We start from the raw sequence: 57671 nt of genomic DNA, 5'->3' as shown, positions 1-57671 counted from the left end.
AGTCGAGCGGAAACGAGTTATCTGAACCTTCGGGGAACGATAACGGCGTCGAGCGGCGGACGGGTGAGTAATGCCTGGGAAATTGCCCTGATGTGGGGGATAACCATTGGAAACGATGGCTAATACCGCATAATAGCTTCGGCTCAAAGAGGGGGACCTTCGGGCCTCTCGCGTCAGGATATGCCCAGGTGGGATTAGCTAGTTGGTGAGGTAATGGCTCACCAAGGCGACGATCCCTAGCTGGTCTGAGAGGATGATCAGCCACACTGGAACTGAGACACGGTCCAGACTCCTACGGGAGGCAGCAGTGGGGAATATTGCACAATGGGCGCAAGCCTGATGCAGCCATGCCGCGTGTATGAAGAAGGCCTTCGGGTTGTAAAGTACTTTCAGCAGTGAGGAAGGTGGATGTGTTAATAGCGCATTCATTTGACGTTAGCTGCAGAAGAAGCACCGGCTAACTCCGTGCCAGCAGCCGCGGTAATACGGAGGGTGCGAGCGTTAATCGGAATTACTGGGCGTAAAGCGCATGCAGGTGGTTTGTTAAGTCAGATGTGAAAGCCCGGGGCTCAACCTCGGAATTGCATTTGAAACTGGCAGACTAGAGTACTGTAGAGGGGGGTAGAATTTCAGGTGTAGCGGTGAAATGCGTAGAGATCTGAAGGAATACCGGTGGCGAAGGCGGCCCCCTGGACAGATACTGACACTCAGATGCGAAAGCGTGGGGAGCAAACAGGATTAGATACCCTGGTAGTCCACGCCGTAAACGATGTCTACTTGGAGGTTGTGGCCTTGAGCCGTGGCTTTCGGAGCTAACGCGTTAAGTAGACCGCCTGGGGAGTACGGTCGCAAGATTAAAACTCAAATGAATTGACGGGGGCCCGCACAAGCGGTGGAGCATGTGGTTTAATTCGATGCAACGCGAAGAACCTTACCTACTCTTGACATCCTCAGAAGAGACTGGAGACAGTCTTGTGCCTTCGGGAACTGAGAGACAGGTGCTGCATGGCTGTCGTCAGCTCGTGTTGTGAAATGTTGGGTTAAGTCCCGCAACGAGCGCAACCCTTATCCTTGTTTGCCAGCGAGTAATGTCGGGAACTCCAGGGAGACTGCCGGTGATAAACCGGAGGAAGGTGGGGACGACGTCAAGTCATCATGGCCCTTACGAGTAGGGCTACACACGTGCTACAATGGCGCATACAGAGGGCGGCCAACTTGCGAAAGTGAGCGAATCCCAAAAAGTGCGTCGTAGTCCGGATTGGAGTCTGCAACTCGACTCCATGAAGTCGGAATCGCTAGTAATCGTAGATCAGAATGCTACGGTGAATACGTTCCCGGGCCTTGTACACACCGCCCGTCACACCATGGGAGTGGGCTGCAAAAGAAGTGGGTAGTTTAACCTTCGGGGGGACGCTCACCACTTTGTGGTTCATGACTGGGGTGAAGTCGTAACAAGGTAGCGCTAGGGGAACCTGGCGCTGGATCACCTCCTTATACGATGATTATTCACGATGAGTGTCCACACAGATTGATGGTTTATGTAGTTTAAGAGAACGAAGATATCCCAATATCTTCAACTTAGTGTCCCGTTCGTCTAGAGGCCTAGGACACCGCCCTTTCACGGCGGTAACAGGGGTTCGACTCCCCTACGGGATACCATTGGGTCGTTAGCTCAGTTGGTAGAGCAGTTGACTTTTAATCAATTGGTCGCAGGTTCGAATCCTGCACGACCCACCATTTCTTCCTTAGAAATGATCCTCAAGATGGGGCTATAGCTCAGCTGGGAGAGCGCCTGCCTTGCACGCAGGAGGTCAGCAGTTCGATCCTGCTTAGCTCCACCATTCTTGACGTCTTCCACAAGACGAAAAACTCATGTGGGCGATTAGCTCAGTTGGGAGAGCACCTGCCTTACAAGCAGGGGGTCACTGGTTCGAGCCCGGTATCGCCCACCATTTTTAAGTGTTCTTGCAAAAGAATCTTTAAAAATGGTTCATTTATGAATCTAGCTCTTTAACAATTTGGAAAGCTGACGAATAACAACAATCCCCATCTCTATGAGATGCGTTGTTATTCATTGAAAAGTTCTCAAATCCTAAATCTTTTGATTTAGGTACCAACACACATTCAAGTGTTCTTGGCTTTTTGTTTTCACTTTTTATAAAAAAAGTAAAGTAAAAAGATATTTGAGTCCGGCAAAATCGAGTCTGCATCATGTTTAAATAATTGCAGACAACTTTGGTTGTTTAAACAGAAGACCCTTTGGGGTTGTATGGTTAAGTGACTAAGCGTACACGGTGGATGCCTTGGCAGTCAGAGGCGATGAAGGACGTATTAACTTGCGATAAGCCCAGATTAGACAGTAAAAGTCATTTGAGTCTGGGATTTCCGAATGGGGAAACCCACCTGCATAAGCAGGTATCATTATCTGAATACATAGGGTAATGAGGCGAACCGGGGGAACTGAAACATCTAAGTACCCCGAGGAAAAGAAATCAACCGAGATTCCGAAAGTAGCGGCGAGCGAAATTGGATTAGCCCTTAAGCCTTTAATGCGTCAGGTGAAAGTTCTGGAAAGTTCTGCGATACAGGGTGATAGCCCCGTAACCGACAGCGCATTTTAGGTGAAATCGAGTAGGGCGGGACACGTGATATCCTGTCTGAATATGGGGGGACCATCCTCCAAGGCTAAATACTACTGACTGACCGATAGTGAACCAGTACCGTGAGGGAAAGGCGAAAAGAACCCCTGTGAGGGGAGTGAAATAGAACCTGAAACCGTGTACGTACAAGCAGTAGGAGCACCTTCGTGGTGTGACTGCGTACCTTTTGTATAATGGGTCAGCGACTTATATTCAGTAGCAAGGTTAACCATCTAGGGGAGCCGTAGAGAAATCGAGTCTTAACTGGGCGTCGAGTTGCTGGATATAGACCCGAAACCAGGTGATCTAGCCATGGGCAGGTTGAAGGTTGAGTAACATCAACTGGAGGACCGAACCGACTAATGTTGAAAAATTAGCGGATGACTTGTGGCTAGGGGTGAAAGGCCAATCAAACCTGGAGATAGCTGGTTCTCCCCGAAATCTATTTAGGTAGAGCCTCGGACGAATACTACTGGGGGTAGAGCACTGTTAAGGCTAGGGGGTCATCCCGACTTACCAACCCTTTGCAAACTCCGAATACCAGTAAGTACTATCCGGGAGACACACGGCGGGTGCTAACGTCCGTCGTGGAGAGGGAAACAACCCAGACCGCCAGCTAAGGTCCCAAATTACAGCTAAGTGGGAAACGATGTGGGAAGGCTTAGACAGCTAGGATGTTGGCTTAGAAGCAGCCATCATTTAAAGAAAGCGTAATAGCTCACTAGTCGAGTCGGCCTGCGCGGAAGATGTAACGGGGCTAAGCTGTAAACCGAAGCTGCGGCAATGCATTTTATGTATTGGGTAGGGGAGCGTTCTGTAAGCCGTTGAAGGTGAGCTGTAAAGCTTGCTGGAGGTATCAGAAGTGCGAATGCTGACATGAGTAACGATAAAGGGGGTGAAAAACCTCCTCGCCGGAAGACCAAGGGTTCCTGTCCAACGTTAATCGGGGCAGGGTAAGTCGACCCCTAAGGCGAGGCCGAAAGGCGTAGTCGATGGGAAACGGGTTAATATTCCCGTACTTCTTACAATTGCGATGGGGGGACGGAGAAGGCTAGGTGGGCCTGGCGACGGTTGTCCAGGTTCAAGTGCGTAGGCTTGAGAGTTAGGTAAATCCGGCTCTCTCTAAGGCTGAGACACGACGTCGAGCACCTACGGGTGTGAAGTCATTGATGCCATGCTTCCAGGAAAAGCCTCTAAGCTTCAGATTGTAAGGAATCGTACCCCAAACCGACACAGGTGGTCGGGTAGAGAATACCAAGGCGCTTGAGAGAACTCGGGTGAAGGAACTAGGCAAAATGGTACCGTAACTTCGGGAGAAGGTACGCTCCTGTCGGTGAAGTCCCTTGCGGATGGAGCTAACGGGAGTCGCAGATACCAGGTGGCTGCAACTGTTTATTAAAAACACAGCACTGTGCAAAATCGTAAGATGACGTATACGGTGTGACGCCTGCCCGGTGCCGGAAGGTTAATTGATGGGGTTAGACGTAAGTCGAAGCTCTTGATCGAAGCCCCGGTAAACGGCGGCCGTAACTATAACGGTCCTAAGGTAGCGAAATTCCTTGTCGGGTAAGTTCCGACCTGCACGAATGGCGTAATGATGGCCACGCTGTCTCCACCCGAGACTCAGTGAAATTGAAATCGCTGTGAAGATGCAGTGTACCCGCGGCTAGACGGAAAGACCCCGTGAACCTTTACTACAGCTTGGCACTGAACATTGACCCTACATGTGTAGGATAGGTGGGAGGCTTTGAAACCGGTACGCCAGTATCGGTGGAGCCGTCCTTGAAATACCACCCTTGTAGTGTTGATGTTCTAACTTAGACCCGTCATCCGGGTTGAGGACAGTGCCTGGTGGGTAGTTTGACTGGGGCGGTCTCCTCCCAAAGAGTAACGGAGGAGCACGAAGGTGGGCTAATCACGGTTGGACATCGTGAGGTTAGTGCAATGGCATAAGCCCGCTTGACTGCGAGAATGACAATTCGAGCAGGTGCGAAAGCAGGTCATAGTGATCCGGTGGTTCTGTATGGAAGGGCCATCGCTCAACGGATAAAAGGTACTCCGGGGATAACAGGCTGATACCGCCCAAGAGTTCATATCGACGGCGGTGTTTGGCACCTCGATGTCGGCTCATCACATCCTGGGGCTGAAGTCGGTCCCAAGGGTATGGCTGTTCGCCATTTAAAGTGGTACGCGAGCTGGGTTTAGAACGTCGTGAGACAGTTCGGTCCCTATCTGCCGTGGGCGTTGGAAGATTGAAGGGGGCTGCTCCTAGTACGAGAGGACCGGAGTGGACGAACCTCTGGTGTTCGGGTTGTCATGCCAATGGCATTGCCCGGTAGCTAAGTTCGGAATCGATAACCGCTGAAAGCATCTAAGCGGGAAGCGAGCCCTGAGATGAGTCTTCCCTGACTCCTTGAGAGTCCTAAAGGGTTGTTCGAGACTAGAACGTTGATAGGCAGGGTGTGTAAGCGTTGTGAGGCGTTGAGCTAACCTGTACTAATTGCCCGTGAGGCTTAACCATACAACACCCAAAGGGTTTTGATAGACTCAAAGCAAGAACTTTGAATGTGTAAATACAGAACTTAAAAACAGCTTTCCGAATTAAAGAATTTGCTTGGCGACCATAGCGTTGTGGACCCACCTGATTCCATGCCGAACTCAGAAGTGAAACGCAATAGCGCCGATGGTAGTGTGGGGCTTCCCCATGTGAGAGTAGGACATCGCCAGGCTTTAAATTTAGACTTTAAGTCTAACCAGTGCGGAGCGGTAGTTCAGTTGGTTAGAATACCGGCCTGTCACGCCGGGGGTCGCGGGTTCGAGTCCCGTCCGCTCCGCCACTTATTTAGAAACCTCGCTATGGCGAGGTTTTTTCGAATCTACAATTTGAAAGATTCTACAGGGGTGTAGCTCCAATTGGCAGAGCAGCGGATTCCAAATCCGCGTGTTGGGAGTTCGAATCTCTCCACCCCTGCCATCTTCAAGGCTCTAGTCGAAAGACTAGAGCCTTTTTAATTTCACTGTTTACTTACTTCCCTCATTACTAAAGCAATACATGTTAGTGGCGTCTATTTTCTAGAGCATATGAACGGTCACCTCATATCGACTGCGAGTCCCAGCTGCAAGAGCGGAACCTCTGTCCCTATATTCCAGCTAATTGCTTAGGTAGGATAGGCTAGTATTTTCTTAGACTGAGTAGCAATGAAGGATATATTTCTTAAGCCAACTCGAAATTATCATTCCCAATTCACTGGTTTTACCAAAACTTGCTCTCTTGTTGAGAATTATTACTAATAGTTTGTTACATTTTGCTGATGCATCACTAAAAGTTATCAGAATATGGAAATTTCTCGTCGTCGCTTCCTGCAATCCTCACTCGCCATTTCGGCACTCAGTGTTTTACCTGCTTGCTCAGTCAATCGTTCAACCGATCCTCAGGGCCGTTATATCTACGATATTACGGCTGAACCTGCTACGGCAGAATTGGTGCCTGGCTATGAAACCCAAGTGCTTGGATTCAATGGGCAGATTCCCGCCCCTACGATTCGTTGTCGTCAGGGTGAGCCCGTCATCATAAGATTCACTAATATGCTATCAGAGCCGACTACTATCCATTGGCATGGCCTGAGAATTCCGATTGAAATGGATGGCGTCCCATTCCTTAGCCAGCCTCCTATCATGCCAGGTGAGACCTTCAGCTATGAATTTACACCACCTGATGCCGGCACATTCTGGTACCACCCACATATGAACAGTGTTAAGCAGCTTGGAATGGGGTTAGTTGGGCTGATCATTGTTGAAGAAAGCCAGCCCGTTATCTTCGAAGAGGAACATGAGTTGATGCTTAAACACTGGCACCTAGACAAGCAAGGCCAGTGGAAAGACTTAATGATCCCGCGTATGAGTGCGCGAATGGGTACTCCAGGGGAGTGGAGTAGTGTGAACGGTGTGCATGAGCCGATTTACCAATTGAAGGCCAGAGCGACCACACGGTTGCGAATCGCGAACGTCGACAATACCATTACTTACCCGATTGCAGTGGAAGGTGCTGAGGCATGGGTCATCGCTATCGATGGTAACCCTGTTAAAACGCCCTATAAGCTATCTCAGCATAAAATTGGCCCAGGAATGAGGGTTGATATAGGTCTTATCGCTCCTCAAGCTGGTGAGCGTGTCTATGTTCGTCAAATGAAGGGGCGTTTCCCATTTCCTCTGTGTGAATTCGAAGTTGTCGAATCTTCTTTACCTGAGTCTCAAGCGTTGCCCGAATTACCATTGAACCCAGTGCCGCAGCTTGATTTGGCTAATGCTGAGGAAATTGACTTTGTTTTTGAGTGGGAAGGAGCTGTTACTCCAACGAGTAAAGATGGCAAAGCTATGCCTAAATTCTGGCTAACCAACAAGCGAGCGTGGGAAGGAATGAGTAAAGATAATATCCCGGCTCCGTTGGCGACGCTCGAGTACGGTAAAACTTATATATTTGATTTAAAGAACGTTACCCAATATCACCACCCGATTCATATTCACGGTCATACATTCACAGTTCTAGAAATGGACGGTAAAAAGATTGCAGAACCGTTCCATACCGATACCGTACTGCTAGGTAAAAACGGTAGAGCCAAAGCGGCGTTTGTTGCAGATAACCCAGGACGCTGGATGTATCACTGCCACGTGATTGAACACATGAAAACCGGACTAATGGGTTACATCGAAGTAAAGTGACTCCTGTAACTTTTTAAATCTCAAAATTAATTTGAGACAATGTGTTGCGATTTTGATTCGAAAATAGCCTTATTCCAGATACAATACGGCAGAATTTGACAGGAGGAACCATGGGACAACTTTCTATACTTGGATTTATCGCATTAGGTGGTGCTTTTGGTGCATGCTCGCGATACTTGGTTTCAGAATTGTGTGTGGTATTGCTCGGGCGAGGTTTCCCCTATGGTACGCTGACGGTCAACGTTGTGGGTTCATTTATTATGGGCTTGTTGATTGCCGCATTTGAAAATGAAATGTTGGCCACCGAACCATGGCGTCAGATCATCGGCCTAGGCTTCCTTGGCGCGCTGACTACCTTCTCAACCTTTTCAATGGATAATGTACTTCTTATGCAGCAAGGTGCATTTTTCAAGATGGGGCTAAATGTACTGCTCAATGTTGTCTTGAGCATATCGGCGGCTTGGATAGGGTTTCAAATTCTGATCAAAAGCTAATACTTGATAAAATTGTTCTAAAAATAGACAACTCGGCTTGGTTTCACCAGGCCGTTTTTATATACTGATTTTACTTGTCGGAGTGCCATAAGGCTGAGACCGTTAATTCGGGATCCGTTGAACCTGATCAGGCTAACACCTGCGAAGGGAACAAGAGACGATACCTACACCAGAATTCTCTCTGGGTGCATCTATCAAATAGTCGAAGTTGTTTCGGTGATCATTAGTTAACACTCTAGTCGCATCACCTGTATTTTGACTCCTCTTGTCGCATCTATCCGCCAAGCATTTTTATCCAAAATCTTTTTATCTAGAATAACAAAGCAAGGAAAAATGCTATGTCGAGTCGCAAGCAAGCGAGACTGGAAGCAAAACAGTTCATTGATTCTCTTTCGGTACAACCGTACCCAAATTCGCACAAAGTATATGTAGAGGGTTCACGCCCCGATATTCGTGTCCCGATGCGCGAAATATCTCTCGCAGATAGCTTAATTGGGGGTACCAAAGACTCTCCAGTTTTCGAGCCAAATGAGCCAGTACGCGTCTATGATACTTCAGGCGTCTATACCGACCCTACTCATACAATAGACCTGTACAGCGGTTTACCTAAGCTGAGAGAGGAGTGGATAGAAGAGCGCAGCGATACAGAAGTACTCGATGATGTCAGCTCTGTGTACACCAAACAGAGACTGGAAGATGAAACGCTCGATGAGCTTCGATATGGCAATCTGCCACGCATCCGTCGTGCGAAAGATGGCCAATGTGTTACTCAGCTGCACTATGCACGCAAAGGCATTATAACACCTGAGATGGAGTATATTGCGTTACGCGAAAATATGGGCCGCGCAAAGTATCGCGATCAGGTTCTTAATCAGCAGCATCCAGGGCAAAGTTTTGGTGCCAATCTTCCCGATGAAATCAGCGCCGAATTCGTGCGAAAAGAAGTCGCCGAAGGTCGCGCCATTATCCCCTCAAACATCAATCACCCAGAATCTGAGCCTATGATCATTGGCCGTAACTTTCTTGTGAAGGTAAATGCCAACATTGGTAATTCCTCTGTGACCTCATCCATTGAGGAAGAAGTTGAAAAGCTGGTTTGGTCGACACGTTGGGGTGGCGATACAGTGATGGACCTGTCTACTGGTCGTAACATTCACGAGACTCGCGAATGGATTCTGCGTAATAGCCCTGTCCCAATTGGTACAGTACCTATGTATCAGGCATTGGAGAAAGTGAACGGCATTGCCGAAAATCTCAATTGGGAGGTAATGCGTGACACCTTAATTGAGCAAGCGGAGCAGGGCGTGGATTACTTTACCATCCATGCAGGCTTACTCCTTCGCTATGTACCTATGACAGCCAAACGTGTGACAGGCATTGTCTCACGCGGTGGCTCTATCATTGCTAAATGGTGTCTTGCTCATCATCAGGAAAGCTTCCTCTATACCAACTTCCGCGAGATTTGTGAAATCTGTGCTAAATACGATGTGGCGTTATCGCTTGGTGATGGCCTGCGTCCTGGCTCTGTAGCTGATGCAAATGATGAAGCCCAGTTTGCAGAATTACGCACCCTTGGAGAACTTACAAAGATCGCGTGGGAGTATGATGTTCAGGTGATCATTGAAGGCCCAGGGCATGTGCCAATGCATATGATTAAAGAGAACATGGAAGAGCAGCTAGAGCATTGCCATGAAGCCCCTTTCTATACGCTCGGCCCTCTAACCACAGATATTGCTCCTGGCTATGACCACATTACCTCAGGTATTGGTGCGGCGATGATCGGTTGGTACGGGTGTGCGATGCTGTGTTATGTGACCCCAAAAGAACACTTAGGTTTGCCTAATAAAGAAGATGTAAAAACTGGACTGATTACCTATAAACTTGCCGCGCACGCTGCCGACTTAGCTAAGGGGCACCCTGGGGCACAAGTGCGCGACAATGCACTGTCAAAAGCACGATTTGAGTTCCGTTGGGAAGACCAGTTTAACCTTGCGCTCGATCCTGATACCGCCCGTGCTTTCCATGATGAAACCCTGCCCCAAGAATCCGGTAAGGTTGCCCATTTCTGCTCTATGTGTGGTCCAAAATTCTGCTCAATGAAGATCTCACAAGAAGTGCGTGAATACGCCAAAGATACCGAGCAAGTAGCAGCGGACCAAGCGATCAGTGTCAAAATGTTGGATGATCCACTTGAAGGAATGCGTCAGAAATCGAAGGAGTTTCGTGACACAGGCTCAGAGCTCTACCATCCCGCTGCTACGGCTGTAACGGAGGAGTAATGGCAACGATCCTTATTCCTACAGCGTTGGCTGAGGTCAAACCTGAAATTGAGCAATGCTTACAGCTGGCCAAGGAAAAAGGCTTCGAGATAGAAAACATTGAGCTGGGCGTCAGCCCAGCTCAAACAGTTCATATATCTCATGGCTCAGAATGGACAAAGCTGGCTACAGATTTAGTTGAGTCCGGCGTGGTGGGCGATGAACGTACGTTCTTTATCGAGTATTACTCTGGTATCACTATCGAGCCATCTAGGCCCATAATAGCTTCATCTCACGTTTACATTAATGTCTTGGATGTAAATCAGGTTCTAGATATTTGGCTAGACCCTAGTCGTGAGCAAATATGTGCGTTAGCGAGTTCAGTCAATCAATCAGAGCTTGATCGTAAACGTCACTTTGCATGGGTTGTCACCCTAATCAGCTTGGCGTTTACGTTTGAAGATGCTCTTACACTTGCACGAGCCATGGCGAATGTTTCACGTGAAACATGGGCAGAGAACATTATCGATTTTCCATCCCCTGTTCTCGAAGATCACCGACTAGGGATTAGCGCTGGCTGGATTAAATCAGGTAACCAATTGGCATTTCCCACCGTATCTAAATGTGATTTAGGGTTGTACCCAGTTGTTGATAACGTTGAATGGGTCAAGACGCTTTTAGAGAGTGGTGTCAAAACCGTTCAGTTAAGAATTAAAGATCCACTGTCAGATGATTTGGAGCAACAAATTGAAGATGCAGTTGTACTTGGTCGCAGATATGACGCTCAGGTCTTTATCAACGATCATTGGCGTCTAGCAATTAAGCATCAAGCTTATGGTGTTCATCTAGGCCAAGAGGATATTGAGGAAAGCAACTTAGCTGAATTAGCTAAATCCAGTTTGCGTTTAGGGTTATCGACCCATGGTTATTATGAGTTGCTTCGAGTGGCACAGACCAATCCAAGCTATCTCGCTTTGGGGCACATATTTCCTACCCAGACGAAACAAATCGCAACCAACCCTCAAGGGCTAGTGAAACTTGCTCTCTATCAAAAGCTGGTCAATACCATGCCTTATCTAAATTCAACAGGCGTACCTACTGTTGCGATTGGTGGTATCACGCAATCCAATGCGCATCTAGTTTGGAACTGTGGCGTTACTAGTTTGGCGTTGGTGAGCGCTATCACTCAAGCACCTTTGCTGGAACAAGCTGTTGAATTCTTTACTCGGTTAACTACCGATGAGCGGCAAAATATTAGTAATGATGTTTCGAATGAGGTATCGGCATGCTAAGCGACCGAGATTTCTTACGTTATCAAAGGCAGATTTCACTGCCGGAAATTGGCGAATGCGGGCAGGAAAAGATTACTCAATCGCATGTTTTGATTATTGGCTGCGGTGGATTAGGTAGTGCAGCGAGTCTGTATTTAGCTGCAGCTGGAGTGGGCCGAATGGTGCTGGTCGACGATGATGATGTTGATACTAGTAATCTGCAACGTCAAATTGTCTATCGCGAGAACAATCTCGATAAAGCAAAAACTGAGGCTATGCGCCAACAGTTAAACCAGCTTAACTCTGGTGTGCAAATACGCACCATCGGAAAGCGGCTATCAGCATCTCAATTAGCGCTAGAAGTGATGTTAGCGGATGTGGTGTTGGATTGTACCGACAATATTCAAACGCGTCAGTTGATCAACTTAGTCTGCTACCAACAGAGTAAGCCGCTTGTTTCTGCTGCCGCTATTGGTTGGCAAGGACAATTTGCTGTATTCGATTATTCATCGAGCAAAGAGTCAGGATGTTATCGCTGTCTCTACCCCTTTGATGAGCTAAGTCAGCCTAGCAAATGCAGTGAAAATGGGATCTTAGGTCCTGTCGTAGGCACTTTAGGCAACTATCAAGCATTAGCGACATTACAGAAATTGGCATTAGGGCATTTTGATTTTCCTGTTGGCCAATTGCACTTATTCAACGGACTAAAACTTAACTGGCAAGTGATGACGATTGCGCGCGACCAGCAGTGTTCGGTGTGCAGTCAATGACAACCAAATTACATAATCAAGAAGTGAAGCAATGAGCGAGATACACATAATCATCAACGAACAGTCTCAGCGTATCAGCGCAGGCGCGAGCCTAGAAAACATCATTCAGCAGTTTTCACTGCCTGAAGTCGGATGCGTGTTTGCTATTAACAATACCGTTGTGCCACGTAGTGATTGGCCAACCACTTGCCTGAATGAAGGCGATGCGATTTCACTTTTTCAAGCCATTGCTGGAGGGTAACAACGATGCTTAAGATTGCAGACAGAGAATTCAAGTCACGACTGTTTACGGGCACTGGAAAGTTTGCCAACAAATTTCTAATGGAACAGGCGATTAAGGCGTCGGGCTCACAATTGGCCACCATGGCGTTGAAGCGTGTTGATATATACGATCAACAAGATGACATTCTTCAGCCTTTAATTGAAGCAGGAGTGCATTTATTGCCTAACACTTCAGGGGCGAAAAATGCCAAAGACGCAGTATTTGCTGCGCATTTAGCAAGAGAGGCTCTGGGTACCAATTGGCTCAAACTCGAGATTCATCCAGACCCTAAGTATCTAATGCCTGATCCGATAGAAACTTTAGCGGCAGCAGAGCAACTGGTCAAAGATGGATTTACGGTACTGCCTTACTGTCATGCAGATCCTGTTTTGTGTAAGCGATTGGAAGAGGTGGGATGTGCAGCAGTAATGCCTTTAGGAGCTCCAATTGGCTCAAATAAGGGCATAGCATCGCATGATTTTCTTGAGATCATTATTGACCAAGCTAACGTTCCCGTTGTCGTCGATGCTGGTATTGGCGCGCCTTCTCATGCTGCGCGTGCGATGGAAATGGGTGCAGACGCCGTATTGGTCAATACTGCGATTGCAGCAGCTGCCGACCCGGTTGCGATGGCGACTGCATTTAAAATGGCCGTTGAATCTGGGCGAATGGCGTATGAGGCCGGTTTAGCTGGCCAGGTATCTCACGCGGTTGCATCAAGTCCGTTGACGTCTTTTCTCGATGAACTGTAGTTAAAGTAGGTATTGAGAATGACTTTCGTTGATCAATTCAAAAAGCTGAATTGGGATGACATTTCGATGTCAATTTATGCCAAGACAGCTAAGGATGTTGAGCGAGCGCTAGCGAAACCCAAACGAGATCTAGAAGATTTCAAGGCGCTACTCTCACCAGCAGCTGAACCTTACTTGGAACAAATGGCGCAGCTATCATACGCGTTAACTAGAAAGCGATTTGGCAATACGCTTTCATTGTACATTCCTCTGTACTTATCAAACCTGTGTGCGAATGCTTGTACCTATTGTGGTTTTTCAATGGAGAATCGTATTAAACGCCGAACATTGAATAAGGATGAAATAGAAGCCGAGGTTGAAGCCATTAAACGCATGAAGTTTGATAGCGTGCTTCTAGTCACTGGTGAGCATGAAACTAAAGTCGGGATGAAATATTTCCGCGAGATGTTGCCCATCATTAAAGAAAAATTTAATTACTTAGCGATGGAAGTGCAGCCGCTCGATCAAGACCAGTATGCAGAGCTCAAAACATTAGGTCTCGATGCTGTCATGGTGTATCAGGAAACTTATCACCCTTCGACGTATGCGGAACATCATCTGCGTGGCAACAAAACGGATTTTGAGTATCGCTTAGAAACACCGGATCGATTAGCAAAAGCAGGTATTGATAAGATTGGAATTGGTGCGCTTATAGGGCTAGAAGAGTGGAGGACTGACTGCTTTTATGTTGCAACCCATCTCGATTATCTTGAACGTACCTATTGGCAAACACGTTACTCGATCTCTTTCCCTCGTCTAAGACCTTGTGAGGGAGCGCTTCAACCTAAGTCGGTGATGACAGACAAGCAACTAGTCCAGTTGATTTGTGCGTTTCGCTTACTAAACCCTGAAGTGGAACTTTCGTTGTCTACTCGCGAGTCACCTGAATTTAGAGACAATGTATTACCCCTTGGTGTGACATCAATGTCTGCCGCGTCGAAGACTCAACCCGGTGGTTATGCAAATGATGAAGCTGAATTAGAACAGTTTGAGATAAGTGATGAAAGAAGTGCGAGCTCGGTAGAGGCGATGATTCGAGCAAAAGGGTTTGACCCGGTTTGGAAAGACTGGCATTCAGCATACTCAGGCTGATATGTTTCACGTGAAACATCAAAGAAAGCTCTCCATAGGAGAGCTTTTTTATTTCTAGAAAAATAGCGATCAGCTATGCGCTATTGGCTGAGTGGCTGTTTCCAACCAGGCTTTGACATCGCCTTCTACTAATGGGCTGATATCGTTCCAAACTTTCTGGTGATATTCATTTACCCAATTCAATTCTGGCTTAGTCAACATATCGACATTGATGTTTCTAGTATCTATAGGACAACGAGTCAGGGACTCGAAGCAAAGGACTGGGAAGTCACCATTAGTTTTTGTTTCTACGACCAGCTCAAGGTTTTCGATACGAATACCAAAAGCATCAGCGCGGTAATAGCCCGGCTCGTTTGAAAGCACCATGCCTTCTACTAAAGGAACATCGATCTGTCGTTTCGATATACTGGCGGGGCCTTCATGGACGTTTAGGAAGTGGCCAACACCGTGGCCAGTGCCGTGGTCATAATCAAATCCCTCGGCCCACAAATGTTGGCGCGCTAGTGTATCAACCTGATAACCACGTGTACCTTTCGGGAAACGGGCGCGAGCAACACCAATATGGCCTTTCAGTGCAAGCGTGAACTGCTTAATCATTTCGTCGCTTGGTTGACCGATAGCAATAGTTCGGGTGATATCGGTAGTGCCATCGAGATACTGACCGCCAGAGTCGACTAGATAAAGTGTATTGAGTTCTAGCTTACCAGGCTCAGGTTGATTCTCATGATTATAGTGACACATGGCTGCGTTACCGCCTGCTGCGGAAATAGTATCAAAGCTAAGATCCATCAAGGTTGGATCTTGCCTGCGGAATGATTCCAGCTTGTCTGACAAAGTAGCTTCATCATGCAGTCTTTCATTTGCTACTTCATCATCTAGCCAACACAAAAACTGACTCATCGCTACGCCATCACGAATATGACATGCTTTCATACCAGCAATTTCAACAGCGTTTTTCGCTGCTTTTGGCATAAGACATGGATCGGCAGCACTTACAACGCTAGCACCACTGTTCTGAAGTACTAACTTAAACCATGCGTTGCTTGTTGTTGGATCGACTAAGACACTTTTTCCTGACAAAGCTTCGAGGCGCGTTTGTAGGGCTTCTGGGTGATGCACACTTACGCCTTCACCTACGTGCTGAGCGAAACCTTCAGGTAAGCGAGTAGGGTCTAGGAAATATTCCAAAGTTGAATCGGCATGGAGAATGACATGTGATAACAAAACAGGAAGACGAGATACATCTAAACCGCGCACGTTAAGTAGCCAACAGACGGAATCCAAAGCGGTTATTACCGCACTATCGGCGCCTGCCTGAGCAACTAACTGGGCAATCTCTTTTCGCTTAGACTCGCATGATTGCCCCACGGCTTCTGTCGCCATCAGACGTACGTCTGAAACGACGGGAGCAGGGCGGTCATGCCATAGTTCGTCGATAGGGTTACTAGCAAGTACTTTTAGTTCCAGTGAACCTGAAAGCTTTGATTGTGCCATCGTTAGCCAAGCGGAATTGTGCATTCTTGGGTCTATCGCGACCGTTTGGCCCTGAGAAAGCTGGCCTTTCAACCAATCCAAAGCAGGTTCTTCGATCAAGTGACGATACTCGAATAGATCGGCTGGCACTTCTTTGGTCACCTGAACGGTGTAGCGGCCATCGACAAACATCGCTGCTTTGTCTTGTGTAATTACTGCTGCACCCGCAGAACCAGTAAAGCCCGTCAACCAGTGCAAGCGTTCGTTATGAGCGGGCACATATTCGCCTAAGTACTCATCTTCATGTGGGATGAGCAACGCATCAATATTGTGCTGAACCAGCCATTCACGAATGGCCGCCAAACGTTGTTCAGTAGTGGTAAGCATCTATTAATCCTTTATCATTTATTCACGCGTCCTTTCTAAAAAGCGGACGATGTGGCAATAAGCTACTCCTTTTACCGTCAGCCTGCAAATCATCTCAATGCTGTGGTTTTGTCTTTAATTATTCGACGTAACCAAGACAACGCAGGATCATTTTCTCTGTCTCTATGCCAGAACAAGGTGTAGGCCATCGGAGGGAATTCCAGTGGTAGAGGCAATACAGTGAGGCCTAGTTGTTTGGACGATAATTTCACGAAATGACTAGGCGCTGTGAAGATGAAATCGGTATAGGAACAGAGGCTGGCTGCGCTATTAAAGTCTGGTACTGTGATGGCAATATCACGCTCTTTACCTATGTCAGCCAGCCTGTAATCCAATAACCAGCGATCATTACCATCACAGCGAACCTGAACATGCCTTTGCTCAAGATAAGTATCAAGATTCCAGCTACCCGAGAGAATCGGGTGGTTGTGGCGTAACAGGCACATTTGATTGTCGCGATAGATTTCCTGCTCACAGATGTCGTTGGGCGGTAACATAGTCAATTTAGCATCATTGATATCAATGTCCTTCCCCGTGATACCAAGGTCAATTTCGCCACGTTGAATCTGCTTAAAGGTTTGGTCTGCCCACGAATGTGTGCTGATGGTGACGCCCGGGGCCCGCTTAAAAATCTCCGGCAAGAAATGGGGCAGGATTAACGGATAAACACTTTCTACAGCGGCAATTTGGAACTTGTGATCACTCGAGTCTGGTGCGAATTGCTCGGGCTGAGTAATTTGTTCCAAATGGTTAATTAGGCTATCCAGTTTGGGTTTTAGGAACAGTGTTTTCGGTGTCGGTTTTAGCCCATGAGCGTGGCGAACAAACAGCGGGTCTTCAAACTGTATGCGTAACTTGGCGAGGCTTTTACTGACCGCCGACTGGCTTAAACACAATCGATGTGCGGCGCGAGTAACATTAAGTTCTTCAGCAAGCACTTTGAGGCAAACTAAAAGATTGAGGTCGAGACGGGCGAGTTTTTCTATATGCACATGAAATTCCTTAGGGGAATATCTTTAATGATAAAGTGTCATTGGATGTCATATCTAGACTAGCTTACACTGCAAACAATTTCATCAATTCTTGGCGGGAGTCTTCTTCGTGCAAACTGCTTATCAACAAAATCACGGTAAAATGCAAATGGTGTTGCTCACCTTGTTGGTGCTATTCAGCCCCTTGGCAATTGATATCTATCTGCCTGCTTTACCTCAGATTTCTCAGGCGTTTCACGTGGAACACGCACTTGCACAAGATACGATTACATGGTTTTTGTTCGCTATGGGTGTCGGTCAACTATTTGCCGGTCCATTGGCAGACAAAGTAGGACGTCGAACTGTTGCATTGGGTGGTATTAGTATCTACGCATTGAGTGCCTTATTGGCGTGGGGTGCTCAAAACATTGAATGGATGCTAGCTGCTAGGCTGCTGCAAGGCTTAGGTGCGTGCGCGACATCGGTAGCAGCCTTTGCAACAGTTCGCGATATTTTTGGGCCGCAGAAAAGTGGCAAGATGATCAGCTATCTGAATGGTGCAATTTGCTTTATTCCTGCACTGGCGCCTATCTTGGGCAGCTGGCTTACACAGCAATTCGGTTGGCGCTCAAACTTCTCGTTTATGGCAGGCTTTGCCATGGTGGCTTTGGTTGCGATGTGCATCGGAATGAAAGAAACCAATCCTGCACCGAGCAAAGAACCAGTTTTTCGTCCTAGTCGTTATATGGCGGTGCTCAAAACACCTTCGTTCATCTTTCATGCTTCGCTGTGTATGCTCGCGATGGCCGTGATTCTTGCTTACGTAACATCAGCGCCAGTGGTGTTGATGGAGAACCTGGGTCTGAGCATGAACGAGTTTACTCTGTGGTTTGGTATCAACGCCGTGATTAACATTGCGGCTTGTATGACCGCGCCTAAATTTATGGATAAGTATGGTACGCATAAAACACTAGTTGTAGGAATCATGACCCTTGGCCTAGGTGGCGTTGTGATGTTGGTGATGGCACAGCAGCAATCGGCACTGGCCTTCATGTTGCCAATCTTTTTGTCTTCAGTCGGTTTCGCATGGGTGCTAGGTGCAGCTGCTGGTAAGGCATTGGCTCCGTTTGGTGACAAAGCGGGCACGGCTGCGGCGTTATTGGGTCTTTTCCAGATGAGCGGCTCAGGGCTGGTCGTAGGTACAGTGCAGCGTTTAGGTATGGAGCCTCAGGTGATGATCGCTGTGCAAATGTTTATCATCGTACCGGGTATTTTTGTACTGATGAGTAAAGCTGGTAAAAAATGGCATGCGGCAATTGCGTAAGTTTTGTCTAATTGCTTTGAACGACTAAAAAAACATTGTATATTTGACCTTCACTTCTAATAACTATTGTGGATGCTAAACCTCGATGTCGATGACAACTTACGAAATGGCTCGTGTACTGGAGCAACTGGAAGATGCTCCGGAAAAAGTTATGTTTGGAAAACTATTAAACGAGCTGGGTAACCAAAGTGGTGAGCGCATTCGTAGTGCGGCGAAACAAGTCCCACTTCATATGTTGCGTGACATCGTTTACCAGTTTCAGCAAGTCGTTGAAGATCGCAAAGGGGAAGAAATTGCCTCGATTGCTAAAACCATTGCCGAGCAGGGCATCTCAGCTGAAGAGCTTAAGAAGTACCTGGAATCACAATAATAGAAAGGCCCGCATCATGCGGGCCTTTTTATTTTCTGGCCCTAAACCACCTTCTTTAGAAGGTGGTGATCGTTCTTTTGGGCTTTGCCCGAAGAACGCTCATGTTCAAGATGTCCTCGTTTGCAACCAACAAATGAAGGAAATAACGAACATGAGCAGATATGAATCCGCTTCACACGTTTATCATCGGTGCCAATATCATATTGTTTGGACACCTAAATATCGACTAAAGATTCTGAAAGGAAATTTAGGCAAAGAGCTGTATCGAAGTATCTACGTTTACAGCAATATGAAGAAATGCAAGGTTGTCGAGCTTAACGTCCAAATTGATCATGTCCATTTAGTCGTGAGGCTTCCGCCGAGCATGAGTATCTCAAATTACATGGGGTTTGTTAAAGGTCGTACAGCGATTAGGTTGTTTAACAAATTTCCGTATTTGAGAAAGAAAAAGCTCTGGGGTAATAAGTTCTGGCAACGAGGTTACTTTGTTGATTCGGTAGGGATGAACGAGGAAATTATACGTAGATACGTCAGGCACCAAGATCGTGTGGGGAAAGAAGAAGAGGAGCGACAAATGCTTCTAGGGTTAGATAAATAGCAGTGAGCCCCCTTATAGGGGGCCAACCAAAGCCACCTGCTATGCAGGTGGATTTTTACTGGATAATTTATTACGGATTAACGTTTCGATTGATTGGGTTTTGTAAGGAGATAAGAGTCTCAGTCGATTGCACTTCATCAATCGCCTGAAGCTTATCAATTAGCACAAACTGTAGTTCTTCAATCGAGCGGCACATCAGCTTAACGAAAATATTGTATGCACCTGTGGTGTAATAGGCCTCAACCACTTCTTCCAATGCGTTAAGCTTTTCTAGAGCGGAGTGATAGTCACGCGCGGCATTGAGGTTAATACCGATAAAGCAGCACACGTCATAGCCCAGCTTTTTAGTATCGACGATCACTTCTGTTCCCTGAATAATGTCCGCGGCTTTCATCTTTTCAATGCGCACATGAATCGTGGCTGGGCTGACTTCAAACTGCTTAGCCATTTCAGCATAAGGCGTTCGGGCATCTTCCATCAGAGTTTTTAAAATGGCACGGTCGAGGTCGTCGAGCTTGGTGTTGTGAGCTTGCATCTTCATCTCTACTTAACGCTATGTCTTTAGTTTAAAATATCAACAACAGTGATACTATTAAACTAATCGCTAACTTTATCTGAGAGCTATTTTAGTGCGCTTTTGTCTGATTCTTCTAGCTGTATTTTTAACAAGCCTTTCTCATGCGCATGCTAAAGATAAAGATGTATTGATTGTTCACTCCTACCATCCGGGCTTTTTCTGGACCGACGCCTTCCAATATGGTCTGGAAGATATTTTACGTGGAGAAAGCATCACGACACGAGTGGTGTACCTTGATTCAAAGCGACTACAGAACCCTGCCTACCTAGAGCAACTCTACAAGCTCTACCAAACCAAATTCTCTCAGGAAACCTTCTCTGCCATTGTTGTCAGTGACAATAATGCACTTAACCTGATGCAGCGTTTAGCGCCGGAAATTGGTGAGACACCAGTGATATTTGGCGGTATCAATAACTACAACCCCCAGATGCATTCTCAGCTCAGAGCGACAGGCGTGGTAGAAGATATTGATATCTACAGTAATGTCACGCTCATTGAACGTGTTCAACCGGAGGTGGAGACAATATACATTTTAAGCGATCACTCGGTGACAGGTGAGGCTGTCAGGCGGCAGGTCGAGCAATTTCTGACGCTCAATACTGAGTATCAAACTATGGTTGAACAACTGGCTCCGGAAACGTACCAACAACTGATCGAATTTACTTCTTCATTAGATAAATCCAGTGCTGTTTTGTTTTGGGTTTATTACCGAGACAAGAACGGGCGTGTTGCAACAGAAGATGAATGGGAGCAGCTCAATCAAGAGTCTAAATCGCCAATTTATATGGTACATGATTTAGGACTAGGTCATGGAGCGGTTGGCGGGGTAATTTTGAGTGGCAGAACACAAGGCCAGCAAGCCGCCCAGCAATTATTGAAAGTGCTGAATTCCACCTCGAAAACTCTACCTAAAGTGGAGGCGGGCATTCCGGAAATTAAACTTGATTATCAGGCAGTAGTGAGATGGGGATTAGGCATTGAAGGCGAAGCAATATCCACTTTATTTAACAAGCCTCAACCTTTCACAGTGCGGTTTCAAAAGGAACTTCGAGCGGTTGCCAGTCTGGTCGTACTTTTGTCCGTCATCATTGTGGTTTTGGTTTACTACCTGAGCCGAATGAAAAAAAGCGAGACCCTAGCCAAGGAAAGCCAGACATTAATCGAAATGGTCTTTGATCAGAGCTATCACTTTATCGGCTTGCTAGACGCTCAGGGACGGACTGTTTCAAGCAACAGTAAGCTCCAGGAATTGTTTTACCATCAGGACTTCAGTGTTGATCGGCCTATCTGGCAGCATCAGCATTGGGAAGATCAAGCAGCCCAGCAGTTGAAAAGCTACTTTAACACCGATAAATCAGAGCAAAACACTCAGTTTGAAGCCGAAATCTGGCACTCAGAACAAGGTTCAATTGTACTGGAAATCTCGCTTAAGCCTTTACCTAAGACTGGGCAGGGGGCTGATTTTCTGCTCGAAGCACGAGATATTACCTCAAGGAAAATTACCGAAGCGCGGCTGTACCAAAGGGAAGCGAATCTAAGCCATTACTACGACCAGCAACCTGTAATGATGATCACCTTAGATGACCACAACTGTATTCAGCAGGTTAATCACTTTGCTGAACAGCTGCTCGGCTATACCTCGAACCAAGTACTGGGCCACTCGTTGGGTGAATTCTATTCTCATCAAGATGCAGTCACTCCAAGGCAAGTTCTGTTGCAACCTAAGCAAGCGATGCGCGGCGTGTGGCGACGTGAAATTGAATATCGTCACGCGGACGGAAGAGCAGTCTGGGTTCGCGAGAACATTCGCCCGTTGGTTGAGTCTGGGCATTTGCTGATTGTTGGTGAGGATATTACCGAGACTAAGAAGCTGGCAGAGCAGTTGGAATATCAGGCTCGTCACGATTTGCTGACAGGAACGTTTAACCGAAATCATTTTGAAATGGAGCTGGCAAAATCGTTACTGGAAGTAGAAAGCTACACCCGGACTCACGCTATGCTGTACTTGGACCTCGACCAGCTTAAAGTGCTCAATGATACTGCGGGCCATGAGGCAGGAGATACCGCTATCCAGTTCTGTGCCAGCATGCTGGAAGAGGTGCTGCCTTATAACGCTATTTTGGCGCGTATGGGTGGTGATGAGTTTGCAGTACTACTCAAAGACTGCACTGAGCGTGATGCCAAAAACGTTGCCAATACGATTGTCATGACACTCAGTGAGCAACCTTTTGTCTGGGATGACATCCGTCTCAATATGACGTGCTCGATTGGTATCCGTTTGATTGACCATACCGCTGACTCTCCACAAATGGTTCATGCTCAGGCGGATACGGCTTGTCATGCCGCCAAAGAGGAAGGGCGTAACCGCTACAACCTTTACTGTCAGGATGATGCTGATCTGCAACGACGTGAGCAGGAAATGGAATGTGTCAGCTTAGTGCACAATGCGTTGGCGAATGATCGGATTGAATTGTTTGCCCAGCAGATTCTGGCTTTGAGTCAAGACGATGCGCCGATGCATTTCGAGATCCTCATCCGTATTCGCAATGCCGAAGGGGAATACATTTCTCCGGGTATCTTTATGCCAGCGTCAGAACGCTACAATATCGCACAGTTGCTGGATAAGCAGGTGGTGACTCAAACCCTAGATTGGCTGGCTGCCAATCCTGAGGCGTTGGCGAATCTTGGTATGTGTTCGATTAACCTCTCCGGCCACTCGATGGGTAATAAGGAGTTTATTGCTTTCCTACTGGATACGCTTCAGCACAGCCCTGTACCGTGTGAAAAAATCTGTCTTGAAATTACTGAAACAGCCGCGATGAGTAACATGAATCAAGCGATAGAGCTGTTCTCTCAGTTTAAGCGGTTGGGCTGCAAAATTGCATTGGATGACTTTGGTTCAGGCCTCTCTTCGTTTGGTTACCTGAAGAAACTGCCAGTAGACATCGTGAAAATCGATGGCTTGTTTGTTCGCGATATCGACGTTAATGAAGTCGACCACCTAATGGTGCGTTCGATCAATGATTTAGCTAAGCAGATGGGCAAACAAACCGTTGCCGAATTCGTTGAGAATAGCCGCATCATTGATCTTCTAGTGGAACTCGGAGTGGATTACGCCCAAGGTTATGTGATTGGCAAACCCAAACCACTTGAAGAGCTGGTCGATGAGCTGCTGACTGACAAGCGTAGTGTCGGATAGCAAAATCCATTACACTGGCGCCCGAGAAATTTGACCACCCCTATGGAGCCTATCGTGCAGCTACAACTCATTAGTGAAGACCCGAACCGAAATGAGCAACTGAATCAGTTGGCTCAACGCTGGGGGCTATCACACGATGAACAAAGCGCTTTTGCTTTGGTTCTGACTGCAGAACGCTTAGAGCTGCGTAAAGTCGATGAGCCTAAGTTGGGCGCTATCTTCGTCGACCTAGCGGGTGGTGCAGTGGCTCACAGGCGCAAGTTTGGAGGTGGAAAAGGGCAAGCTATTGCGAAAGCAGCTGGTTTGAACAAAGGTGTGACTCCAACTGTGCTCGATGGTACGGCGGGGTTGGGGCGTGATGCGTTTGTACTGGCCTCACTTGGGTGTAAAGTGCAAATGGTGGAACGTCACCCTGTTGTGGCTGCGCTGTTAGATGATGGTCTTCAACGTGCGAAGCAGGACCCAGAAATCGGATACTGGGTCAGTGAGCGTATGTCTCTGCTTCATGCCTCTAGCCATAACGCCCTAGAATCTCTCGCCAGCGACGCCGAGTTTACTAAGCCTGATGTGGTTTACTTAGACCCTATGTACCCACATCCAGAAGGCAAAAAGAAGAGCGCATTAGTTAAAAAAGAAATGCGAGTGTTTCAGTCTCTGGTCGGGGCTGATCTGGATGCTGATAAGCTGTTAGAACCTGCGTTAGCCCTTGCGAGCAAAAGGGTGGTGGTTAAGAGACCTGACTATGCCGAATGGCTGGATGGGCAAAAGCCCGCGATGGCTATCGAGACAAAAAAAAATCGTTTTGACGTTTATGTGAATGCATCAATGACTTAGCACTCAATTGCGTTTTACAGCGTTATTTTGTGCTTGCTTAATCGTCACCATGCAGGTATATCATACTAAGAATTATTCGTATTCTTAGCTGGAGTGGTAGCATGGCTAAACGACTTTGTAAGATGAATCGCAAGCAAATTGCCGATGGATTAAATGAAATTCATCGCTTGGTGGTCGCACCTAAGTTTGTCTGTCGTTCTTGTGCTCGCTCTTCAGCAGAGAAAACCTCTTTGTGCAAACCTGCCGCTATTCCTCCTCAGCAGTGCCAGAACAAACCTATAGAGCAACAACGCGCCTGTGGTTTGTTAGCAGAAGCTTTACCACCTCAAGAGACTCAAGTCCCTCGTCTTTCTGAAGAGAAGTCCCAAGCGGTGCGCCGCGTGGTGGAGCGGGTTAAAGAGAAAGCGCAGCCTAAGGTGTCTACAGAAGCCAAAGCCACTGCCGATGAACTGACGCTGGACTTGTCCGATAAGAAAGCGATTAAGAAGGCTAAGAAAGCACTTAAGAAACACTACAAGCAGCAGAAGAAGCTATTGAAGCTGGCTAAGAAGCAACACAAACTGCAAAAGCACGAGGCTAAAATTAAGGCACGTCTCAGTCAAAACCCTGCCTTGAACCTGCCACCAGAAATGTTCGAACCGGCATCGACACCCAATATGCATTGATAAAAAACGCTCTCCAACTGGAGAGCGTTTTTTTGTTAGCTTGCGGCTTGATAACCTTGGGCGACTTTACGTTTGACCCAGGTTTCGTTAATCCACAACGACAGCATGATGATCGCACCGCCAATCGCTAGGCGGGTTAGGTCAACGTCTCGATTCCAAATCACTATGTTGACGATAAGCCCAGCAGGAACCAGCGCGTTGTTCATCACCGCTAGCGCGCCAGCGTTCACCATGGTCGCCCCTTTGTTCCAGGCAAAGTAGCCGAAACCTGAAGCGATCAGACCTAGATAAATCAGAATGCCCCATTGCGTGCTGGTGGTTGGCATCTTATCGATATTGCCCATCAACGCAAACGCCACTAAGGCAACACACAGAGCACCTAAGTAGAAATAACCAAAGATTGTATGCTGGGGTAAATCAACCGGTTGCTTCTCCATCAGGTATTTGTAACCCACCTGACCGATGGCAAAACATACGTTAGCACCTTGCACAACAAGGAAACCGATCAGGAAGTTCTCATTGATACCTGCAAATTTAATAAAGGCTGCGCCCGCCACCGCTATAGCGGCAGTTACTAGGTACCAAGGTGAGAATCGACCTTTGAGTAAATCGTAAATCAAGGTGACGTAGATAGGTGTGAATACGGTGAACAGTAGAACTTCCGGTACAGAGAGTAAAAGAAAAGACTGGTAGTAGAAGCAATACATTAAACCAAGCTGGAAACCGCCTACGGTCATCAGCTTAATGATTAGCGATTTATCGATCCCTTTGAATTTAAGGAATGGAATAAACACCAAACTGGCGAGCGCAACGCGCATCAGCACAGAGAACCAAGAATCGACCTGACCAGCGAGGTAAACGCCAATCAGGCTAAACGAGAACGCCCACAATAGGGTGACTGCAGATAGATAACCCATAATTAATACTCATTATCAACAACTGTTCTGCAGTCTATACGAAAACTCTGCCGTGATCAGTCTTTAAGTGGCACGACCAACATGTCGACCGGAGAGCAATTGATCAGCTGTCGGGTGGAAGACAGCAGTTTGCTCCAGAAATCCTGATGGTGACCACAGACCACCATATCGATATTGAACTCTTTGATGGTATCGCACAGCTCATTACCCAAATCACCGCTACCTACGAGCGTATGTTTGATCGGATAATTTGCATGCTCTGCAAAGCTCTGTAGTTGCTGTTGTGAGGCTTCAATCGCCTGGTGTTGAGTCTCGGCCAGATTGATATCAATCAGCCCGGTATACAGTTCGGCGTAATTGACATCGATGTGAATGAAAGAGACATCGGCCTGAAGAGGTTTGGCGAGAGCCACCGCTTTGTCGACCAAAACCTTACTGTCTTCAGATAGGTCAACGGCAACCAAAATATGCTGATAACTCATAGTGCTATCTCCTTTAGGTGTCTAATTACAGGTTAGCATTAAGGTTAGAATATTTTTGCCGCAGTGATCTCAGATCCACATTCATTCGTCAAAGTGTTATGGTTGGCTAATGATATAGTTCATTGAAGTTCATCGAGTTAATTAGGAGTGATAAATGCTTTCACAGGCAATGGTTGATCAATTGAATGAGCAAATTAATCTCGAATTTTTCTCATCCAATCTATACTTACAAATGAGTGCTTGGTGTGAAGACAATGGTTTCGAAGGTGCTGCTGAGTTTTTACGTACACACGCCGTAGAAGAAATGGAGCATATGCAGCGACTATTCACTTATGTGAGCGAGACTGGCGCGATGCCAATTCTGGGTGCGATCGATGCACCAAAACATGAGTTTGGCAGCCTAGGCGATGTTTTCCGTGAAACCTACGAGCATGAGCAGATGATTACTCAGAAAATCAACACGCTGGCTCACGTAGCGTTTACATCCCAAGATTACTCTACTTTCAACTTCTTGCAGTGGTACGTCGCTGAGCAGCACGAGGAAGAGAAGTTGTTTAAAGGGATTTTAGACAAGCTAGAGTTGGTTGGTGAAGACGGCAAGGCGCTGTTCTTTATTGACAAAGACCTAGCGGCTCTAGCGAAAGAAGGTTCATCTTCTATCATGGATGCCCCTGCTGAATAAACTTCAGCGAAAGACTCTCTAAGCAGATCGTCTTTTTCTTCTGGGCTTCAGGTAGAAGGTGTAGGGAGGAAAAGATGATCAATGCTGATACCATTCTATTCACGCTTATGTTGGTAACTCTGGTGAACATGGCCAGATACTTGACTGCACTGCGTTCTCTCATCTACATCATGCGTGAAGCGCACCCGCTGCTCTATCAGCAAGTCGATGGAAACGGCTTCTTTACCACTCATGGTAATGTCACTAAACAAGTGCGTCTGTTTCATTATCTGAAGAGCAAAGAGTACCACCATCACCATGATGAAGTGTTTACCGGCAAATGCGAACGGGTCAGAGAACTCTTTATTCTATCTACGTCACTACTCGGGGTAACTTTACTTGCGGCATTCATCTTATAACAGGTGATTTGGCAAGCGTTCCATTTGTGGTTAGAATAGCGCCGAAACTGGCTAAGGATGTGCTAAATGCACATCCTTTTTTATTGGATTTTGGTTGAGAAAAGGTCATGGCGGAAAAGTTTGATGTGGTCGTCATCGGTGCAGGTGCGGCAGGATTAATGTGTGCTGCAGAAGCGGGTAAGCGTGGGCGAAAAGTGCTTGTGCTGGATCACGCTAAAAAACCGGGCCGCAAGATTCTTATTTCGGGTGGTGGGCGTTGTAATTTCACTAACTACGATGTCTCAGCCAAAAACTACCTGTGCAGTAATCCGCATTTCGTAAAATCGGCACTGGCCCAGTACACCAACTGGGATTTTATCTCGATGATCTACAAACATGAAATCCAGTTTGAAGAGCGCGATCATGGTCAGCTGTTTTGTGTTGGTGATTGCGACTCGAAAGACATCGTCAAAATGCTACTTTCAGAGTGTGATTTGCCGACGGTCGAGCAACGTTATCGTCAGGACATTCACCATATCGAAAAAACCGACACGGGCTTTGAGCTGCACGCTAATACCGATGTGATTGAATGCCACTCCTTGGTGGTAGCGACTGGCGGATTATCGATGCCAAAACTGGGTGCCACGCCCTTTGGCTACAAAGTCGCAGAGCAGTTCGGGTTACCCGTGTTGCCGACGACAGCTGGCTTAGTGCCATTTACTTTACACAAAGAAGATAAAGAGGATTTCGCTGAGCTATCCGGTATCGCGATTCCCGTCGAAATTACCACGCAAAACAATACAACTTTCAAAGAAGCCTTGCTGTTTACTCACCGAGGGTTATCTGGCCCTTCTGTCCTGCAGGTTTCGTCCTACTGGAAGCCCGGCGAGGCAGTGACCGTGAATCTGGTACCGGAAGCTGACATTGATACCTTGTTGAGCCGTTCTTTGGAAAAGCACCCCAACCAAAGCCTGAAAAACACCCTAGCCAAAGTCTTACCGAAGCGCTTAGTAGAAGTGCTGATTGAGCGTAAAGTGTTGACCGATCTGCCACTCAAGCAGTTTGGTGTGAATCAGCTGAAGCAGATTGCTCAGCAACTAGAAAATTGGACCATCGCGCCCAACGGAACGGAAGGGTACCGCACTGCGGAAGTGACGCTAGGTGGCGTTGATACCGATCACCTGTCTTCAAAAACGATGGAGTGCAAGGATGTCAAAGGCCTGTATTTCATCGGCGAAGTGATGGACGTGACGGGTTGGCTTGGAGGGTACAACTTCCAGTGGTGCTGGAGCTCAGGGTTTGTTGCCGGCCAGTGGGTATAAGTCTTATCAAGAAAAAAACGGAAGAGTGGGGAGCTCTTCCGTTTTGCGTTTCGGGCTACAGGCAAAGTTATTTGGCTGGTGTGATGGTCAGCTGAGCATCACCAAAGCCAAGTGCCTCAAGTTCTTGTGCGTCAAAGTTGGTTGTGACTTCTATATCACCGATATGTTCACTAACCAGAGCTTCCGCAGAGCGTTTGACGCGGCTGCTTTGTGCAGCGTTGCCAATTGGTGTGGCTTGACCGATTTCGATCGTGCCAGCAAATTGCGATTCCGCGTAGAAATCGCCGGAAACATGAGAGTAAAACGGACGTAGGCTTGCTCCTGTTGCGTACTGCATGTTACCTAAACCATTTTCATTGATCGCCCAGCTCCAATCCCACCATTTGACTTCACCTGGAATATAGCGGTGATCCCATTGATAACGGATATCTGCTGAGTTTTCACTACCGCGTCCCATTGTAAAGGTGTGTGCTTTGTAAGGGCGGTTGTCTGGGTGAGAATGCCAAGCGTTGCCACCCCAGCGCAGGAAGCCATTAAATTCGACGTCGTAGCTGATATCTGCGCCAAAGCGATATGGATAAGAGATGCTGGAACGGTAAAGCTCGACACGAATCGGGATTTCAGAGTGAGCGGGCACCGTAGGCCTTGCCTGAAGCGTCACCTGCTCGCTGGTGGATCCGCCATTCGTGCTGGCGAAGCTCTGATTGGCTTCGAGCGTAATAGTCAGCTTAGTGTCGCCGACCAAAGGCCACTTAAAGGTGTTTTCTGTCGATACCTTCTGAGCAAAGCCATAGCTGTTGGTTTTTGACCAGTTGGTTGATTCATCCACTTTTAGGTCCACTACCACTTGCTGTGGGATGTCACTGTTGTTGCGAGCAACCGCCGTGACGGTTTTCACCAGCTGGCGATCCGATTCGGTCACAGTACCGTGCCAGAAATCGCTATCGTTAAGGGTATAGGCAAAGTTATCGACAGTGATTTTGGTTTTCTCATCGCAGCGATAGCCATCGCATGAACCGTCATTATTGCCTTGAATCACCCAACCGTTGCCTTCACGTCTGACATCCATATCCTCGCCGACATATTGGCTATGGTTGCCACCAACCCAAGCATAACCGAGGTAATGGGCGAGGTAGCTCAACGGACGCACGAAATTAGAGTGGTTTGTTACCAGTTCATACTGAATATCCAGCTCGTCACCTTCTGGAATGGATTTTGAGGAGTAGTTTGGAATTTCAGACAATGCATCGTCAGGGTAACACCAAGTACTGCCATTGGGATTATCCTGCTTAATTTGACCATGGTAGCCAGGTCCCATGATCACCCAATTGTCTTTTAAGCCAGCGATTTGCCACTGACCCATGCGAGAAACAATATAGTCCTTCTGTTCGGATGCTTCGAAGCGGTCAATCGGGCGGTAGCCAGAACGGCAGACATCTTCACCCAGTTGATCAAGCACTAACTGGTCAGGATAAATCTTAGCTTGCGCGCCTGCAGACAGAACGGAAAGAACAGCTGCTGATAACACATGTTTTTTCACCGTAGACATAGACGTTTCCTTTCGTGATTTTTCTTAGTTTTATGATGTTGTGTTGTCATTGTTGGCTGCTTGTCAAAAGCAACAGGTTTACCTTTCCATAGTCATATAATTTACAGTACTGAAAATAGTTGAATTTTATTTCCTTTAAAATTCAGTGTTTTGTATTGTTTTGACTATTTATTTCATGCAACGCAAACATGGACTGTTTACAGCTTGTGATCTTGCTTCGATGAGATTTAGAAAAATTGTGGTGCGTTTAGATAGCGGAAAAGCAGAGGTACTTGCACAGGCGAAGCCCGTGCGAAGGGAAAGAACAAATGTTAGGTGAGAATATAGTGATAGGCTTAGCGTTTGGCGAGCAGTTGAGCTCGGCCGGTCTGTCTATCGCGGACTATCACAAAGCAGTTGGCAGAATAGAGGATATCGATATCCAGCGTGTAAGGATCATCATTGAGCAGTAGATATGGCGAAATGGTCGCGTCATTCATCACAGGCCTTAACTTCTGTACTGAGAGTAAGTTAATGATTCCAGAGAGCGAAAAGCCGAACTGGCTGAACGATTCCGCTTGGCCCTGAAAACGAATCACTATCGGTTGCTCCATTTTGTCATCCTGAAGTGAAGCAAGGTGAACGACTTCGTTGTTTTTAATCCGAGTCAGTCCATCAGAGCGAAAAATTTGGTTGTCGGGTTGGATATGGATTTCGCTGTGCTGGTAACGGTTATCCTCAATACGATTCGACCAAGGCAGGTTGAGGACAATAGAAAAGATAACTGTGGCGATTACTAAGGTGAGGTATGGGATCATTGTTGTCCCTCCTGAATAAAACGTTCTACCTGAGCCGAGACTTGTTTTAACTGTCCCGGTGCATAAAAGACATTAATCGACTGGCGACGCTGCCTATCTAGCCACGACAGCTCTGAAAAGCGCTCGTTTTTTTCTATGTATACTACGCAATCGCACTGATTCTGCGAGAGCAACTGGCGTAGCGGTAAACTCAGGCGAGTTTCCGATTCCGTGAAGACTTGAAGTTGTCCGACCGTGTGCCTTGCCAGATGTTGATCGCTCGGAATGTCTTCCCAGCGCCAGCCATGCACCTTACTTAATGCCAAGATGCTGGAAGCAAATAACAGCGCAATCGCGGTGACATAACACACAGGAGATTTGCACTCTTTCAAACACAAGTTAGATGTAACACTCTGGCTGGATATTACAGTCGATGTAGGGAGGTTGGGCGCTGGGCTGGATTTGTCTACTTGTGGTGGCGGGTCAGCGGGCGCATATTCAATACAATGGCTGACCAATCGGTAGCCGACTTTAGGCACAGTCACAATCGGGGACTCCTTGGCTCCTAGTTTTAGTAGGGCCTGCCTAAGCGTACTGATACTTTTCGCGAGTGACGTTTCGCCAATATATTCACTGCCCCAAGCGTGTCGAATGATGTCAGGCTTTTTGACAACTTCAGGGGAGTGCTTGAGCAGCAGGTCAAGAACCTGTGCTTCACGGTAACCAATCTTAATGACGCGTTGTGTGTTAGAAAGCTTATTCTGAACAGAGTGAAATATAATCATACAGCCAGCTTTTTATAGTTATTGTTGTCATCTCAAATCTTATTGAGAGGATCAATATACTATTATGACAATGCAACCGCATGAATATTTTTTAATCAATTGTTGGCTCTGTCTCATTGAATCGACAGTTGATGTTGATGTAATGAGAACAAGCGATTGAAAGTGGGAATCCTTTGGGTGGGCAGGAAGGAAAAGATGCGCCCCTGAATAGAGGCGCAGCCGTGTTACAGTTGATCAGCCGCAACGGTTTTAATTGTTGGCCAATTGCCGTTGGCATCCTGAATAAAGCCTTGAGTGTCTTCCAACCAACGCTTTTGTACGGTCTTATCTAAATTTAGGTACAACTTGCCGTCTTCTATCTTCCAAGCTTGTGGATCAGTCTCAAACTTTTTACCCATGGCAACCCCAAAGGCGCAATAGCCACCGTATTGAGGCGCGTATGCCTGAGGGTCTGCACGAAACTGATCGCGGTTTTCGCTGCTGGCAAAGTGATAAATGGCATTCTTATACGTTGCCGTAAACTGTGAGTTGCCTTGGACAGCGCCTTTGTCAGTAAAGTAAGCGACAGGGTCATATCCCTTGATCGCTAAGTCGTTTTGGTCGACGCTCATATCAATATCGGCTGCCATCAATGAAAAGCTGGTACCGAGCATTGCAGCCAGAAGAGTGAGTTTTTGACCAGTGGATTTGATGCGTGACATAGCAAGCTCCTTGTCTGTTTTGATTACCTTGCCTGAAAGAATTTAGTCGACTTGTCCGGTCTATAGAGGTACTAAAAGCCAAAAAACTATGCGAAAAGTCCGGAGATGAAATGGATTTACTCTCACAACTCATGGAACACTGCTCAATACGTACTGGTGTGTTTTATTCCGGCCACCTGTGTGGTGTGTCTTCATTCAATGCAAATCTGCAAAACAGTGGCCATTTACACGTTTTGCAGTCTGGCGAGCTGACACTCAATAAAGCACACAGTGAATCACGCCATATTATTGAACCATCTATTCTCTATCTGCCACATGGGACCACTCACGCTATTAAAGGCGTTGAGTCCGGAGCGGAGCTGGTGTGCGCAAGTGTGGAATATCGTGTTGGACAGATGAACCCTTTGTTGTCTGCACTTCCTGAGGTAATTGTTATCCCATTTAGCGCTGCGCCAAGCCTGACACCTGTCATTAATGCCTTATTTTGTGAGTCTGGCGGCGATTTAGCGGGGCAACAGTTTCTGATGGACAAATTGAGTGATGCACTTATGGCGCTGATTTTCCGCCATTTGGTGGAAGAGAAAAAAATAGAGCAGGGGCTATTTGCGGCGCTGGCCCACCCTCGGCTCGCCGCTGTGGCCTCTGTTGTGCACCAGTTACCTGCAAGGCACTTCAGCTTGGTGGAGCTTGCCTCGGTGGCGGCAATGTCACGCACTCAGTTCATCGATACGTTTAAAGCGGTGGTTGGAGAAACGCCCGGAGATTATGTGCAGAAATGGCGCATCTCAGTCGCACAATCGTTATTGTTGCAGCGTAAACCGTTGAACTGGGTCGCGGATGAAGTGGGTTACAGTAGTTATTCGGGGTTTTCGCGCGCCTTTCATAATATTTCCGGAATGTCGCCACGCCAGTGGTTACGGGACAAACAGTGTTGATCACAAACTCTTAGCACAAGCGTTATCGATCTTTTGCTCAATTTCTGTCCTATATTAAATGGACAGAACTTGCTGAAGGAGTGGTATATGAGCTATCAAGTGCTGATCTCAAGAATTAATGAATTACCCAGAATCGAAAGCGTACTTCAGGAATTGCTGGAGATGGTTAACAGGGAACAAATCGATTTTGGTGAGCTGGCAAAGAAAATGGCCATGGATCAGGTGTTGTTAGCACGTGTGTTAAGGATGGCAAACTCAGCGCAATTCGGCGGTGTTAAAGGGGTTTCCAACATTAATGACGCGATTGTGCGAATTGGTGTTGGCGCGATTCGCAATTTGATTTCTTCTTCTATTCTCGCCTCAACATTTCCTAAACTGGAAACCCTCAATATCAAAGATTACTGGGCAAGTACTTTTGAAGTGGCAACCATTGCCAGTACAGTTGCTAAAGACGTCAAAGTTGACCCTAATGAAGCTTTTATTGCCGGTATTCTGCACAACATTGGTGAGCTGATGATTCACTCTTTAGAGCCAGAACAGGCATTAGAAATCAGCCGTCGGGTGGAAAATGGCGAAAATCCTGTCGATGTACAGCGCGAAGTGTTAGGTACTGATGCCCAGCAGTTAGGCGCGGCACTGGCTGAGACGTGGAAGTTCCCTGCTCAGCTGGTGGATGCGATTGCCAACGTCAATCATCCTGCGAAAGCGGTTGAATCGAAAAAGTTGGCATGTCTGATGTTCCTCGCTCGTGATATAGACCATCAGTGGGATTCAATGTTGAGTCTGGACGATAAGCAAAGTTATCTCAGCCAACATAAAGCAGCAGTTGCGTTAAGTGTCTCCCCAGATCTCGCTGAGCAAATCGACCAGGTGCGAGGTCAAGGCAGTGAGATGGCTTACGAGTTGTTTTAAAAATGTTAACTCACGGATTGCGTGAGATCTTTTTTGCCAAATTTGATCTGCTGGATCACCAGTCCAGCAATGATCAACACTAAGCCGATCAAGGTTGTGGAATGTATTTCTTCACCAATGATGGTCGCCAGCAACGCCAGAGAAATAAACGGTGACGCGAATATCAGGTTGCTGATACGCGCGGTGTTTTGCGTCAGTTTGAGGGCGCTAAGCCACAGGACAAAGGTCACGCCCATTTCGAACAAACCAACGTAACTGACCGCGAGCCAACCTTGCAGAGAAATACCGTTCCAGCTGACACCTTCGTAGAGGCTCAGGCCAATTGCAAATGGTATTGCAACCAAAAAACCGAGTAACACGCCGACGATAGGGTCGGCTTTGTTTTTAGTATTGAGTATCCAGTAGCTGGCCCAAAGCAGAGTTGATAGCAGAGCCAGTCCCACCCCTAACGGGCTCTCGAAACTCAGGCCCAGTACATCACCTTTAGTAGCAATTACAATTACACCAAAGTAACTCAGCGTGCAGGCTATCCAGTCCTGCTTGCGGATTTTCTGGCCGAGGAAGACTGCAGCCATCAGAGTCAAAGTAATCGCCCAGCTATAGTTGATCGCTTGCGCTTGTGAGGCGGGAAGTAAGTCATAGGCTTTGAATAAGATGACGTAGTACGCCAGTGGATTGATCAATCCAAGCAATAAGTAATACCAAGGATTCGCGAAGAAGGTACTAGCCAGCGAAGACAGTTTGCCCTGAATGGCACATACAGCGGTCAGAGCCAGCGCTGAGACCAGGCTGGCAACGGTCAGCATTTGAATCGGGGTCAGTTCGGCAAGAGTTAATTTAAAGGCGGTGGCTACAGTAGACCACAATAGGACGGCAGACAGACCAAAACCTAAAGCACGACGCTCGTTCATGATGTTCCTTTATTAAAACCAACAAGTTAAATTCGTTGGCGATTGGCGGTAGGGCAGATTAGAGAGCGCTTAGTCTAGCTGTTCGATATCTAGCCGACAAACTGGACATTTATCCAGTGGTAAAATACCATTGAATCAGTACCTGAAATAAGAGTTAACCCTTTATTATGCAATGGATTCTGGACAACCAAGCCCTACTTATCAGCGCTATTAGCAGTGCGGCGATCAGCGGAGTCGGAGTGGGCTGGTGGATCAGGCAGAAAACACGCTTTGATCAACAGCTTTTAAAACAACAACTTGAATCCAATCAGCAACTGGCAACAACGAAAATCGGCCAGTTACAGAAAGAGCTAGAGCAAGCACAACAGGAACTGGATGAGCTAGATAGCGAGCGAGATAAAGCCGCGTATGAGCTCAAACAGTCCCACGGTAAATTGATGGCGGTTCTAGAAAAATTGCGTTACTTCGAGGCGGTTAAGCAAGAAAGACAACAATACGCTGAGGAGCTGACTCAAAGCCGCGATCAGAAAGCTCAGCTTGAAGCCCAGCTCAGAGAGCAAGAAGCTCGCCATCAAGAAGAGAACAAAGCCAACCACGATAAATTGCAATTGTTGGAACAGGCGGAGTCTCGTCTCAAGCAGCAATTCGAACATCTGGCCAATCAGCTATTTGAGGCTAAGACCGCCAAAGTCGACCAACAAAACCGCCAAAGTCTGGAAGGGTTGCTATCGCCACTGAAAGAACAGTTGGAAGGGTTTAAGAAACAGGTCAATGACAGTTTTACGGTTGAAGCGAAAGAGCGACACACCTTAGTGCATGAGCTGAAGAACCTGCAACGCCTCAATGAACAGATGACGCGCGAAGCGGTCAACCTGACTCAGGCACTAAAAGGTGACAACAAGCAGCAAGGCAACTGGGGAGAGGTCGTCCTTGCGCGCGTGTTGGCGGAGTCCGGATTGCGTGAAGGGCACGAGTACCAGACTCAGGTGAGCCTACAGAATGAAGCAGGTAAGCGCTATCAGCCGGATGTGATTGTCCACTTGCCGCAAGATAAGCAGGTGGTGGTCGACTCTAAAATGACGCTGGTCGCCTATGAGCGTTACTTCAATGCCGAATCAGAGTTAGATCAAGAACAAGCACTAAGTGACCACTTACTATCGGTCAGAAGCCATATTAAAGGTTTGTCACAGAAAGACTATCATCAGCTTAAAGGCATTCAGAGCCTTGATTACGTGCTGATGTTTATCCCAGTTGAGCCAGCGTTTCAGGTTGCGATTCAGGCCGACCCAGATCTGGTCAAGGATGCGATGGAGCAAAACATTATTCTGGTCAGCCCGACGACCTTGCTGGTGGCATTGCGTACGATCGATAACTTGTGGCGCAACGAACGACAGAATCAAAATGCGCAAATCATTGCGGAGCGAGCCAGTAAGCTGTACGACAAGTTGCGTTTGTTTGTCGATGACATGGAAAGCCTAGGCGGTGCGCTGGATAAAGCGAACCAGAATTATCAAGGCGCGATGAACAAGCTCGCTACTGGTCGAGGTAACGTGATTCGTCAGGCGGAAAGCTTTAAGCAGCTTGGTGTTGAGGTGAAAAAGCCAATCTCGTCGAGCCTGACAGAACTGGCTCAATATGATGGGCTCACAGAAAATAACTCGATGAGTGAAAATGATTCTATCGCTGAAAGACATCCGGCTGAGGATAAAGTAAACTAATCGCCCGCAGCGCTCAGGTCGTATTTATTCATAGCGTTGCTTGAAGAGGAATCATCATGACGGATACAAGCGTGCAGTCGAATACAGCTTTAGAATCAAATGAAACCACGCATTTTGGTTTCACCACAGTCGCCAAAGAAGAGAAAGTCGCCAAGGTAGCAGAGGTATTCCACTCTGTAGCGGCCAAATACGACATCATGAACGACTTTATGTCGGGTGGTGTGCATCGTCTTTGGAAACGATTCACGATCGATTGCAGTGGTGTGCGTCCGGGTCAGCGTGTGCTGGACCTCGGTGGTGGTACGGGCGATCTGACGGCGAAATTCTCTCGCATTGTCGGTGAAAAAGGCCATGTGGTTCTGGCTGACATCAACAACTCAATGCTGAATGTTGGCCGCGACAAACTGCGTGACAACGGCATTGTAGGCAACGTGCATTATGTTCAGGCAAACGCTGAAGAGCTGCCGTTCCCAGATGATTACTTTGATGCTATTACCATCAGCTTCTGTCTACGTAACGTGACAGACAAAGACAAAGCCCTGCGCTCAATGTTCCGTGTTTTGAAGCCTGGCGGTCGTCTTCTTGTGCTCGAATTCTCTAAGCCTGTGCTTGAGCCTTTGTCAAAAATCTACGATGCGTACTCATTCCACCTATTGCCGAAAATGGGTGAGCTGGTAGCAAATGATTCTGAGAGCTACCGTTATCTGGCAGAGTCTATTCGTATGCACCCGGATCAGGAAACCTTGAAAGGGATGATGGAAAATGCTGGATTTGAGAAAGCCAGCTACTACAACCTGACCGGCGGCATCGTTGCGCTGCACCGTGGCTACAAATTCTGAGGTTAAAGGATCGCTATGCCATTTGAACCTCTTGTTACTGCTGCGATTGAATCAACACTCAATACACTTATTAACGACGACCCAGAGCTGGGGCGTCGTCTTGCCCGTCTTAAAGGCCAGGTGATTCAAGTTCACCTCAAAGAGCTCAATAAGACACTGACTTTTGTTTTCAGCCAGCAAATTGATGTTCTGGCGAATTACGAAGGTCAACCAGACTGCTACCTATCATTAAACCTATCGGTGCTGCCAGAGCTGCGTGAGCAATCCAATATCACCAAGCTGATCAAGCAAGACAAAGTGATACTGGAAGGCGATATTCAACTGGCGCAGAAATTCTCTCAGCTCATGACGGATTGCAAACCTGACATTGAAGAGTGGTTGTCGCGCGTCACGGGGGATGTGGTGGCGCATAGCTTAGTTCAAGGCGTGTCCAATTTAGGACAGTTTGTTAAAGCAAAAGCGGACAAGCATCAAAACCACCTTGCTCAGGTCATTACCGAAGAGTGGAAACTGGCGCCAGCGCCATTAGAAATTGCCCATTTCTGCGATCAGGTTGACGATGTCAGAAGTCAGGCTGCTCGCATTGAAGCTAAGTTGAATCAGCTGCTGGAGCGCGCATGACTCCGGCTGAACTGAAACGACTCTATCGTATAATCAAAGTTCAGCTCGAATACGGGCTCGATGAACTACTGCCTAATCACCAGTTAACCAAAGCCCCTCTGCTTGCTCGTAAAGCGCTATTTTGGATTAAAAACCAACACGCTGACAAAGAGTTAGGTGAAAGGTTGCGCCTTGCTCTGCAGGAGCTTGGTCCGGTATGGATCAAGTTTGGCCAGATGATGTCGACCCGACGTGATCTCTTCCCTGCGCACATTGCCGATCCGTTGGCGCTGCTTCAAGACCAAGTTTCTCCCTTTGATGGTCAGCTAGCCAAAGAGCAGATTGAGCTGGTGTTAGGTGGCCCTTTGGAAAATTGGTTTACCGACTTTGATATCAAACCACTGGCCTCCGCATCGATCGCTCAAGTCCATACCGCCAAGCTCAAATCGACTAACCAAGAAGTGGTATTAAAGGTTATCCGGCCAGATATTCGTCCGGTCATTGATGCAGATCTAAAACTGATGTACCGAATGGCGCGTATAGTCGCCAAAGCACTTCCTGAAGCACGTCGTTTGAAACCGGTTGAAGTGGTGCGTGAGTATGAAAAAACGCTCCTCGATGAGTTGGACTTACGACGAGAAGCGGCAAATGCGATTCAGCTGAGAAGAAACTTTGAAGGCAGCGATGAATTGTATGTTCCTGAAGTAATTACGGACTTTAGTAATGAAACTGTAATGGTTTCTGAGCGAATATACGGCATCCAAGTTTCTGACATAGAAGGCTTGAAGGCCAATGGCACCAATATGAAGCTATTGGCCGAGCGCGGTGTGAGTGTCTTTTTCACTCAGGTGTTCCGCGACAGCTTTTTCCATGCCGATATGCATCCGGGCAACGTTTTTGTTAACCCTGAGCATCCGGACAATCCACAGTGGATTGGTTTGGACTGTGGCATCGTTGGAACGTTGAATAGTGAAGACAAACGCTATCTGGCGGAAAACTTCCTCGCCTTCTTTAACCGTGATTATCGCCGTGTGGCTGAGTTACACGTTGAATCAGGTTGGGTTCCACGTGAAACGAACGTTGATGAGTTTGAATTCGCCATTCGCATTGTGTGTGAACCGATTTTTGCTAAGCCGCTGTGTGAGATCTCGTTCGGACATGTGTTACTGAACCTATTTAACACCGCACGCCGCTTCAATATGGAAGTACAGCCACAGCTGGTGCTGCTGCAGAAAACCCTATTGTATGTGGAAGGCTTGGGGCGTCAGCTCTACCCACAGCTTGATTTATGGGAAACTGCAAAGCCATTCCTTGAAGAGTGGATGATGAATCAAGTAGGGCCGCAGGCAGTGATTAATGCGGTCAAGGATCGCGCGCCGTTTTGGGCCGAGAAGCTGCCTGAATTGCCAGAGCTACTGTATGACAGTTTACGTCAGGGCAAGATGATGAATCAGCGTATGGATCAGCTCTATCAAGGCTACCGCACTACGAAACGTCAGCAGGCAACGGGGAAATTTTTATTTGGTATTGGGGCCACATTAGTCGTATGCTCGGCAATATTGGTCAACAGTGCGTATGAGCAGCTATCCATGGCAAGCGCTATCGGTGGTGTCACATTTTGGCTGCTCAGTTGGCGAGCTTATCGTCAATAGACGTTAAGCTATTGAAATGATTTGTTTAGTAAAACCCGAGGTATAGAAAATGGGTGGTATTAGTATTTGGCAACTTCTGATTATTGCTGTCATTGTTATTCTTCTATTCGGTACTAAGAAACTACGTGGTATCGGTGGTGATCTAGGTGGCGCAGTGAAGGGCTTCAAGAAAGCCATGAACGACGAAGAGCCGGCGAAAAAAGACGCGGACTTTGAGCCAAAAAACATTGAGCAGCAGAAGACAGATGCTTCTGCTGAAACAAAGAAAGATAAAGAGCAGGCGTAACACGTGTTTGATATCGGTTTCTGGGAACTGGTATTAATATCTGTCGTCGGGCTGGTGGTTCTTGGTCCTGAGCGTTTGCCTCATGCGATTCGCAGCGTGTCACGATTTGTTGGGGCGGCGAAAAACATGGCAAATAGTGTGAAAGATGAGCTTTCACATGAACTAAAGGTTCAGGAACTGCAAGAAAACTTGCGCAAAGCTGAGAAAATGGGGATGGAAGATCTGTCGCCAGAGCTGAAGTCTTCTGTTGAAGAACTCAAGCAAGCCGCGCAAGATGTGCAACGCCCATATGCGAGTAAAAGCGATTCAGCGTCTACCAACGTTGAAGCTGAAGTGGACAAACCGTCCGTTGCAGAAGCTAATCACTCCGCAGATGCGGTCGAGTCACTGGATGCCCAGCCGGTACCTCAGGCAGATAAAAAAGCCGAATAGTCTCGCATTAGGGGAGCTGCTGTGAGCAGCTCCTTTTCGATCTTTTAGAGTAGAGGTTTTCATGTCTTCTGTTGAGCAGACACAACCTTTGATCAGCCATCTGCTGGAACTACGTAATCGCCTGCTACGTGCGATTGTCGCTGTACTGGTGGTGTTTGTTGGCCTGATCTATTTCGCGAATGACATCTATGAGTTTGTCTCGTCGCCTCTCGTTGAACGCCTGCCTGAAGGGGCGACAATGATTGCGACTGATGTTGCATCGCCATTTTTCACTCCGCTAAAGCTGACGTTAATCGCGTCAATTTTTGTGGCTGTGCCGTACATTCTTTATCAGGTTTGGGCGTTTGTTGCTCCCGGTCTGTACAAGCATGAACGACGTCTGATCATGCCATTGATGTTTTCCAGTTCGCTATTGTTCTATTGTGGCGTGGCTTTCGCGTATTTCGTGGTATTCCCACTGGTATTTGGCTTCTTTACGGCGATATCACTGGGCGGCGTAGAGTTCGCCACGGATATTTCCAGCTACCTCGACTTTGTGCTGGCGTTGTTCTTAGCCTTTGGTATTGCGTTTGAAGTGCCGGTGGCAATCATATTGCTGTGCTGGACGGGGGCGACGGATCCGAAAAGCTTAAGTGAAAAGCGCCCATACATTATCGTTGGTGCGTTTATCGTTGGCATGATGCTGACGCCGCCGGATATGATTTCGCAGACCTTGCTGGCAATCCCAATGTGCTTATTGTTTGAGGTCGGCTTGTTCTTTGCGCGCTTCTATGTGCGCAAGAGTGACGATGAAGAAGAACAAGAAGAGGTCTGATATTAGGTCCTGACATAAGAGAAAGGCTTGCCAAGTGGCAAGCCTTTTTTGTATTACAGTTGGAATAGCTTAGTTGCGTTGGACGTGGTGATGGCATCGACTTGGTCGACACTGATGTCACGTAAATCAGCGACTCGCTGTGCAACCAAAGATGTGTATGCAGGTTCATTGCGTTTGCCACGGTGTGGTACTGGAGCTAGGTAAGGGCAGTCCGTTTCAAGAATGACATAGTCCATATCCAGAGACGGAATGACTTTGTCCATCCCGCCATTTTTAAATGTCGACACACCTCCCAGACCGAGGTGAAAACCTAATCCATTGATCGCTTTTGCTTCTTCAACACTGCCGCCAAAACAGTGGAATACGCCAGACAACGAGCCATCTTGTTCCTGTTCAAGTAGCTGCAGCGTTTCTTCAATGGAGTCACGGGTGTGGATGACGACAGGTAGCTTCATCTCTTTAGCCCAGTTGAGCTGGCTGACAAACGCCATTTCCTGCTCGGCTTTATAGGTTTTATCCCAGTAGAGATCGATGCCGATTTCGCCCACAGCAATGAAGTTGTGTTTCTCAAACCAATGGCGAATCACCTGCAGTGTCTGTTCAACATTGCCATCGACATAACATGGGTGAAGCCCCATCATAGAACGACATACCTGCGGATAGGCCGCCTCAGTTTTTAGCATCGGCTCAATTGAATCCAGATCGATGTTTGGCAGCAGGATTTTGTCTATCCCCTGAGCCAAGGCTCTCTCTACCACCTGGTCGCGGTCATTATCAAATTCGCTGGCATAAATATGGGCGTGAGTATCGATCATGGTTTGTCTCTGTAAAGCTGGATTGGCCAGAGTATACGGCAGTGTGAGCATTTGGTCATTTTTTGCATTTTTATCGCTTGCTGCTAGCGTCATTACTCAAGAGTGATATCATGCAAATCAAGCACTTTCACCACACAAGGAGAACAGAGTGTCAGTTTCCATTCAAGGTCAGTTCCCTGGCCGTCGCATGCGTCGTATACGTAAACATGACTTTAGTCGTCGCCTAATGGCTGAAAATCAACTAACGGCAAGTGATCTGATTTACCCAATGTTTATTTTGATGGGAAAAGACCGCCGCGAAACCGTTGACTCTATGCCTGGGATTGAGCGCCTGTCTATCGACCTTATGTTGGAAGAAGCACAATACTTAGCCAGACTCGGTGTGCCGGCGATTGCATTGTTCCCTGTGGTGAATCAGGACGCAAAAAGCTTGTGTGCGGCTGAAGCGTACAACCCAGAGGGTTTGGTTCAGCGTGCGGTCCGTTCTTTGAAAGAGCATGTGCCAGAAATTGGCGTAATTACTGATGTGGCACTTGACCCATTCACAACGCACGGCCAAGACGGCATCATCGATGAAGAAGGTTACGTCCTGAATGACGCGACGACAGAAGTTTTGGTCAAACAGGCTTTGTCTCATGCAGAAGCGGGCGCTGATGTTGTTGCACCGTCAGACATGATGGATGGTCGTATTGGCGCGATTCGTGAAGCGCTGGAAGAAGCAGGCCACATCAATACTCAGATCATGGCTTACTCTGCTAAATACGCGTCTTATTACTATGGGCCTTTCCGTGATGCAGTCGGCTCAGCGGGTAACCTTAAAGGTGGTAACAAGAAAAACTACCAGATGGATCCGGCCAACAGTGATGAAGCAGTGCATGAGGTCGCAATGGATGTCAACGAAGGCGCGGACATGGTGATGGTCAAGCCGGGTATGCCATATCTTGACGTGGTGCGCCGTGTTAAATCGGAACTGCAAGTCCCGACGTTTGCTTATCAAGTCTCGGGTGAATACGCGATGCACAAGGCGGCATTCCAAAACGGTTGGCTTAAAGAGCGTGAGACTGTGATGGAATCACTGCTTTGCTTTAAGCGTGCAGGTGCAGACGGTATCCTGACTTACTTTGCTAAAGATGTCGCTGAGTGGTTGGCAGAAGAAAATGCTCAGCCTGCTCAGTTTCTAAAAGACGCTGAATAACTCAGTTTACAAATATTAAAAGGCTGGCTTTTGCCAGCCTTTGTTGTTTTCTGGCCCTAAACCACCTTCTTTAGAAGGTGGTGATCGTTCTTTTGGGCTTTGCCCGAAGAACGCTCATGTTCAAGATGTCCTCGTTTGCAACCAACAAATGAAGGAAATAACGAACATGAGCAGATATGAATCCGCTTCACACGTTTATCATCGGTGCCAATATCATATTGTTTGGACACCTAAATATCGACTAAAGATTCTGAAAGGAAATTTAGGCAAAGAGCTGTATCGAAGTATCTACGTTTACAGCAATATGAAGAAATGCAAGGTTGTCGAGCTTAACGTCCAAATTGATCATGTCCATTTAGTCGTGAGGCTTCCGCCGAGCATGAGTATCTCAAATTACATGGGGTTTGTTAAAGGTCGTACAGCGATTAGGTTGTTTAACAAATTTCCGTATTTGAGAAAGAAAAAGCTCTGGGGTAATAAGTTCTGGCAACGAGGTTACTTTGTTGATTCGGTAGGGATGAACGAGGAAATTATACGTAGATATGTCAGGCACCAAGATCGTGTGGGGAAAGAAGAAGAGGAGCGACAAATGCTTCTAGGGTTAGATAAATAGCAGTGAGCCCCCTTATAGGGGGCCAACCAAAGCCACCTGCTATGCAGGTGGATTTTTACTTAAGGAGAGCCGATGAGTATTGAGTATCGACTTGGAACACTAGAAGAGTGTGTTGAAATCGTCGCGACTATCAAAGAGTTCATACACAAAGAAAGCGTAGAAAGCTTGTCCGAACGATTAGACGGTAAGCGACACCTCATTCAGGTGGCTGAAGAAAATGGCCAGCTACTTGGGTTTAAAATTGGATATGAAATCGACGAAAACACATTTTATAGCTGGTTCGGTGGGGTATCACCACTAGCTAGAAATAAAGGGGTGGCACAGAAGTTACTCGATTATCAGGAGATCTGGGTCAAAAAACACGCTTATTCTCAACTTAAGGTGAAATCCCGTAATCAATTTCCTTCCATGTTAAGACTCTTGCTGAGGAATGGTTATCTAATTGAAAAGTTTGAAGTAAAAGATCCCCTAGTCGAATCAAGAATTCATTTCGTGAAGCAGTTGTAGCACTGTCATAAAAATTAAATGAGATTTTTTCTCATTTAGGGGTTGACGGGATAAATGAGAATAATTATTATTTATCTCGTCTTAGGGAATAAGAGAAGTTCACAAGGACGTCGAGTTACCAGATTCAACTTGGAGACGGTGATGACACTGAACTTAATTGAACTTGCACTAGTTCTTTTTGACACGACATTGCTCACATTGCTTCCAGTGTAATTTATAGCTTTATGGCAAAGCTAACGATTCAATTGAATACGCTTTGACCCCTTTTTGCTAGGCGACATCGATACGATGTCGCTTTTTTTATGCCTGAAATCTGTGGTTGGATAAAAGGACACCAGTAGTCTTTTCCACAGTTGAGGATCGTTTTAAGATCGATCTATTTACGATCGATCTAATTCATTTGTTATATTTTTCAGTATCTTAAATTGTTTGATTACAGTTTTGTGACGATGCAAAGCGTTAGTGGATAAATAATATAAACAGAGTTATCCACAGTTGAGGCTGTGGTGTGAAAGATTATTCGCCAAATGTGTGAGTAGTGCATGCAGAGTTAAAATGGATCCACTGTCAGAGTCATGGCATTCTAGGCAGATCTTTTTTCTTTGGATGCTTAAAGACTATGGCTCGTATTCCTGACAACCCGTTGATTTTGATTGACGGTTCTTCTTATCTTTACCGCGCATTTCATGCTTATCCGGGCACTATGAGCAACGGTGATATCCCGACGAACGCTGTTTATGGTGTTGTAAACATGCTACGCAGTATGATGCGTCAGTTTGCCTCTGAGCGTATCGCAGTGGTCTTTGATGCTAAGGGAAAAACCTTCCGTGATGAGATGTATCCGGAATACAAAGCCAACCGTCCTCCGATGCCTGATGATCTCCGTTGTCAGATTGAACCTCTGCACAATGTGATTCGCGCAATGGGTTTGCCTCTGATCTGTGTTCCGGGTGTGGAAGCGGATGATGTGATTGGTACGCTCGCGTATCAGGCTTCACAAGCGGGGATGCCAGTATTGATCAGTACCGGCGATAAAGATATGGCGCAGTTGGTGGATGACAACGTGACTCTGATCAACACCATGACCAATGTGGTGATGGATCGAGAAGGCGTGATTGAAAAATTTGGTATCCCACCAGAGCTGATTATCGATTATCTCGCTTTGATGGGCGACAAAGTCGATAACATCCCAGGTGTACCGGGTGTCGGTGATAAGACCGCAACTGCACTACTGCAGGGTATCGGCAGTTTGGAAAAGCTGTACGACAATCTTGATGATATTGCATCACTTGGGTTCCGTGGATCGAAGACCATGGCGAAAAAGCTGGTCGATAACAAAGAAGAAGCGTTTCTTTCTTACGAGCTTGCCACGATTAAGTTGGATGTTGAGCTGGAAGAAACGCCAGACTCACTGCTCAAGGCTGAACCGAATACCGATGAGCTGATCAAACTGTATGGCCAGCTAGTCTTCAAATCTTGGCTCAATGAATTACTGGAAGGTGGTACGGGTGTTGTCGTGGCAGATGAAAAGTCCGGCGCAGCGTCGGGGGCTGGAGCCTCTGCCACAGCCAGCGAGATCGATACCTCTGCAGTGACGATTGATCGCAGCCAGTACGAAACCATTCTTGACCAACAGGCATTCAATACTTGGTTAGATAAACTCAAAGCGGCGGATGTCTTCGCGTTTGATACCGAAACCGACAGCCTCGATTACATGGTGGCGAATCTGGTTGGTGTGTCGTTTGCGACAGAAGAAGGCGTCGCTGCATACGTGCCTGTGGCGCATGATTATCTTGATGCGCCAGAGCAGCTTGATCGCGATTGGGTACTAGAGCAATTGAAGCCGATTCTTGAAGATGATGCTCAGGCGAAAGTGGGGCAGAATCTAAAATACGATGCGTCGGTATTGGCTCGCTACGGCATTGAGATGAAAGGCATTAAGCATGACACCATGCTCGCGTCATACGTTTACAACAGCGTGGGTGGCAAGCATGATATGGACAGCCTGGCACTGCGATTCCTTCAGCACAGCTGCATTTCTTTTGAGCAGATTGCGGGTAAAGGCAAGAAGCAGCTGACGTTCAATCAGATTGAACTGGAACAAGCTTCACCATACGCCGCAGAAGATGCTGATGTGACCCTCCGTTTACACAATCGCTTGCTCGCCAACATTGAGCAGGATGAAAAGCTGAAGACCATCTATGAAGAGGTCGAAGTGCCGCTGGTTCCCGTTTTATCACGTATTGAACGCACAGGCGTGTTGATTGATGACATGAAGCTGGCCGCTCAGTCGCAGGAAATTGCGTTGCGCCTTGATGAGTTGGAGCAGCAAGCGTTTGAAATCGCGGAGCAAGAGTTCAACATGAATTCGCCAAAGCAGCTGCAAGCGATTCTGTTTGAGAAAATGGGTCTGCCGGTTGTGAAGAAAACGCCATCGGGTACGCCTTCAACTAATGAAGAGGTTCTGCAGGAGTTGGCGCTGGATTACCCGTTGCCAAAATTGATCCTCGAATATCGTGGCTTAGCGAAGCTCAAATCAACTTATACTGATAAGCTGCCGAAAATGATTAATCCTGAAACAGGCCGTGTCCATACGTCTTATCATCAGGCTGTAACCGCGACTGGCCGTCTATCTTCGACCGATCCTAACCTGCAGAATATCCCAATCCGTAATGATGAAGGTAGACGTATTCGCCAGGCGTTTATTGCACCACATGGTTACAAGATCATGGCGGTCGATTACTCCCAGATTGAATTGCGTATTATGGCGCACCTTTCAGGAGACAAAGCGCTACTAGATGCCTTCCAGCAAGGAAAAGACATTCATGCAGCGACAGCGGCTGAAATCATTGGTGTGGACATCGAGCAGGTGTCAGCTGAACAGCGTCGTCGTGCGAAAGCGGTCAACTTTGGCCTTATTTATGGTATGAGTGCTTTTGGTCTGGCAAAACAGTTGGGTATTCCACGTGGCGAAGCACAGCAATACATGGATACCTACTTTGAGCGCTACCCAGGTGTGATGCAATACATGGAAGACACACGTAGTGCCGCAGCTGAACAAGGTTATGTCGAAACCATCTTTGGCCGTCGTCTGCATCTGCCAGAAATAAAATCACGCAACGGCATGCGTCGTAAAGCGGCAGAACGTGCTGCGATCAACGCTCCAATGCAGGGCACAGCAGCGGACATCATCAAGAAAGCCATGCTATTGGTGGATGAATGGATTGAGAGCCAAGGCCAGGGTCGAGTGAAATTGCTGATGCAGGTGCACGATGAACTGGTCTTCGAAGTTCAGGAGTCAGCATTAGCCGAAATTGAAAGTAAAGTACAAGAATTGATGGAATCCGCCGCTCAGCTGGATGTACCTTTGATTGCGGAAGCGGGTCATGGTGACAACTGGGATCAGGCGCACTAGACAAAAAATAGCCAAAATTGATTGAATAATATGAGCCAGCGCCCAATCGCTGGCTTTTTTTTGTTCCTAAAAAAGCAACCATTCAAAAGTGAGTATTGTAGTTTAATAAAATTTTAATGAAAAAAAATTACAAAAAGAGTTTTCATTTCTGACCAATTGTTGTACATTAAACGGCGTAGGGTACAGAGGTAAGATGTTCTATCTTTCAGACCTTTTGTTTCACGTTATTGGATTAGGCTGATTCAGCCGCCCCAGTCAGTATTTGACTGGGGCGTTTTTTATTGTGCTAAAGAAAATTTCAATACATTTCAAATCTTTATTGCCATTCTCATAGATAATACAGCTTTAACGGCTTCTCACTACCACATCACTTGTTCCTAATATTCACTATTCACAGCATTTGGTAACTCAGACCAATTTTGTAAGAAAACTTCAGTCACACTTTTATTTTTTTAAACAGAAAACCAAACCCGAACTCGCGCGCCTTGTTGGGTGTTAATAATGAATTTTTTCATATTTTTTAGCGTTTTATCGGTAGAAGGGGTTGTTGGAGAGGGAAGTGGAAGAGGAAAAATCAGACGTTGCATTGTTTGCGGCTTTGAACAATCCTATTCGCATAATAATAACTACCTCCTATTTCTCTCCCGTTGCCCCACCAGGATGGTGGGGATTTTTATTTCTAAGCCTTTTCTTTTTCAATGTTACTCTTCAGACACAAAAAAGCCCCACATGAGTGAGGCTGATTTCGATTTTGTTCTGTGCTTATTCTTGATCGTCGCTTTGCTGATCTTCGATAATCTCGTCAGTCAGCTGCGCTGCGATAGCAGGGGCAAACCACTCATCAAGTTTATTACGCAGTACGTCAACGCCAATGCCTTTCAGAGAAGAAAACGCGGCAACACTCACGTCACCACCGAACCCAGCAGAATCCTTCTTGATCTTAAGCACCTGAGCTTTGCGCGCGCCACTTTTCAGTTTATCTGCTTTGGTCAGTAGGACCTGTACAGGGATGCCGCTGTCAACTGCCCAGAAGATTAGCTGCTGATCGAGGTCCTTCATTGGGTGGCGAATGTCCATCAATACGACTAAACCTTTGAGACTTTGACGCTTTTGTAGGTATTCACCGAGTGATTTTTGCCACTTCTTTTTCATTTCCAGCGGTACTTGAGCAAAGCCATATCCCGGCAAATCGACGATGTGGCAGCCATCGGTCACTTTAAACAGGTTGATTAACTGAGTTCGACCTGGTGTTTTACTGGTTTTTGCTAAACTTCTCTGATTCGTCAGTCGGTTAAGAGAACTCGATTTGCCCGCGTTGGAGCGTCCTGCGAACGCAACTTCGATACCTTCATCTTCAGGCATGTGACGAATATCAGGTGCACTGGTGATGAAATGGGTGTTTTGATAATGAATTTTTACGCTCACTGTTAACTCCATCTCGACTTTGTGTAGTCGATTGATTACTTTTTTGTGAAATTGTGTAAAATAACCGTGCTCGGCATAAGGTCGCCTATTGTACCATGAGTGGCAACTCTGAGTGGTACTGGAAGCTTGATAATTATAATGGAATGTCATGAAGAAATTAGCGCTAATCTTGAGTCTTTTAGCCAGCTGCTCTGTATGGGCCCAAGGCAGTATTGAAGCTGGTAAAGCAAAATCCCAAACTTGTGTTGCCTGCCACGGTGCTGATGGCAACAGTCAACTCGCAATGTACCCTAAGCTAGCAGGTCAGCATGCTAAATATATTGAGAAGCAGCTGAAAGACCTCAAGCTGGGTATGACCAGTGGTGGTAAGCAGGGTCGTGTTGATCCAGTAATGGGCGGTATGGCAATGCCACTGTCTGAGCAGGATATGAAAGATCTTGCAGCTTACTATGCATCACTACCAATTTCGCACAACACTACGCCTGAAAATGTAGTGGAACAAGGCAAAACTCTTTATACGGCGGGTGATGCTTCACGTGGTCTGACAGCATGTATTGCTTGTCATGGTCCTCGTGGTAACGGCACTGAGCTTTCAGGTTTCCCTAAAATTTCTGGTCAGCACGCTGACTACATTAAAGCTCAGCTAGTTAAATTCCGCGATGGCTCTCGTGCTAACGACATGAACGGCATGATGCAAGATATCGCAAAGAAACTGACAGACGAAGACATCGATACTTTGTCTAAATATGTTGGCGGCCTACACTAAGCCCTATTAAATACTGCCCGAGCAATGTTGTATTGAATGAGCCCAGACGAAAGTCTGGGCTTTTTCGTATGACACAGGTCACATCACCTTTTTGCTTGTGTGGCTCCATCTTTCCCGAGCTTTTGTAAGAGATCGGCTATCTTCGCTTGTGCTCATTTCTTTGTGTTTTTTGTAACTATTTGAAAAGTAATAAAAGAAGTTTGGTGGGTAAAAAAAAGCCGATTTTTTTCTTCAGGTGGATTGTTCAAAATTGGTCAATCGTTAAAGTGTACTCATCGGCAGGGCGCTGATACGGAATTTAGACCATGATGGTCTCCAAGGATGCAGGCGATGGATGCTTGGAGGTCTCAAAGGAATTTAGGTAAGCAGGAAGCTTACTGGATAGGGATGGTCGACTCGTCTAATGGTTTAGACAGCGAAAAGGATCAGGCTAAGGACTAGCCCAGATACTGGATGTAAACGGAAAGCCAAAATTCACCAGGACGGTGAAAAACAACACCTTTTGCAGGGAAAGCGCCAAAAACAAATGGAAATTTGATGCACGATAATCCGTGCAACACAGTTTCGCCGAAAGGCATTTTTAGAAAGCGATAGAATTATCTATCGCTTTTTTTATATCTGAAATCCACCGACCTCCATCTTCTGCCAGCACGGTTCCTTTATTCCATCGATAAGATTATTGGTCGGAGAGGGAATATTTCACTGAATCGATGATTATTTGCACAATAGTGCTCCACTCTCTTGCCACTTTCTGGTATGTTTCGCATCCCTGTTTGAGGATGTCATCATGCACCACTGTCCACTTTGCCATAACCCGGAATCACTGCATTACTTCGAAGATAAGCGTCGCGAGTATCTTCAATGTGCGCAATGTGAGCTGGTGTTTGTTAATCCAGAGCAAAGATTGGATGCAAAGGCTGAAAAAGCCCACTACGATCTGCATGAGAACGATCCAAATGATGCTGGCTATCGTACCTTTTTATCGCGGGTTGCAGACCCCATATTGGAACGTATTGAGCCAGGCTCAACAGGAATAGATTTTGGTTGTGGCCCCGGGCCAACACTCTCTTTGATGTTGCAGGAGCAGGGACACAACATGTCGTTGTACGACCTCTATTATCACCCTAATACTGAGGTGCTAGATTGTACGTATGACTTTATGACTGCCACTGAGGTGATCGAGCACTTGTATCATCCGGATCAGATATGGCAGCAATGGTTGAATTTAGTTAAGCCAGGTGGCTGGATTGGTCTGATGACCAAGATGGTCATTGATGTCGAAGCGTTTGCCAAATGGCACTATAAAAATGACCCAACGCATGTGGTCTTTTTTAGCCGCAATACGTTTAGGTACTTGGCAGAGCGGGATCAGCTCAAGCTTGAATTTATTGGTAATGATGTAATTTTACTGAGGAAAGCCCAGTAATGAGCCGTAGTAAGAAAGTAAGATCGGGCGGTAATGGCGACGTTATCGTCGTTCGTAATCGCACAGAATCAGACGTTGAAGGGCGTCTGCGCAAGAAAGAGAAAAAACGCAAAGGTCTAAAGACGGGCGGTCGTAACTCTGAAGCGAAGCAAAATAAACAGCAGACAGCGGGACAAAAGCGCGACCCACGTTTAGGAAGCAAGAAGAAAATTCCTCTTGTGGTTGAAGCGGTGAAGAAGCCAACCAAAGCAGAACGTCGAGTCAACGCAGAACAAGAGCTAGAGATGCTGGAAAATGATGCTCAGCTGAATGTCTTGCTTGATCGCCTTGATAATGGTGAAAGCCTAGGCGCAGGTCTACAGAAATACGTCGATGAGAAATTAGCGCGTATTGAAATTCTGATGAAGCAACTTGGCCTCTATGAAGAGGAAGAAGAGCCAGAAGTCGTTGAAGAGCCAAGCGCTCCTGTGGCGAAAAAGGTGAGTAAGAAAGCCTCATCAGAAGATGAACTGCTGTCGCAGTTTGAAGATCTGGATTTGGACCAGTTTAAAGGGTAAAGCGATTCATGAACGTAACCTTGTTAGCCATTGCTGGTGGAGTCATTGTTCTCGGCTTAGCGTCCTATGCAGGTTACCTTCTGCTCCAGTTGAAGAAGCAAAAGGAATTGCAGGAACAGCATAAGAAGCTTGCCATCGAAAAGCGTAACGCCAACATCTTTGAAAACGTCCATATATTGTGTATGGCCGGTATTCAGGGCCAGTGTGATTTATCGGAAATCAGTATTCGTGTCTACAACATCATGGACTACGTTCAGGGTGAAGACCGTGTTGATTTTGATAAGGAATTCCCGGCGACCGCCGAGCTTTTCCACATTGTAAAAGATATGCCTCGCGGTGAAGATCGCCAACAAATGGCGAAGAAAGAGCGCATGAAGCAAAATCTGGAACGCCACAAAGCCGAGTCGCGCCTTCAGGATGCGATTGTCGAAGAGCTCAAACTGCTGCAGAAAAAAGTTCAACCTTTAAACAACCAGATCAACATTCAGATGATCTAGATTGATACTTTAGTCACTCGATCACTTACACTTATGGGGAGTGATCGAGTTATCAATTCTGACTATTGTTACTCAAAAAGCGCTATGCCACCCGGCGACCAGCCTCAGCGTGTGGCAAAATAGCCCGCAAAAATATAACGGTTAATCACACCGGATACGCAATATAGCACTAACGGAAGAACACCATGTCTCAGCAAGTCGTCGCAAGCCAACAAATAGTATGGGATCAAGCCATTCTCGATAAGTACAACTATTCTGGTCCGCGTTATACGTCTTACCCTACCGCGTTGGAATTTCACGAAGCGTTTACCATTGCCGACTACGACATGGCTTGTACGGAATACCCGGAGCGTCCGCTGTCGCTCTACATCCATATTCCGTTCTGCCACAAGCTTTGCTACTACTGTGGCTGTAATAAGGTCATCACCCGTCACGCACATAAAGCCGATGAGTATCTCGATGTTCTGGAGCAGGAAATCCTGACGCGAGCGTCTTTACTGCAAGGGCGCAAGGTGACTCAGTTGCATTTTGGTGGTGGTACACCCACATTTCTGACCAAAGCCCAAATCAGCCGTTTGATGAACATTCTGCGTGCTGAATTTAGCTTTGAAGCTGAATCGGAAATCAGTATTGAAGTCGATCCGCGTGAGATTGAGCTAGATATGCTTGATCACTTGCGAGAAGAGGGTTTTAACCGTTTAAGTATTGGCGTTCAGGACTTCAATAAAGAAGTGCAGAAGCTAGTCAATCGTGAACAGGACGAAGAGTTCATTTTTGCTATGGTTGAACGTGCGAAAAAGCTTGGTTTCCGTTCGACCAATCTTGACCTGATTTACGGGCTACCGAAACAAACTCAAGCACGTTTCGCTGAAACGCTGGCTCAGGTGCTTGAGATGCAACCGGGTCGACTATCTATCTTTAACTATGCTCACATGCCGCAACTGTTTGCTGCACAGCGTAAGATTAAAGACGAAGACCTGCCGCAAGCCGAAGAAAAAATGGCGATCCTTCAGGATACGATCGCGACGCTGACCAATGCTGGTTATCAGTTTATCGGTATGGACCACTTTGCTCAGCCGGATGATGAATTGGCCGTGGCTCAGCGCAATGGCATCCTGCACCGCAATTTCCAAGGCTATACCACACAAGGTGAATGTGACTTGGTTGGCTTTGGTGTTTCCGCTATCTCTATGATTGGCGATGCGTACGCACAGAATCAGAAAGAACTGAAAAAGTACTATGCTCAGGTTAATGAGCAGCGCCATGCATTGTGGAAAGGGGTCGCCTTAGATGGTGATGACCTTCTGCGCCGTGAAGTCATCAAGCAGCTAATCTGTAACTTCAAACTTGATAAAGTATCAGTCGAGACGGAGTTTGATGTCGAGTTTAATCACTACTTCAAAGAAGATCTCGAGCTGCTGCAAACCTTTATTGATGATGAGCTAGTGGAAGTCGACAACAAAGAGATCCGAGTGACATTGCGCGGTCGTCTACTGATTCGCAATATCTGTATGTGTTTTGATAAGTACCTCCGAGCGAAGGCGCGTCAGCAGCAATTCTCGCGAGTGATTTAATCGCAGCCGGCCATGAACAATAAAGCCACCGAGAACGGTGGCTTTATTGTTTCTGCGGGTAACCAGTTAGGGCGCGATGTAAGCGTCCTGTGCGACTTCCCATAAAGCTTTAACCAGCGGATTATCCAGTTGCGAACGCTTGCAGCATACTCCGAGCTTAAAGGGTTTAATCGACGCTACTTTGAGCCGTTGAATCTTCTCTTTGACAGGGCTGTTGTTGATCACCACATCTGGTGCAATCCCAACACCACAACCAAGTGCAACCATACTGACAATAGCCTCATGCCCTGAAACTTGCGCATAGATGTTTGGTTTGATTCTCATCGCCTTAAACCAAGTATTGGCGCGGTCTCGCGCGGTACCTGATTCGGGCACGATGAAAGGAATGGAAGACCAGTCAGGTTTGTCCTTTTGCAGTGCTTCTGCAAAGTTGCTCACGCCGACAGGGGCGATTACTGAAAGAGGAATTTCACTAATGGTTTCAAATTTGAGCTTGGCGGGTAGTGCTTCTGGTTGAGCAGAGATTGCGACATCCACTTCATCATTAAGGACTTTGTTTATTGCTTGAGCCGGATCGCCAGTAGACAGCTTAAACTCGATAAACGGATGCTGAAGGCGAAACTCTGACAACAGCTCAGGCAGGTGGCTGTAGCTGGCAGTCACCGAGCAAAACAGGCGAATCTCACCTTTTAACTCTTCTTCGTGCCCTTGAAGCTGCGCATTGAAGTTCTGCCATTCTCCAAGAATCTTTAAAGCCACTGGCAAAAGTTTTTTTGCCGCTGGGGTCAGCTCAACGCTGCGGTTATCCCGTACGAACAACTCTTGCCCGGTTTCTGCTTCCAACTTTTGTACCTGACGGCTGAGTGCAGAAGGGCTGATGTGCATGGCAGAAGCTGTTTTTGCGAAGCTTTTGCTATCACACAGGTGAATGAACAATTGCAGACTTTTAATGTTCATGAAATAAGTGCTTCCTTGTTGCATTTTTTGCAATAACTAATTGTGAATATATCACTTTAAGCAACCCGATGTCTGATTTAGTATCGAGGCATTCGGTAATGAAACACCGACCCAAACGGATAAATTCTCAAAGGAGAGCCCTAACATGGCTAACTATTTCAATACATTAAACCTACGTGAGCAGCTAGATCAGCTTGGCCGTTGTCGCTTTATGGACCGCAGTGAATTCGCTACAGAAGCGGATTACCTAAAAGGTAAGAAAGTGGTTATCGTTGGTTGTGGTGCACAAGGTCTTAACCAAGGTCTGAACATGCGTGATTCAGGTCTTGATGTGGCGTACGCACTGCGTCAGGCAGCGATTGATGAGCAGCGTCAGTCGTTCAAAAACGCAAAAGAAAATGGTTTTGAAGTAGGTAGCTACGAGACGCTTATTCCTCAAGCAGACCTAGTGGTTAACCTAACGCCAGACAAGCAGCACACGAACGTGGTTGAGACGGTAATGCCTCTAATGAAAGAAGGCGCAGCACTAGGTTACTCACACGGCTTCAACATTGTTGAAGAAGGTATGCAGATTCGTAAAGACCTAACAGTCGTGATGGTTGCACCTAAGTGTCCAGGTACAGAAGTACGTGAAGAGTACAAGCGTGGCTTCGGTGTTCCTACACTAATCGCGGTTCACCCAGAGAACGATCCAAAAGGTGAAGGTTGGGATATCGCGAAAGCTTGGGCTGCTGGTACTGGTGGTCACCGCGCGGGTTGTCTAGAGTCTTCATTCGTTGCTGAAGTGAAATCTGACCTAGTGGGTGAGCAAACTATCCTATGTGGCATGCTACAAGCAGGTTCAATCGTTTCTTACGAGAAGATGGTTGCCGAAGGTATTGACCCAAGCTACGCAGGTAAACTGATTCAGTACGGTTGGGAAACCATCACGGAAGCACTGAAGTTTGGTGGCATCACACACATGATGGATCGCCTATCAAACCCGGCGAAAATCAAAGCGTTCGAGCTTTCTGAAGAGCTGAAAGAGCTGATGCGTCCACTGTACAACAAGCACATGGATGACGTAATCACAGGCCACTTCTCTAGCACCATGATGGCTGACTGGGCAAACGACGATGCGAACCTACTAGGCTGGCGTGCAGAGACAGGTGAAACAGCATTTGAAAACTACCCAGCAGGTGATGTTGAGATCTCAGAGCAAGAGTACTTCGACAACGGTATCCTAATGGTTGCAATGGTTCGCGCAGGTGTTGAGCTAGCATTTGAAGCAATGACGGCATCAGGCATCATTGATGAGTCTGCGTACTACGAGTCACTACACGAGCTACCACTAATCGCAAACACAGTAGCACGTAAGCGTCTGTACGAAATGAACGTTGTTATCTCTGATACAGCTGAATACGGTAACTACCTATTCGCTAACGTAGCAACTCCGCTACTGCGTGAGAAGTTCATGCCTTCAATTGGTACTGACGTTATCGGTAAAGGCCTAGGTGAAGAATCTAACCAAGTTGACAACGCGACGCTAATCGCTGTGAACGAAACTATCCGTAACCACCCAGTAGAGTACATTGGTGAAGAGCTACGTGGCTACATGACAGATATGAAGCGTATCGCAGTAGGCGGCTAATTACTTGTCTTAAGGTTCCATTTTGGTGTCGAAGGTGCTCATTTTGCTATCGTAAATTTTGCGCCTTCTCCTAAAAATGAAGCCCTAATTTCACGTAATTCACTAATCTATATAATAGATTAGTAAAAACTCCAGACAGACTGGAGTAATAAATACAAAAGAAAGCACAACATCTAAATGAAAAGGCTTGGTCGCCGTTGACCAAGCCTTTTTTGTGTTTGGGAATAGCCGAAGGTATAGCTTAGCGTCTGCTGTGGTTATTGAGCCAGCAAAAGAAAAGGGCTGACGCAGTGCGCCAACCCTTGAATCTTATCGCTTGTATAAAGCGTTTATTTGTCTGCCAGCTTCTCTTCCAGCTCAGCCAGCTTCTGCTCCATTTCGGTCAGCTTTTGGCGAGTACGTAGCAGTACTTGAGTCTGCACATCAAACTCTTCACGGCTAACGACATCCAGCTTATTCAGCTGGCCTTGGATGACTTGGCGAACTTTCTGATCAACGTCTGCGCCAAGCTCTTTAACTGGTGCTGGCATTGAATCATGTATCTGTTTAGCAATTTGCTCTAGTTTCTTTGGGTCAAACATGTGACGAAAACTCCTGTCTCTATTGTTTGTATTCTATGTAATTGGTACCGGAAAGTCGCTACTTCGATAGTAAAAATTCGAAGTGGCTAGTGGCAGATCGTAACCAATAAAAAAGGCCACCGAAGTGGCCTTTTGGCAAACGTTGAGTTTAGCTGTTGTCAGATAACTGACGTTGCGCCGCTTTTGCTTCGTCAACACGGGCCAGCTTTTCCAAGTCTTTGTCTTCAACAAACACTGGTAGTGGCTTGTGTTTCTCAGCTAGGTAGCTGTAGATAACCGGCAGTACGAAC

Annotated in this window: 51 protein-coding genes, 6 tRNA genes, 3 rRNA genes and 1 riboswitch (2 of these 61 cut by a window edge); of the genes, 45 read left to right on the top strand and 15 right to left on the bottom strand. The window is 46.8% G+C overall.

The features are described 5' to 3' along the window. The 17 genes from FIU99_RS16430 to thiH all read left to right on the top strand — a co-directional run. Positions 1 to 1494: ribosomal RNA gene (locus tag FIU99_RS16430) — 16S ribosomal RNA — on the top strand; it begins 59 nt to the left of the window's first position. 89 nt (positions 1495 to 1583) lie between these two features. Continuing rightward, positions 1584 to 1659 (top strand) — tRNA-Glu (locus tag FIU99_RS16425). A 2-nt stretch (positions 1660 to 1661) separates the two neighbouring features. Further along, positions 1662 to 1737 (top strand) — tRNA-Lys (locus FIU99_RS16420). Between the two features lie 28 nt (positions 1738 to 1765). Next, positions 1766 to 1841 (top strand) — tRNA-Ala (locus tag FIU99_RS16415). Positions 1842 to 1876: 35 nt separating this feature from the next. Then, positions 1877 to 1952 (top strand) — tRNA-Val (locus tag FIU99_RS16410). Positions 1953 to 2271: 319 nt separating this feature from the next. Further along, positions 2272 to 5160, top strand: a 23S ribosomal RNA gene (locus tag FIU99_RS16405). 92 nt (positions 5161 to 5252) lie between these two features. After that, positions 5253 to 5368, top strand: a 5S ribosomal RNA gene (gene rrf, locus FIU99_RS16400). The 16S, 23S and 5S rRNA genes sit together here with 6 tRNA genes alongside, the layout of an rRNA operon. 31 nt (positions 5369 to 5399) lie before the next feature. After that, positions 5400 to 5476 (top strand) — tRNA-Asp (locus tag FIU99_RS16395). A 60-nt stretch (positions 5477 to 5536) separates the two neighbouring features. Beyond that, positions 5537 to 5613: transfer RNA gene (locus FIU99_RS16390), tRNA-Trp, on the top strand. 362 nt (positions 5614 to 5975) lie between these two features. After that, positions 5976 to 7358 carry a multicopper oxidase family protein gene (locus FIU99_RS16385; protein ID WP_006957530.1) on the top strand — a complete coding sequence of 461 codons (1383 nt, stop codon included), beginning with the start codon at positions 5976 to 5978 and terminating at the stop codon, positions 7356 to 7358. 110 nt (positions 7359 to 7468) lie between these two features. Continuing rightward, positions 7469 to 7852, top strand: coding sequence for a fluoride efflux transporter CrcB (crcB, locus tag FIU99_RS16380; protein WP_006957531.1), 384 nt, complete (start codon positions 7469 to 7471; stop codon positions 7850 to 7852). Positions 7853 to 7920: 68 nt separating this feature from the next. Further along, positions 7921 to 8019: riboswitch (TPP riboswitch) on the top strand. A 171-nt stretch (positions 8020 to 8190) separates the two neighbouring features. Then, positions 8191 to 10131 carry a phosphomethylpyrimidine synthase ThiC gene (thiC, locus tag FIU99_RS16375; protein WP_006957532.1) on the top strand — a complete coding sequence of 647 codons (1941 nt, stop codon included), beginning with the start codon at positions 8191 to 8193 and terminating at the stop codon, positions 10129 to 10131. After that, entirely contained in the window at positions 10131 to 11402 is a 1272-nt protein-coding gene (locus FIU99_RS16370; protein ID WP_152472382.1) for a thiamine phosphate synthase, read from the top strand. The genes thiC and FIU99_RS16370 overlap by 1 nt, the downstream gene beginning before the upstream one ends. Beyond that, positions 11396 to 12151 (top strand): ThiF family adenylyltransferase, encoded by a 756-nt coding sequence (locus FIU99_RS16365; protein ID WP_006957534.1) that lies wholly within the window; start codon positions 11396 to 11398, stop codon positions 12149 to 12151. The genes FIU99_RS16370 and FIU99_RS16365 overlap by 7 nt, the downstream gene beginning before the upstream one ends. Positions 12152 to 12182: 31 nt before the next feature. Then, the gene (gene thiS, locus FIU99_RS16360; RefSeq protein WP_006957535.1) at positions 12183 to 12392 is read left to right on the top strand and encodes a sulfur carrier protein ThiS; all 210 of its coding nucleotides are present in this window, start codon (positions 12183 to 12185) and stop codon (positions 12390 to 12392) included. 5 nt (positions 12393 to 12397) lie between these two features. Further along, positions 12398 to 13165: a thiazole synthase gene (locus tag FIU99_RS16355; RefSeq protein WP_006957536.1), complete on the top strand. Its 768-nt coding sequence runs from the start codon at positions 12398 to 12400 to the stop codon at positions 13163 to 13165. A gap of 18 nt (positions 13166 to 13183) precedes the next feature. Continuing rightward, the gene (thiH, locus tag FIU99_RS16350; protein WP_006957537.1) at positions 13184 to 14296 is read left to right on the top strand and encodes a 2-iminoacetate synthase ThiH; all 1113 of its coding nucleotides are present in this window, start codon (positions 13184 to 13186) and stop codon (positions 14294 to 14296) included. A gap of 69 nt (positions 14297 to 14365) precedes the next feature. On the opposite strand, the gene FIU99_RS16345 is transcribed toward thiH, so the two are convergent. Beyond that, positions 14366 to 16156: an aminopeptidase P family protein gene (locus tag FIU99_RS16345; RefSeq protein WP_152472381.1), complete on the bottom strand. Its 1791-nt coding sequence runs from the start codon at positions 16154 to 16156 to the stop codon at positions 14366 to 14368. Between the two features lie 89 nt (positions 16157 to 16245). Beyond that, a complete protein-coding gene (locus FIU99_RS16340; RefSeq protein WP_019277623.1) occupies positions 16246 to 17187 on the bottom strand; it encodes a LysR family transcriptional regulator in 942 nt (313 codons plus the stop codon). A 142-nt stretch (positions 17188 to 17329) separates the two neighbouring features. Here FIU99_RS16340 and FIU99_RS16335 point away from each other — a divergent pair, with 142 nt between their 5' ends. From FIU99_RS16335 to tnpA (FIU99_RS16325), 3 genes are all read left to right on the top strand, one after another. Beyond that, complete coding sequence (locus FIU99_RS16335; RefSeq protein WP_251768840.1) at positions 17330 to 18490, top strand: multidrug effflux MFS transporter; 1161 nt, start codon at positions 17330 to 17332, stop codon at positions 18488 to 18490. Between the two features lie 85 nt (positions 18491 to 18575). After that, positions 18576 to 18860, top strand: a complete 285-nt coding sequence (locus tag FIU99_RS16330) for a hypothetical protein (RefSeq protein ID WP_152472379.1) — start codon at positions 18576 to 18578, stop codon at positions 18858 to 18860. A 151-nt stretch (positions 18861 to 19011) separates the two neighbouring features. Beyond that, positions 19012 to 19458, top strand: a complete 447-nt coding sequence (gene tnpA / locus FIU99_RS16325; RefSeq protein WP_039951144.1) for an IS200/IS605 family transposase — start codon at positions 19012 to 19014, stop codon at positions 19456 to 19458. 70 nt (positions 19459 to 19528) lie between these two features. Here the strand turns inward: tnpA (FIU99_RS16325) and asnC are convergent, their stop codons facing one another. Next, entirely contained in the window at positions 19529 to 19993 is a 465-nt protein-coding gene (gene asnC, locus FIU99_RS16320) for a transcriptional regulator AsnC (RefSeq protein ID WP_006957542.1), read from the bottom strand. Between the two features lie 94 nt (positions 19994 to 20087). On the opposite strand from asnC, the gene FIU99_RS16315 reads away from it, so the two are divergent. The 3 genes from FIU99_RS16315 to FIU99_RS16305 all read left to right on the top strand — a co-directional run bounded on the left by FIU99_RS16315 (position 20088) and on the right by FIU99_RS16305 (position 24733). Next, a complete protein-coding gene (locus FIU99_RS16315) occupies positions 20088 to 23234 on the top strand; it encodes an EAL domain-containing protein (protein WP_152472378.1) in 3147 nt (1048 codons plus the stop codon). Positions 23235 to 23288: 54 nt separating this feature from the next. Then, complete coding sequence (locus FIU99_RS16310; protein ID WP_043006565.1) at positions 23289 to 24068, top strand: class I SAM-dependent methyltransferase; 780 nt, start codon at positions 23289 to 23291, stop codon at positions 24066 to 24068. A 101-nt stretch (positions 24069 to 24169) separates the two neighbouring features. Continuing rightward, positions 24170 to 24733 carry a hypothetical protein gene (locus FIU99_RS16305; RefSeq protein WP_065740970.1) on the top strand — a complete coding sequence of 188 codons (564 nt, stop codon included), beginning with the start codon at positions 24170 to 24172 and terminating at the stop codon, positions 24731 to 24733. A gap of 35 nt (positions 24734 to 24768) precedes the next feature. On the opposite strand, the gene FIU99_RS16300 is transcribed toward FIU99_RS16305, so the two are convergent. After that, the gene (locus FIU99_RS16300) at positions 24769 to 25650 is read right to left on the bottom strand and encodes a carboxylate/amino acid/amine transporter (protein ID WP_006957546.1); all 882 of its coding nucleotides are present in this window, start codon (positions 25648 to 25650) and stop codon (positions 24769 to 24771) included. A gap of 56 nt (positions 25651 to 25706) precedes the next feature. Then, positions 25707 to 26132, bottom strand: a complete 426-nt coding sequence (uspA, locus tag FIU99_RS16295) for a universal stress protein UspA (protein WP_006957547.1) — start codon at positions 26130 to 26132, stop codon at positions 25707 to 25709. A gap of 154 nt (positions 26133 to 26286) precedes the next feature. On the opposite strand from uspA, the gene ftnA reads away from it, so the two are divergent. The 3 genes from ftnA to FIU99_RS16280 all read left to right on the top strand — a co-directional run bounded on the left by ftnA (position 26287) and on the right by FIU99_RS16280 (position 28513). After that, positions 26287 to 26814, top strand: a complete 528-nt coding sequence (ftnA, locus tag FIU99_RS16290; RefSeq protein WP_006957548.1) for a non-heme ferritin — start codon at positions 26287 to 26289, stop codon at positions 26812 to 26814. 74 nt (positions 26815 to 26888) lie between these two features. Continuing rightward, the gene (gene uspB, locus FIU99_RS16285) at positions 26889 to 27212 is read left to right on the top strand and encodes a universal stress protein UspB (RefSeq protein WP_006957549.1); all 324 of its coding nucleotides are present in this window, start codon (positions 26889 to 26891) and stop codon (positions 27210 to 27212) included. Positions 27213 to 27319: 107 nt separating this feature from the next. Then, on the top strand, positions 27320 to 28513 hold the full coding sequence (locus tag FIU99_RS16280) for an NAD(P)/FAD-dependent oxidoreductase (RefSeq protein WP_152472377.1): 1194 nt from the start codon (positions 27320 to 27322) through the stop codon (positions 28511 to 28513). Between the two features lie 67 nt (positions 28514 to 28580). On the opposite strand, the gene FIU99_RS16275 is transcribed toward FIU99_RS16280, so the two are convergent. The 4 genes from FIU99_RS16275 to FIU99_RS16260 form a co-directional block, all read right to left on the bottom strand. Next, positions 28581 to 30062 (bottom strand): aerolysin family beta-barrel pore-forming toxin, encoded by a 1482-nt coding sequence (locus FIU99_RS16275; protein ID WP_019277630.1) that lies wholly within the window; start codon positions 30060 to 30062, stop codon positions 28581 to 28583. A 335-nt stretch (positions 30063 to 30397) separates the two neighbouring features. Continuing rightward, positions 30398 to 30859 (bottom strand): hypothetical protein, encoded by a 462-nt coding sequence (locus FIU99_RS16270; protein ID WP_152472376.1) that lies wholly within the window; start codon positions 30857 to 30859, stop codon positions 30398 to 30400. Beyond that, positions 30856 to 31623: a winged helix-turn-helix domain-containing protein gene (locus FIU99_RS16265; RefSeq protein ID WP_152472375.1), complete on the bottom strand. Its 768-nt coding sequence runs from the start codon at positions 31621 to 31623 to the stop codon at positions 30856 to 30858. The genes FIU99_RS16270 and FIU99_RS16265 overlap by 4 nt, the downstream gene beginning before the upstream one ends. Before the next feature lie 224 nt (positions 31624 to 31847). After that, positions 31848 to 32324, bottom strand: a complete 477-nt coding sequence (locus FIU99_RS16260) for a YHS domain-containing (seleno)protein (RefSeq protein ID WP_099609336.1) — start codon at positions 32322 to 32324, stop codon at positions 31848 to 31850. Between the two features lie 110 nt (positions 32325 to 32434). Between FIU99_RS16260 and FIU99_RS16255 the strand changes: the two genes are divergently transcribed. Together FIU99_RS16255 and FIU99_RS16250 are read left to right on the top strand one after the other, a co-directional pair. Next, a complete protein-coding gene (locus FIU99_RS16255) occupies positions 32435 to 33259 on the top strand; it encodes an AraC family transcriptional regulator (RefSeq protein ID WP_152472374.1) in 825 nt (274 codons plus the stop codon). Positions 33260 to 33346: 87 nt separating this feature from the next. Then, complete coding sequence (locus tag FIU99_RS16250) at positions 33347 to 34171, top strand: HDOD domain-containing protein (RefSeq protein ID WP_006957556.1); 825 nt, start codon at positions 33347 to 33349, stop codon at positions 34169 to 34171. 5 nt (positions 34172 to 34176) lie between these two features. Here the strand turns inward: FIU99_RS16250 and FIU99_RS16245 are convergent, their stop codons facing one another. After that, complete coding sequence (locus FIU99_RS16245) at positions 34177 to 35082, bottom strand: DMT family transporter (protein WP_006957557.1); 906 nt, start codon at positions 35080 to 35082, stop codon at positions 34177 to 34179. A 167-nt stretch (positions 35083 to 35249) separates the two neighbouring features. Here FIU99_RS16245 and rmuC point away from each other — a divergent pair, with 167 nt between their 5' ends. From rmuC to tatC, 7 genes are all read left to right on the top strand, one after another. Next, positions 35250 to 36800 (top strand): DNA recombination protein RmuC, encoded by a 1551-nt coding sequence (gene rmuC, locus FIU99_RS16240; protein WP_006957558.1) that lies wholly within the window; start codon positions 35250 to 35252, stop codon positions 36798 to 36800. A 56-nt stretch (positions 36801 to 36856) separates the two neighbouring features. Further along, the gene (ubiE, locus tag FIU99_RS16235) at positions 36857 to 37639 is read left to right on the top strand and encodes a bifunctional demethylmenaquinone methyltransferase/2-methoxy-6-polyprenyl-1,4-benzoquinol methylase UbiE (protein ID WP_006957559.1); all 783 of its coding nucleotides are present in this window, start codon (positions 36857 to 36859) and stop codon (positions 37637 to 37639) included. A 15-nt stretch (positions 37640 to 37654) separates the two neighbouring features. Next, positions 37655 to 38260 (top strand): SCP2 domain-containing protein, encoded by a 606-nt coding sequence (locus tag FIU99_RS16230; protein WP_006957560.1) that lies wholly within the window; start codon positions 37655 to 37657, stop codon positions 38258 to 38260. Then, entirely contained in the window at positions 38257 to 39891 is a 1635-nt protein-coding gene (ubiB, locus tag FIU99_RS16225; protein WP_006957562.1) for a ubiquinone biosynthesis regulatory protein kinase UbiB, read from the top strand. Before FIU99_RS16230 ends, ubiB begins: the two co-directional genes overlap by 4 nt. A gap of 49 nt (positions 39892 to 39940) precedes the next feature. Next, a complete protein-coding gene (tatA, locus tag FIU99_RS16220) occupies positions 39941 to 40177 on the top strand; it encodes a Sec-independent protein translocase subunit TatA (protein WP_006957564.1) in 237 nt (78 codons plus the stop codon). A gap of 3 nt (positions 40178 to 40180) precedes the next feature. Then, complete coding sequence (gene tatB / locus FIU99_RS16215) at positions 40181 to 40609, top strand: Sec-independent protein translocase protein TatB (protein WP_006957565.1); 429 nt, start codon at positions 40181 to 40183, stop codon at positions 40607 to 40609. A gap of 61 nt (positions 40610 to 40670) precedes the next feature. Next, a complete protein-coding gene (gene tatC, locus FIU99_RS16210) occupies positions 40671 to 41423 on the top strand; it encodes a twin-arginine translocase subunit TatC (protein WP_006957567.1) in 753 nt (250 codons plus the stop codon). Between the two features lie 53 nt (positions 41424 to 41476). On the opposite strand, the gene FIU99_RS16205 is transcribed toward tatC, so the two are convergent. Next, positions 41477 to 42238 carry a TatD family hydrolase gene (locus FIU99_RS16205; protein ID WP_029236301.1) on the bottom strand — a complete coding sequence of 254 codons (762 nt, stop codon included), beginning with the start codon at positions 42236 to 42238 and terminating at the stop codon, positions 41477 to 41479. Between the two features lie 148 nt (positions 42239 to 42386). Between FIU99_RS16205 and hemB the strand changes: the two genes are divergently transcribed. The 4 genes from hemB to polA all read left to right on the top strand — a co-directional run bounded on the left by hemB (position 42387) and on the right by polA (position 47968). Continuing rightward, positions 42387 to 43433, top strand: coding sequence for a porphobilinogen synthase (gene hemB, locus FIU99_RS16200; RefSeq protein WP_006957572.1), 1047 nt, complete (start codon positions 42387 to 42389; stop codon positions 43431 to 43433). Positions 43434 to 43599: 166 nt separating this feature from the next. Further along, entirely contained in the window at positions 43600 to 44046 is a 447-nt protein-coding gene (gene tnpA / locus FIU99_RS16195) for an IS200/IS605 family transposase (protein ID WP_039951144.1), read from the top strand. Positions 44047 to 44118: 72 nt separating this feature from the next. Further along, the gene (locus tag FIU99_RS16190; protein WP_006957574.1) at positions 44119 to 44553 is read left to right on the top strand and encodes a GNAT family N-acetyltransferase; all 435 of its coding nucleotides are present in this window, start codon (positions 44119 to 44121) and stop codon (positions 44551 to 44553) included. Positions 44554 to 45172: 619 nt separating this feature from the next. Next, positions 45173 to 47968 (top strand): DNA polymerase I, encoded by a 2796-nt coding sequence (polA, locus tag FIU99_RS16180; protein ID WP_006957576.1) that lies wholly within the window; start codon positions 45173 to 45175, stop codon positions 47966 to 47968. Positions 47969 to 48730: 762 nt separating this feature from the next. Here polA and yihA read toward each other — a convergent pair. Then, positions 48731 to 49393, bottom strand: coding sequence for a ribosome biogenesis GTP-binding protein YihA/YsxC (gene yihA, locus FIU99_RS16175; RefSeq protein WP_006957578.1), 663 nt, complete (start codon positions 49391 to 49393; stop codon positions 48731 to 48733). A gap of 148 nt (positions 49394 to 49541) precedes the next feature. Between yihA and FIU99_RS16170 the strand changes: the two genes are divergently transcribed. From FIU99_RS16170 to hemN, 5 genes are all read left to right on the top strand, one after another. After that, positions 49542 to 50159 carry a cytochrome c gene (locus tag FIU99_RS16170; protein WP_006957580.1) on the top strand — a complete coding sequence of 206 codons (618 nt, stop codon included), beginning with the start codon at positions 49542 to 49544 and terminating at the stop codon, positions 50157 to 50159. 787 nt (positions 50160 to 50946) lie between these two features. Beyond that, positions 50947 to 51585, top strand: a complete 639-nt coding sequence (locus FIU99_RS16165; protein ID WP_006957582.1) for a class I SAM-dependent methyltransferase — start codon at positions 50947 to 50949, stop codon at positions 51583 to 51585. Then, on the top strand, positions 51585 to 52142 hold the full coding sequence (gene yihI / locus FIU99_RS16160; RefSeq protein ID WP_006957584.1) for a Der GTPase-activating protein YihI: 558 nt from the start codon (positions 51585 to 51587) through the stop codon (positions 52140 to 52142). Before FIU99_RS16165 ends, yihI begins: the two co-directional genes overlap by 1 nt. A gap of 8 nt (positions 52143 to 52150) precedes the next feature. Further along, the gene (locus FIU99_RS16155; RefSeq protein WP_006957586.1) at positions 52151 to 52639 is read left to right on the top strand and encodes a DUF2489 domain-containing protein; all 489 of its coding nucleotides are present in this window, start codon (positions 52151 to 52153) and stop codon (positions 52637 to 52639) included. A 185-nt stretch (positions 52640 to 52824) separates the two neighbouring features. After that, positions 52825 to 54213 (top strand): oxygen-independent coproporphyrinogen III oxidase, encoded by a 1389-nt coding sequence (gene hemN, locus FIU99_RS16150; RefSeq protein ID WP_006957588.1) that lies wholly within the window; start codon positions 52825 to 52827, stop codon positions 54211 to 54213. 66 nt (positions 54214 to 54279) lie between these two features. Here hemN and ilvY read toward each other — a convergent pair whose 3' ends face one another. Continuing rightward, on the bottom strand, positions 54280 to 55170 hold the full coding sequence (gene ilvY / locus FIU99_RS16145) for an HTH-type transcriptional activator IlvY (RefSeq protein WP_006957590.1): 891 nt from the start codon (positions 55168 to 55170) through the stop codon (positions 54280 to 54282). Positions 55171 to 55315: 145 nt separating this feature from the next. On the opposite strand from ilvY, the gene ilvC reads away from it, so the two are divergent. Further along, positions 55316 to 56800: a ketol-acid reductoisomerase gene (gene ilvC, locus FIU99_RS16140; RefSeq protein WP_006957592.1), complete on the top strand. Its 1485-nt coding sequence runs from the start codon at positions 55316 to 55318 to the stop codon at positions 56798 to 56800. 329 nt (positions 56801 to 57129) lie between these two features. Here ilvC and FIU99_RS16135 read toward each other — a convergent pair whose 3' ends face one another. Further along, positions 57130 to 57381 carry an accessory factor UbiK family protein gene (locus FIU99_RS16135; protein WP_006957593.1) on the bottom strand — a complete coding sequence of 84 codons (252 nt, stop codon included), beginning with the start codon at positions 57379 to 57381 and terminating at the stop codon, positions 57130 to 57132. A 148-nt stretch (positions 57382 to 57529) separates the two neighbouring features. Then, on the bottom strand, positions 57530 to 57671 hold the end of the coding sequence (locus tag FIU99_RS16130) for a multidrug efflux RND transporter permease subunit (protein WP_006957595.1). It continues 2981 nt past the right edge of the window; only the last 142 of its 3123 coding nucleotides appear in the window; its start codon lies beyond the right edge, outside the window — the gene reads right to left on this strand; its stop codon occupies positions 57530 to 57532.

The sequence above is a fragment of the Vibrio sp. THAF64 genome (assembly GCF_009363455.1).
Lineage (GTDB): Bacteria > Pseudomonadota > Gammaproteobacteria > Enterobacterales > Vibrionaceae > Vibrio > Vibrio coralliilyticus.
The sequence above is the reverse complement of the archived record's forward strand: the minus strand, read 5'-3'. Positions and strand labels throughout refer to the sequence as shown.

Bases quoted from the DNA above. Each gene is read 5' to 3' on its own strand.
- ilvY (WP_006957590.1), bottom strand. From the start codon at position 55,170: ATGAACATTAAAAGTCTGCAATTGTTCATTCACCTGTGTGATAGCAAA.
- FIU99_RS16165 (WP_006957582.1), top strand. From the start codon at position 50,947: ATGCACCACTGTCCACTTTGCCATAACCCGGAATCACTGCATTACTTC.
- FIU99_RS16355 (WP_006957536.1), top strand. From the start codon at position 12,398: ATGCTTAAGATTGCAGACAGAGAATTCAAGTCACGACTGTTTACGGGC.
- ftnA (WP_006957548.1), top strand. From the start codon at position 26,287: ATGCTTTCACAGGCAATGGTTGATCAATTGAATGAGCAAATTAATCTC.
- FIU99_RS16265 (WP_152472375.1), bottom strand. From the start codon at position 31,623: ATGATTATATTTCACTCTGTTCAGAATAAGCTTTCTAACACACAACGC.
- FIU99_RS16300 (WP_006957546.1), bottom strand. From the start codon at position 25,650: ATGGGTTATCTATCTGCAGTCACCCTATTGTGGGCGTTCTCGTTTAGC.
- tatC (WP_006957567.1), top strand. From the start codon at position 40,671: ATGTCTTCTGTTGAGCAGACACAACCTTTGATCAGCCATCTGCTGGAA.
- crcB (WP_006957531.1), top strand. From the start codon at position 7,469: ATGGGACAACTTTCTATACTTGGATTTATCGCATTAGGTGGTGCTTTT.
- FIU99_RS16155 (WP_006957586.1), top strand. From the start codon at position 52,151: ATGAACGTAACCTTGTTAGCCATTGCTGGTGGAGTCATTGTTCTCGGC.
- FIU99_RS16345 (WP_152472381.1), bottom strand. From the start codon at position 16,156: ATGCTTACCACTACTGAACAACGTTTGGCGGCCATTCGTGAATGGCTG.
- tnpA (WP_039951144.1), top strand. From the start codon at position 43,600: ATGAGCAGATATGAATCCGCTTCACACGTTTATCATCGGTGCCAATAT.
- thiH (WP_006957537.1), top strand. From the start codon at position 13,184: ATGACTTTCGTTGATCAATTCAAAAAGCTGAATTGGGATGACATTTCG.
- ubiE (WP_006957559.1), top strand. From the start codon at position 36,857: ATGACGGATACAAGCGTGCAGTCGAATACAGCTTTAGAATCAAATGAA.
- FIU99_RS16230 (WP_006957560.1), top strand. From the start codon at position 37,655: ATGCCATTTGAACCTCTTGTTACTGCTGCGATTGAATCAACACTCAAT.
- rmuC (WP_006957558.1), top strand. From the start codon at position 35,250: ATGCAATGGATTCTGGACAACCAAGCCCTACTTATCAGCGCTATTAGC.
- FIU99_RS16270 (WP_152472376.1), bottom strand. From the start codon at position 30,859: ATGATCCCATACCTCACCTTAGTAATCGCCACAGTTATCTTTTCTATT.
- FIU99_RS16170 (WP_006957580.1), top strand. From the start codon at position 49,542: ATGAAGAAATTAGCGCTAATCTTGAGTCTTTTAGCCAGCTGCTCTGTA.
- FIU99_RS16260 (WP_099609336.1), bottom strand. From the start codon at position 32,324: ATGTCACGCATCAAATCCACTGGTCAAAAACTCACTCTTCTGGCTGCA.
- FIU99_RS16330 (WP_152472379.1), top strand. From the start codon at position 18,576: ATGTCGATGACAACTTACGAAATGGCTCGTGTACTGGAGCAACTGGAA.
- yihI (WP_006957584.1), top strand. From the start codon at position 51,585: ATGAGCCGTAGTAAGAAAGTAAGATCGGGCGGTAATGGCGACGTTATC.
- FIU99_RS16205 (WP_029236301.1), bottom strand. From the start codon at position 42,238: ATGATCGATACTCACGCCCATATTTATGCCAGCGAATTTGATAATGAC.
- FIU99_RS16275 (WP_019277630.1), bottom strand. From the start codon at position 30,062: ATGTCTACGGTGAAAAAACATGTGTTATCAGCAGCTGTTCTTTCCGTT.
- FIU99_RS16135 (WP_006957593.1), bottom strand. From the start codon at position 57,381: ATGTTTGACCCAAAGAAACTAGAGCAAATTGCTAAACAGATACATGAT.
- FIU99_RS16335 (WP_251768840.1), top strand. From the start codon at position 17,330: ATGCAAATGGTGTTGCTCACCTTGTTGGTGCTATTCAGCCCCTTGGCA.
- tnpA (WP_039951144.1), top strand. From the start codon at position 19,012: ATGAGCAGATATGAATCCGCTTCACACGTTTATCATCGGTGCCAATAT.
- FIU99_RS16245 (WP_006957557.1), bottom strand. From the start codon at position 35,082: ATGAACGAGCGTCGTGCTTTAGGTTTTGGTCTGTCTGCCGTCCTATTG.
- FIU99_RS16250 (WP_006957556.1), top strand. From the start codon at position 33,347: ATGAGCTATCAAGTGCTGATCTCAAGAATTAATGAATTACCCAGAATC.
- polA (WP_006957576.1), top strand. From the start codon at position 45,173: ATGGCTCGTATTCCTGACAACCCGTTGATTTTGATTGACGGTTCTTCT.
- thiC (WP_006957532.1), top strand. From the start codon at position 8,191: ATGTCGAGTCGCAAGCAAGCGAGACTGGAAGCAAAACAGTTCATTGAT.
- FIU99_RS16385 (WP_006957530.1), top strand. From the start codon at position 5,976: ATGGAAATTTCTCGTCGTCGCTTCCTGCAATCCTCACTCGCCATTTCG.
- FIU99_RS16255 (WP_152472374.1), top strand. From the start codon at position 32,435: ATGGATTTACTCTCACAACTCATGGAACACTGCTCAATACGTACTGGT.
- asnC (WP_006957542.1), bottom strand. From the start codon at position 19,993: ATGCAAGCTCACAACACCAAGCTCGACGACCTCGACCGTGCCATTTTA.
- uspA (WP_006957547.1), bottom strand. From the start codon at position 26,132: ATGAGTTATCAGCATATTTTGGTTGCCGTTGACCTATCTGAAGACAGT.
- ilvC (WP_006957592.1), top strand. From the start codon at position 55,316: ATGGCTAACTATTTCAATACATTAAACCTACGTGAGCAGCTAGATCAG.
- FIU99_RS16305 (WP_065740970.1), top strand. From the start codon at position 24,170: ATGGCTAAACGACTTTGTAAGATGAATCGCAAGCAAATTGCCGATGGA.
- hemN (WP_006957588.1), top strand. From the start codon at position 52,825: ATGTCTCAGCAAGTCGTCGCAAGCCAACAAATAGTATGGGATCAAGCC.
- FIU99_RS16190 (WP_006957574.1), top strand. From the start codon at position 44,119: ATGAGTATTGAGTATCGACTTGGAACACTAGAAGAGTGTGTTGAAATC.
- FIU99_RS16370 (WP_152472382.1), top strand. From the start codon at position 10,131: ATGGCAACGATCCTTATTCCTACAGCGTTGGCTGAGGTCAAACCTGAA.
- thiS (WP_006957535.1), top strand. From the start codon at position 12,183: ATGAGCGAGATACACATAATCATCAACGAACAGTCTCAGCGTATCAGC.
- FIU99_RS16280 (WP_152472377.1), top strand. From the start codon at position 27,320: ATGGCGGAAAAGTTTGATGTGGTCGTCATCGGTGCAGGTGCGGCAGGA.
- FIU99_RS16365 (WP_006957534.1), top strand. From the start codon at position 11,396: ATGCTAAGCGACCGAGATTTCTTACGTTATCAAAGGCAGATTTCACTG.
- ubiB (WP_006957562.1), top strand. From the start codon at position 38,257: ATGACTCCGGCTGAACTGAAACGACTCTATCGTATAATCAAAGTTCAG.
- uspB (WP_006957549.1), top strand. From the start codon at position 26,889: ATGATCAATGCTGATACCATTCTATTCACGCTTATGTTGGTAACTCTG.
- tatA (WP_006957564.1), top strand. From the start codon at position 39,941: ATGGGTGGTATTAGTATTTGGCAACTTCTGATTATTGCTGTCATTGTT.